Here is a 56,242-nt window from a genome sequence, read left to right on the forward strand (position 1 = left end):
CAGGCTGAGCGTGGAGGGCGGGCTGGAGCGCAGGCGCAGCTGCTCGTCGGTCAGGCCCTCGCACTTCAGGGCGAGGGTCGCCCGGTGGAAGTCGAGGAAGCCGCGCAGCATCTCGCGCTCGCCGCCGGTCAGCGGCGGGGCGGGGCGGTCGTCGGGGGCGTTCACGGTGTCGTTCTCCTCGCGGTGGTCGGAAATCCTCGCGGACTGTAGCGAACCGTCCGGCCCGTCCGAAGCTATTTTTTTCCGCGCCCCGCACCCGGCTGTCACATCCGTGCGCCCTGCGGTGTCCTCATGCCCGACAACACGGCAACACGGCACCACCACAACACGGCGACCCGCCGAACCACCGACCCGGGAGGACACCATGGCACTGCGACTGCCGAAGGCCCAGCTGCCCGCCGAGCTGAGCGAGAACATGATCAAGGGTTTCGGGGCCGCCCTCGAACCCGTCGAGGCGATCTGGCACAACCCCGGCGTCGCCACCGCGAACCTGGACTTCTCCCGCCGGATCGCCGAGTGGGACGCGCTCGACGAGAGCCTCAAGTCCTTCGCCCACATGGCGGTGGCCGCGCAGGTCGGCTGCGGCTGGTGCCTGGACGTCGGCTACTTCCAGGCGCAGAACCGGGGCCTGGACCTCGCCAAGGCGAGCCAGGTGCCGAACTGGCGGGCGGCAGAGGTGTTCACGGCGCTGGAGCGCGAGGTGATGGAGTACGCCGAGGCCATGACCGTGACCCCGCCGGCCGTCACCGACGAACTGTACGACCGCCTGCTGGACCGGCTCGGCGCGGCGGCCATGGTCGAACTCACCGCCTACGTCGCCTTCGTCAACATGGCCACCAGGAACAACACCGCGAACGGCGTCCGCTCCCAGGGCTTCTCCGACGCCTGCGGGATCCCGCTGGCCCGGCGCACCGCCGCCGTCGACGACGCGGCCGGGGCGTCGCCGGCATGACCGAGGACCCCTTCGTCACCCACCGCGGCCTGCTCTTCACCGTCGCCTACGAGCTGCTCGGCTCCGCCGCCGACGCCGAGGACGTGCTGCAGGAGTCCTGGCTGCGGTGGGCCGGGGTCGACCGCGGGCAGGTGCACGACCCGCGGTCGTACCTCATCCGGATCGTCACCCGCCAGGGCCTCAACCGGCTGCGGACGCTGTCCCGCCGACGCGAGCAGTACGTCGGCGAGTGGCTGCCGGAGCCGCTGCTCACCAGCCCCGACGTCGCCGAGGACGTGGAACTCGCGGAGAGCGTCTCGTTCGCGATGCTGACCGTCCTGGAGACCCTCGGGCCGACGGAACGGGCGGTGTTCGTGCTCCGCGAGGTCTTCGAGCTGCCGTACGAGGAGATCGCCGAGGCCCTCGGCAAGACCTCGGCCGCCGTACGGCAGGTCGCCCGGCGGGCCCGCGGGCACGTGGCCGCCCGCCGGCCCCGGGTGCGGGTGAGCCGCGACGAGCAGCAGCGGGTGGTGGAACGGTTCCTGGCGACCCTGCGCACCGGGCGGCTGCAGGACCTGATGGAGGTGCTGGCGCCGGACGTCGTCCTGATCGCCGACGGCGGCGGGATCGCGGCGGCCGTGACGGCCCCGGTGCACGGGGCCGAGGCGGTGGCGGCGCTGCTCGCGCGCATCGGGCGGCTGCCGGTCGCCCTCGAGACCACCACGGTGTGGCTCAACGGCGCGCCGGCCGGGCGGATCGACATCGGCAGCGAGCCCTCGGTGGTGAGCCTCGCGGTGGAGGACGGCCGGATCACCCGGGTCTACATCGTGCGCAACCCGCGGAAATTGACCCGGATCGACGCACCGGCCGACCTCACCCGGTGACCGCCCCCGGTCGCGTGGTGGTGCCCCGAGCCCCTCGGAGCACCACCACGCCCCCACTGTCCCCAGAGCCCTCCCCCATCACGTACCGTGTTCGGACCACCACAGGTTTGGGTACGTACCTCGGCGCGCCCGACGGCCGGGCGCCCACCGAGCAGGAGACCCAGCGGCCCATGGATCACAACCGCATCCCCCCGACCGTGCGCAAGACCTACGGCACCGATGATCTGGCCAAAGTCGCCAGTTTCGCCGGAGGCTTCATCAATTTCGGTTACTGGCAAGGGATCGACCTCGCCGCCCCGACCACCGAGGACCGGGTGCGCAGCCAGGAGCAGCTCTACCGGCGGGCGTTGCGGGAGTTCCCCGAGCCGCGCGAACGGCTGCGGCTGGCGGAGGTGGGCTGCGGGCGCGGGCTGGGCTCGGCGCTGGCACTGCGGGAGTTCCGCTTCGCGGGGGTGACGGGGGTGGACATCCACCCGGACCAGATCGAGCGGGCCCGCGCCGTCAACGCGAGAGCCCTGGCGACGTACCCCGATCGGCTGGCGTACACCCTCGGATCGGCGGACGAACTCCCCTTCTCCGACGGCTATCTGGACGGCGTCTTCTCCGTCGAGGCGGCCCAGCACTTCCGCGAGCTGACCGGCTTCGCCCGTGAGTCGGCCCGCGTGCTGCGCCCAGGCGGCCGGCTCGTCGTGACCACCTTCTTCACCGCCCCGGGCGCCGACATCGCCGAACGCCTCAAGATCCTCCTCGCCAGCTTCGCCGACGGCCTCGACGTCGCCCACCCCCTCGACGACTTCACCGCCGCCCTCACCCGCTCCGGCTTCACCGACATCACCACGGAGTCCATCGGCGCCGAGGTCTGGCCCGGCTTCGACCGCTACCTCGTCGACGTCGTCCCCACCGCCCACTGGTCCCGCAACTTCCTCACCGCCTGGCGCGACGGCCTCGTCGACTACCACGTCGTCACCGCCATCCGCATCTGATCCGCCGCCCGGCGCCGCGACACCCGACCCGACCGGCCCGGGCACCGCCCACCGAACCGGCCCGAGCACCGAACCGGCCCGAGCACCGCCCGGTGCCCACCGGCCGCCGGATCCCGGCCGTGCAGGCCCGGCACAACGGTGGGCGCTGACGGTCAAGCCCACCGGCGCCGTCGGCACTAGCGTTCCCGGGGCAGGGAGCGAGGGGCTCTCCCGGGACCGCCCGACGACGTCGACCGCCCCCGTACCGTCGCGTCGTCGGGCCTCCCGACAGGGTGCGACGAGGCGGACAGGTGGTACGTCGATGACCGGGACCGACGACGGACGGGCCGGCGACGGCGGACAGGTCGGCGACGGCGGAGAGACCGGCGAGGCCGGCGGTTCGGCCTGGTCGCCGCTGCGCCGACGGGTCTTCCGCGACCTCTGGCTGGCCCAGTTCACCTCGAACGTCGGCAGCTGGATGCAGACCGTCGGCGCCCAGTGGCTGCTGGTCGGGCACGGCGCGGCCCAGGTGTCCCTGGTCCAGCTCGCGGCGGGCCTGCCGGTGCTCTTCCTCGCCCTGCCCGCCGGCGTCCTCGCGGACCTCGTGGACCGGCGCCGCCTGCTGCTGGCCATGCAGGCCTCCATGGCGCTGGTGGCCGCCGCGCTGGCCGTGCTGGCGTTCACCGGACGGCTCGGGCCCTGGACGCTGCTGGCGCTCACCTTCCTCCTGGGCTGCGGGAACGCGCTCAACGGCCCGGCCTGGCAGGCGGTGCAGCCCTCGCTCGTCCCCCGGGACGAGTTGCGGCAGGCCGCGGCGCTGGGCGCGGTGAACCTGAACCTGGCGCGCGCCGTCGGCCCGGCCCTGGGCGGGCTCCTCATCGCCGTCCTCGGCGTCGGCTGGACCTTCGCCGTCAACGCCGCGTCCTTCCTCGCGATCCTGGCCGTGCTGGCGACGTGGCGCCCCGGTACCCCGGCGCGGGTGCCGCGGCCGGGCCAGGAGCGCGAGCACCTGATCGCGGCCCTGCGGGCCGGCGGCCGGTACGTCCGCAGCGCACCCCGGATCCGCCGGATCCTGCTGCGCAGCGCCCTGTTCGTCCCCGGCGCCTCCGCCCTGTGGACGCTGCTGCCGGTGTCCGCGCACCAGTCCCTCGGTCTCGGTGCGGCCGGGTACGGCCTCCTCCTGGGGGCCGTCGGGCTGGGGGCGGTCGCGGGCGCGGCGGCGCTGCCCGCGCTCTCGCGACAGGTCGGCGGCAACGGCGCGCTGGCCCTCGCCGGGGCCGTCTTCGCGGGCGCGCTGGTGACCCTGGCCGTCGGCGCGGGCGTGCCGGTCGCCTTCCTCGCCCTGGTCCTGGCGGGAGCGGCGTGGATCACGGCGCTGTCCACCTTGAACGCGGGCCTGCAGGTCGCCCTGCCGGCGTGGGTGCGGGCCCGGGCCTCGGCCTTCTACCTGCTCGTCTTCCAGGGCGGCAGCGCCCTCGGCGCGCTGTGCTGGGGACAGGTGGCCCAACACGCCGGTGTGTCGGCGGCGATGCTCCTGGCGGCCCTGGTTCTGCTCGGCGGGGTGCTCTCGTTGCGACGGCTGCCCCTGCCGGGCGGCCGGACCGACCCGACGCTCTCCGAGGCATGGCCCGAGCCCCGGCTGACCGTCGAGCCGGCGCCGCAGGACGGGCCGGTCCTGGTGACCGTGACCTACCGGGTGCGGGCCGAACGGGCTCCGGCGTTCGTCACGGCGATGCGCAAGGTGGAGTCCTCCCGGCGCCGGACGGGTGCGGTCAGCTGGGGCCTGTACCGGGACGCCGCCCGGCCGGAGCAGTTCGTCGAGACGTTCACCGTGACGTCGTGGTCGGAGCACTGCGCCCAGCACCACGGGCGCTACACCGGCACCGACCGCGCCTTCGAGACCGACGCCCGCGCCCTGCTCACCGGGGAACCGACCGTCACCCACGCCGTGATGGCGCACGACCGCGACGCGTGACGGACCCTCCGTCCCGTTCCCGCGAACAGAGCGCGGGCGCGGGCACGGGCACGACAGCATTCGTACACATCAGGACAAATCCGCTGTCCTCTCTGCTCATAGCCTCGTGGAGCGATCCCGGCCCGCCGCTCCGCGAGCGGCCTCCCCGACGACGCCGAGTACCGAGAGCACGTCCCGAGAGAACGTTTCGAGGGCACGTCCCGAGAACAAGGAGCGACATGATGACGGCAGTGGTGACGGAAGAGAAGCGCGCACACGGTCCGGACCCGACAGCGGCCGGCACCGGAGGCGAGCCGGACCTGCACGCCATGACCCGGATCACCATGCGACCCATCGCCTCGCCGATGCCGCTGGGCTTCTTCACGGTGGCCATCTCCTCCGCCGTGACCAGCAGCCTGCAGCTCGGCCTGATCGACAGCGCCCACCGGCAGGCCGTGGCGCTCACGGTCTTCTCCGCCTTCGTGCTCCAACTGCTGGTCAGCATCCTGGCGTTCGGTGCCCGTGACGTCATCGCGGCGACGCTGATGGCCGGGTTCGCCGGCGCCTGGCTGGCCAACGGCCTGGTCACGTCGACGGATGCCCACGGCGGCGCGCAGGTGCTGGGAGTGATGAACCTGGTGTTCACGGTCTTCGCCGCCCTGATGGCCTCGGTGGCCAGGCCGAAGCGGGTGCTGTGGCTGCTCCTGATGATCGCCGTGCCGCGCTACTTCGTCGCCGGCCTCCACGGCGTCTCGGGCGTGTCCTGGCTGGGCCACGTCGCCGGAGCGCTCGGCATGCTGCTCGCGGCGGTCGCGATGTACGCGGCCTACGCCCTGATGCTGGAGGAGCTCCGGGGCCGGGAGGTCCTGTGGATCGGGCGCAGCGGTCCGGTCCGCGAGGCCATGCACGCGGGTCTGACCGGCCAGCTGCAGCGGCTGGAGCAGCAGGCGGGCGTACGCCGGACCCTGTAGCCGGCCCGCCCCGTCCGACCGCCCGGATCCGACGGCGTGACGCGAATCGGCTGTGCCCCCTCCCGGAGGACCCTCGGGTTCCAGGGAGGGGGCACAGCCGATTCCGTCGTTCGGCCGCCACCCGCGGGGCGGTCGGCGGCACGGAGCGGCGCCGGGCCCGCCGACGGACGGGCCCGGCGGGTCGTCGCCCCCGACCGGTCTTCGCCCCGGACCGGTCGTCACTCCCCGGGCCCGGGGGTGACGACCGTGTGCCCGACGGGACGGCGGATCCGGCTCAGCCGGCCACGGACCGGACGGCCTCGCGGATCACGTCCACGACCCGCTCGGGCCGGGAGAGCATGACCAGGTGCGAGGAGTCGACCTCGACCGCGGTCGCCCCGGCACGCCGGTAGCCGAACCGCTGGACGTCGGGGTTGAGGGTGCGGTCGGCGGATGCGACGATCCCCCAGGACGGCTTGTCCTTCCACGCCGCGGTCGGCGCGGCCTCACCGAACGCCGCCGCGGCGAGCGGACGCTGGGTGACGGCGAGGACCCGGGCGAGGGCGGGGTCGACATCGGCCGCGAAGATCGCCGGAAGGCGGTCGACCTCCACCGACACGTCGGTGCCCTCGCCCTCCCCGCCGTCCAGCGGGAACGGGCTGTACACGAGGGCGGAGGCGAGCTCGGAGTCGGGGAAGCCGCCCTGCAGTTCGCCCAGGCTCTCCCCCTCCTCCAGCGCGTAGCCCGCCAGGTACACCAGGGCCTTCACGTTCTCCTCGGCACCCGCCACGGTGATCACCGCGCCGCCGTAGGAGTGGCCGACCAGCACGACCGGCCCGGGTATCCGCCGGACCACCGACGCGATGTAGGCGGAGTCGCCGGTCAGACTGCGGTTCGGCACGGCGGGCGCCACCACGTCCAGTCCGTCGGCCAGCAGTTCGGGGATGACCCGGGCGAAGCTGGAGGCATCGGCGAAAGCACCGTGCACCAGCACGACGGTGGGCGTGTCGTTGGTCGTCATGGCTGAGTCCTCTTCGGATCGCTGATTTCCTCGGGGCGTCCGCGGGCACGCCGGGAGTCCGGCGGGTTCGCGTGGCAGGCCCGGTCGCGGCAAGGCGCCTGCTCGGGCCGGGGATCGCCCTCGGCGCCGGTTCCCGGCGCTGCCCACCAGGCTAGGAGCGCGTGGCCCCGGGGCCTGTTCCCCCGGCGCACTGGCTGCGGTCGGTCCGCGCACCGTCGGGGGCGGGCCTGCTCAGCCGACCGGCCGGGGGATGTCGGCCGGTCGCGGCGCGCCGCCCGGGTTCACCAGGAGCGGCGGTGCAGCGCCATGTGGACGGTGTCGACGGCCTGGATCAGCGCGGCCCGGGTGGTGCCCGTGGGATGGATCCCGCCGACGAGCAGGAAGCCGTGCATCACACCCTGGTAGCGCGTCGACACCACCGGCACGCCGGCCGCCCGGAGCCTGGCCGCATACGCCTCGCCCTCGTCCCGCAGCACATCGGCCTCCGCCGTGACCACCAGCGCCGGCGGCAACCCCACCAGCTGCTCCAACGACGCCCGCAACGGCGCAGCCGTGGCCCGCGTACGCAGCCGCGGTTCGGGCAGGTAGTCGTCCCAGAACCGGCGCATGTGGTCACGGTGCAGGAAATAACCGCTGGCGAAACGACGGTACGAGCCGGTGTCGAAGTCCGCGTCGGTGACCGGGTACAGCAGCACCTGCTGCGCCAGCCGCACATCGCCGCGCTCACGCGCCAGCAGCGTCAACGCCGCCACCAGATTGGCCCCCGCGGAGTCACCGACGGCGGCTATCCGGCTGCCGACGAGGCCGATCTCGTGGCCGTGCTCCTGGATCCAGCGGGCCACCGCGTGGCACTGCTCGACCGCCACCGGATAGCGCGCCGCGGGCGCCCGGTCATAGTCCACGTACACGACCGCCGCATCGGTACCCAGGGCGAACTCCCGCACCAACCGCGCATAACAGGCGGCATCGCCCAACGACCAGCCGAGACCGGGCACGAACAGCACCACCGGACTCGGCTCGACGGCACCAACCGGCCTGGTCACCTGGACGTGCACCCGCCCGGTCGGCCCGCACGGCAGCACGAACCACTCCGACGTGGTGCCGTACGGATCGTCCTCGTCCTCGTCCGCGCTGATGCTCGGCAGGCTGTCGAGAGCGAGGAAGGAGAGGTCCGGCAGCTCCGTCCGTGCCGCTCCGGCCCGGGTGTCCAGGAACTCCTGGAGTTCCCGGTCGAGCACCGGTCGCCGGGCCGGGGAGGGAGTGGGGTCGGACAACTCTTCGCTCCTGGCGTGATCGGAAGGGCCTGACCGTGCGCGGGGAGCACACCACGGCCGGGCGCGCCCGGCCGGACTTCCTCAACCGGCCCGGTGGCGACCGTCTCGTTGTCCATCCGGTCCGGTCTCCTGAATCGGGAGATTCACAGACCGTACACGACCCGGCCTGGTGGCGTCATGGATGAAGTCCGCGACGGCCGTCGGCCGGGAGAGGGCCACACTGTGGGAGGCGCCGGGCAGTTCGAGGACGGTGGCGCCGGCCCGCCGGGCGGTGAAGCGCTGGATCTCCGGGTGCAGCGCCCGGTCGGCCCCGGTCACCAGGGCCCAGGAGGGCATGGTGCGCCAGGCCGCCGCCGTCGGCGCGTCGCTGAACACCCGCTCGGCGACGGGGCGTTGGAGCGCCCCGAGCACCTGCGCCACCTCCGGGTCGAGGTCGGCGGCCATCAGCGACCGGAAGCACTCCGCCGGCACGGTCAGCTCCGGCTCCCGCCCGGTGCCGCCGGTGGGAAGCTCGGTGCGCCGCAGTCGGGGAATCAGCGGCGCGGGGGTGAAGCGCTCCGCGAGCGCGTCGAAGCTCTCCCCCACGTCGGGCAGGTAGGCGGCCACGTAGACCAGCGCCAGGACGTTCGGGGCGGCGGCCCCGGCCTCCGTGATCACGGCGCCACCGTAGGAGTGGCCGACCAGGACGACCGGGCCGTCGATGTCCGCCACGACGGCGGCCAGGTAGGCGGCGTCGTGGGCGAGTCCCCGCAGCGGGTTGGCGACGGCGAGGACCGCCAGGCGGCGCCACTGGAGCTCGGCGATGACGCCGAACCAGGTACTCGCGTCGGAGCAGCCGTCGTGGACGAGCACGACGGTGGGCCGGGTGGGGGGCATGGCGGCCTTTCGGACGGGCGCCGGACGTCCGGGCGCGAAGGACTGCGGGGACGGGTTCGGAAGGGTCGGCGGTCGTCGAGCGGCAGCCCGCGGTGACGATTCTCCCGGCGTGCCGACCGGCTGACCACCGACCGACGTAGGGATCGCCCGGCCGAACTTCATCGCTCTGTAGCAACGGCCCACCGGCCCTGCCGGCCGACCGGGCCGACCGGGCCGGCGGGCCTCCGGCCGTGGACGGCGCACGCGGCCCGCGATGGGGCCGCCCCGCACGGCGTACCCTCGGGGAGCCGCGAACAGCGGCGGGGCGGGTCGTCCGTCGGCACGGGCCGAGCCCGGCCCCGGCAGGCGAGCACGGAACGGGAAGGCGTCCATGGCAGGGTCAGGCGGTCCGCTGTCCCGTTGCGGCCTGCGCGGCCGGGAGGCCGAGCTCGAACGGCTCCAGGCGCTGATCACCTCGGTGGCCCGCACCGGAAGCGGCGGACTGGCCCTGATCCAGGGGGAACCGGGCATCGGCAAGACCACCCTGCTCGCCGAAGCCGCCGCCAGGGCCCGGGCCGCGGGCTTCTCCGTGGGCGTCGGCAGGGCCGACGAGCTGCACCACGTCGTGCCGCTCTCCTCCCTGGCCACCGCCGTCCGGCACGGCGAGCGTCCGCTGCTGTCCGGCGACGCCTTCGCCGACCTCGCCCGCCATCACGACCAGCGGATCTGGCTGGTGGAGCGTCTGGCCGAGGCCGTCGAGGCCAGGGCGGGCGGCGTGCCGGTGCTGGTCGGCCTGGACGACGTCCAGTGGGCCGACGCGCTGAGCCGGTTCGCCCTGCAGCAGCTCCCGACCCGGCTGCGGAGCTCGCCAGTGCTGTGGGCGCTGACCTCCCGTCCGGAGCCCTCGGGCCCGGCCGAGGAGATCGTGACGGCCGCGGCCGGCGGCCTCCCGACGGTCACCGTGACCCTGGGCCCGCTGTCGGGCGCGGCCATCGGCCAGCTGGCCGGCGACACGCTCGGGGCGGCGGTCGACGGACGGGTGCGGGACCTGTTGGACGGAGCGGGCGGCAACCCGTTCCTGGCGGTCGAGATGCTCGTGGGTCTGCGCGGCGCCGGGTCCTCGCCGGAGGCCGTGCCCCCCGGGCTGGTGGCGGGTGTGCGCGGCAGGCTCAGGTCGCTGCGGCCCGACACCCTGCGCTTCCTCCGGATGGGGGCGGTGCTGGGACGCGGCTTCGGCTTCGAGGACGCCGCCATGCTCTGCGGCCGGTCGGGCGCCGAACTGGTCCCGGCGCTGGAGGAGGCCGTGCGGGCCGGGCTCCTGGACGACGACGGTGACCGGCTGGTGTTCCGGCACGATCTGCTGCGCCAGGCGGTCTACGCCGACATCCCGCCGTCGGCCCGGAAGGCCCTGCACCGCGAGGCCGCCCGCGGCCTGGTCGCCGCGGGCCGGCAGCCGATCGACGCGGTGCCGCACGTCCTCAGGGGTTCGCTGCCCGGGGACGAGGAGGCCGTGGCGTTGCTGCGGCGGGCGGCCGAGGACATCCTGCCGGTCACGCCGGGCCCGGCGGCCGACCTGATGACGCGTGCCCTCGACCTGGTGCCGTCCGCGGGGCCGCTGCGGTTCGCCGTGGGTGAGCAGGCGGTCCTCTGCCTGACCCGGGCCGGCCGGAACCGGGAGGCGCTGTCGACGGGTGACCGGCTGCTGGCCGAGCGACCGCCGCTGGCGACCTTCGGCCGCCTCCAGGCCGCCCTCGGCGGGACGCTGTGGACCATGGACCTCGCCGACGAGCTGCGCCGCCGCACCGAGGCCGCCCTCGCCGTGGGGGGCTCCGCCCCGGAGGTCCGTGCCAGGCTGGCCGCCCAGCGCGCACTGGCCCTGTCCCGGGGCCCCGACCTCGTCGCGGCGCGCGAGGCCGGCGAGGCCGCGCTGGGTGACGCCACCGCGGTCGGTGACCGGGAGGCGCAGGTCCTCGCCCTGTCCGGGCTGGGCGAGATCGCGCTGAACGCCGGTGAGAACGCGGTCGCGCTGGAGCGCTTCGCCGCGCTGAGCGCCGTCGATTCCGCCTTCCTCCCCGAGGAGGTCGTCGCGCACCTGCACATGGACGACTTCGCGTCCGGCGAACGCCTGCTCCTGCGGGCGGCGGACGGGGACGGGGCGACGCGTCAGGCCATGCTGCTGTGGGCGCAGGGCCAGCACGACCTGGGAATCGGCCGGCTCGACGACGCCGATGCCGGCTTCGTGACCATGGAGCGTCTGGAGGACGAGGTGCGGGTGCCCGTCCAGCAGGTGAACGGTCGTGTGATCCGCTCCCGGATCGCCCTGCTGTGCGGCGACCGGGAGGCGGCGCGGGAGCACCTGGTCGCCGCGCGGGAGCGGCTGGCGGTCAAACCGAACCCGGGCAACACGGCCGCGGTGCGGTTCCTGGAGGCGGTCCACGCCGAGGCCGACGGGGACACCGGGCTCGCCGTCGACCGGATCCGCCGGGTCCAGCGGGAGGGTTCCTTCATGCGGTGGCGGCTCCTGCGGGACTGGGTCGATTCCGCGATCCGCATGTCCCTGCGCGGCGGGGAGCGCGAACTCGCCGAGGACCTGGCCACGCAGGCCGAGGCCCACGCCGCACGCAACCCGGCCGTGCCGACCGCCACGGGCATCGCGGCGCAGGCCCGCGGGCTCGTGAACGGTGATCCCGCCCTGCTCGAACACTCCGTGGAGCTGCTCGGGGCGAGCCCCCGCCCGCTGGTCCGGGCCGCCGCGTACGCCGACCTCGGGCAGGCGCTCCTGACGGCGGGACGCGCGGAGCGGGCCGCGGCCGCGCTGGCCCGCGCACGGGAGACGTTCGCCGGGTCGGGCGCCCACGCCGCGGCGGCACGGGTGCCACGGGCTCGGGAGGGTGCGGGCGCCGGCAGTCACGGGGCGGCCGCCGTACGTCGCCCCGTCCAGGGCTGGGGGGCCCTGACGGCCTCGGAGCGGAAGGTCGCGGGCCTCATCGCCCAGGGCCACACCAACCGGTCGGCCGCCGAGGTGCTCGTGGTCTCCCCGCACACCGTCAACACCCATCTGACGTCCGTCTTCCGCAAGCTGTCGATCAGCTCCCGGGTGCAGCTCGCCAACCTGGTCGCGGCCCTGCCCGACGGCTGAGCGGGACGCGCGGCCCGGGCGTCCGGCGCTTCACGGCCCCACGCACGCCGTGGTGCTGTCGCGGCCCGAGGCCGTGGTGGCGATGGTCCGGGAGGCCACCGCGCACACGACGGGTACTCCCGGGGGTGTTTAATATGCGTTCGGACGGAAGGGACCGGTCGGGCCGCTACGAAGCCCCCGGAATCCGCCCCCTCGCACGACCGACCCCGGTCGCCCCGTCGCCCCGTCACCCAGTAACCCGGCAAAAGGCACCAGCATGATCCCACCGGCCAGCTCGTCGGTGCGGCGGATCGCCGCGCTCCTGACCGGGATCCTCGCCCTGGTGTCCGCCGCCGGGTGCGGTGACCCGACCGGTTCCCGGTCCGCCGGGGGTGAGGTGACCTCCATCACCGCACTCGACTACTACACCGACGAACCCGAGCACGCCCAGTGGGGCGGGATGCTCACCGAGTGCGGCAGGGCCGCCGGGGTGGAGGTCCGGCACACCAGCGTTCCGGGGGCGTCCCTCGTCCCCAAGGTCCTGCAGCAGGCGTCCTCGCGCACCCTCCCCGACCTGCTGATGCTCGACAACCCGGACCTGCAGCAGATCGCCCGGACCGGCGCGCTGACCCCGCTGGACGACTACGGCATCGACTCCAGCGGCTTCTCCGAGGGCATCCTGTCGGCGGGCACCTACCAGGGATCCGTGTACGGGCTGGCCCCCGCCGTCAGCACCGTCGCCCTCTTCTACAACGAGGACATGCTCGCCGAGGCCGGCGTCGCCGTCCCGAGGACCTGGGACGAACTGAAGGCGGCGGCGGCCGCGTTGACCCGTCCCGGGCGCTACGGGATGGCGGTCGACGCCAACCCCACCTTCGAGGGCACCTGGCAGTTCCTGCCCTTCCTGTGGTCCAACGGCGGTGACGAACGGCAGTTGGACACCCCGCAGGCCGCGCAGGCGCTCCAGCTCTGGGTCGACCTGGTGAACAGCGGATCCATGTCCAGGTCCGTGCTGAACTGGACGCAGGCCGACGTCCACGACCAGTTCGTCGCCGGGAGGACGGCCATGATGATCAACGGCCCATGGCGGATCCCGGCCCTGAACCAGGAGGGGAACCCGCACTGGGGAGTGGCCCCCGTGCCCGTCCCCCGGCTGGGGCAGACCCCGGTCACCCCGCTCGGCGGTGAGGTGTGGACGGTCCCGAAGGGCGCTTCCAGGGCCCGGCAGGAGAAGGCCGCCCAGGTCCTCGCCTGTCTGAACACCCCCGCCAACATGCTCACCACGGCCGAGCAGCACTTCACCGTGCCCTCGCGCACCGCGGTGGCCGCCCGGTACGCCGAGGAGGTCCCCTCGATGGGTGCGTTCGCCAGGAGCGTGGAGGCGGCACGCTCGCGCACCGGCGAGCTCGGCGCCGCCTGGCCGAAGGCGGCGACGGGGATCTACACCGCGGTCCAGTCCGCGCTGACGGGTGAGCGGACACCGGAGGAGGCCCTCAGGCATGCGCAGCGGATCGCGACCGCCGGCTGACCCCGCCCCGGGGCGCCTGCGGGAGCGAACGGCGCGGTGGCTGTTCATCGCGCCCGCCGCGGCGTACCTGTCGCTCTTCTTCGGCTACCCGCTCGTCAAGAACCTCGTGACGAGCTTCCAGCACTACACGGTCACCACCTTCTACACGGGTGACGCACCGTTCGCGGGGCTGCGGAACTACGCCGGGGTCCTCTCCTCGGACCAGTTCCCCCGCACCCTGCTGACCACGCTGCTGTTCACCGCCGGCTCGGTCCTGGGGCAGTTCGCCGTCGGCCTGGCCCTCGCCCTGTTCTTCCGGCGCGGCTTCCCGCTCGGCGACGTGCTGCGGGCGCTCCTGCTGCTGCCGTGGCTGCTTCCGCTGGTCGTCTCCGCGACCGTCTGGAAGTGGATGCTCGACCCCGACACCGGAGTCGTCAACGCCGCACTGCGCGGCCTCCACCTCTCGTCGTCCGGCGTCCCCTGGCTCACCGGCAGCTCACAGGCGCTGGTATCGGTGGTCCTCGTCAACACCTGGGTCGGCATCCCCTTCAACACCGCGATCCTGTACGGCGGTCTGCGGGACATCCCCACCCACCTGTACGAAGCGGCGGAGCTGGACGGCGCCGGACCGCTCGCGTCGTTCCGCCACATCACCTGGCCACTGCTGCGGCCCGTGGTGAACGTCGTCCTGGTACTGGACGCGGTCTACACGCTCAGGGTGCTGGACATCGTCCTCGTGGTGACGGGCGGCGGGCCGGCCAACGCCACGGAGACCCTCGCCACCCAGTCCTACGAAATGTCCTTCCGGCAGTTCGACTTCGGGCGCGGCGCCGCGATGAGCAACCTGCTCGTCGTCCTGTCGCTCGTGTGCGCCCTCGCCTACCTGCGCGCCGGGCGACGCGCCAGGAACGACCGGGAGGCGGCCCCGTGAGGCGCGCGCCGCGCCGACGCGGCCCGCTGTCCACCGTCGTCGGGATCGTCCTGCTCGCGCTGATGCTGTTCCCCGTCTACTGGATGGTGAACGCCTCCCTCCAGCCGACCGGCAACACCCTGCGAGGAGAGTGGTTCCCGCTCCGTCCGGACCTCGGCGGGTACGCCACCGCGCTGCGCGACCAGGGGCGCAACCTCGTCACCAGCCTCGTCGTGGCCCTCGGCAGCGTGCTGCTCAGCCTCGCGCTCGCCGCCCCGGCGGCCTACGCCCTGGCCCGGTTCCGGCTGCGCGGAACCGACCTCGTGCTGCTCGGCATCCTGATCACCCAGACGGTGCCGGGCATCGTCATGGCCAACGCGCTGTACGGCGCCTACGCCGATCTGGGGCTCCTGAACTCCTGCCTCGGGCTGATCCTCGCCGACTCCACCGCGGGCGTCCCCTTCGCGATCGTCCTCCTGCACGCGTCCATGCGGAGCATCCCCGGGGAGATCGTCGAGGCCGCGCAGCTGGACGGCGCCGGCCGGCTGCGCGTCCTCCGCTCCGTGGTGCTCCCGCTGAGCAGGAACGCGCTGATCACGGCCGCCGTCTTCACCTTCCTGTTCACCTGGGGCGACCTCCTCTTCGCCCTCACGCTCACCACCACGGGAACGGTCCGGCCGGTCACGCTGGGCGTCTACCAGTACATCGGCGCCCACACGAACCAGTGGAACGCCGTCATGGCCACCACGGTCCTGGCCGCCGTTCCGGCCGCCGTCCTCCTCGTCGTCGCCCAGCGCTTCGTCACCACCGCGGCCACCGACGGAGCCCTCAGGTGAGCGGCGGCCGCGGCCGGCCCGGCCCGTCACCGGCCCGCGGACGGCCACCGGTCCGCCGCCCCGGTGCCGATTCCCGGATCTGGTAGGTTCACGCGATGCTCCGCCGCGCCCCCCGCTGGCATGGTGTTCCGGAAGGCACATCTGTCGGGAAGGCGGGGAACCATGGCGCCGGACGTTCGGGAGAGAGGCGCCTCCGGCGACAGTGCCACCGCGACCACGTCGTTCTCCACCGCCCCGCTGTCCGCCGCCGCACGGGCGGAGGCCTGGCACGAAGCGGTGTCCCACACCTTCGTGCCGATGGCGGTGGACCTCCTGGAGAAGGTGCCGTCGCCCGGAACGATCGTCAGCCACCGGCTGGGTCCGATACGGATTTCGAGGATCCAGGCGGGACCCCAGGTGGTGACGCGCGGCAGGCGCATGATCGCCGCGGACGACCCTCCGACCCTGATCCTGAGCCTCCAGGAGCGGGGCACCGCGGTCAAGGAACAGGACGGGCGGGAGACGGTCGTCCGGCCCGGCGAATTCTCCGTCACCGACTCGTCCCGGGTGTTCCGGAAGCGGATCGACGAGGGGTTCGTCCTCACCTCCTTCCACTTTCCCCGGGAGGAGCTGGACGTGCCGGAGCGGGACCTGCGCGGGCTGACCGCGACGGCGTTCAGCGGCACCGGGGGCAGCTCCGCACTGGTGGCGACCTACCTCGCGCAGCTGGCGCGCCAGGCGGCGGGGCTGGACCACGTCGTCGGACGCCGGGCGGCATCCACGGCGCTCGACCTGCTGGCGATGCTCGTCGACGAGCGGGGCGGGCGCACCCGGCCGCAGAATCCGCAGAGCGCGGCCTCCTTGGAACGGGTCAAGGAGCACATCCTGCGGAACCTCCGTGATCCGGACCTGTCGCCGTCCGCCGTCGCCGAGGCGAACTTCATGTCGGTGCGCTTCCTCCACAAGCTGTTCCAGCAGGAGGGCGTCACCCTCGGCACCTGGATCCGGACCCAGCGGCTGGAGCGCTGCAGCCGGGACCTCGTGCGGCCGATGGCCGAGGAGCTCGGGGTGGCGGGGATCGCCCGCCGCTGGGGCTTCGCCAACTCCAGCCACTTCAGCCGCGCCTTCCGCGAGGCCTACGGCGTGTCACCACGGGACTGGCAGGTCGGCGTCAGGCCGACGGAGTGACGCCCCACCGACGTAGAAGTGAGAGACGTCCTTGACCGTCCCGAGGGAAGTCCCGGACAGGACCTGCGTCCGGGAGGAGGTCGAGCCCGGTGGCGGCCGCCGTCATGGCGACGACGGCCGCCCCGAGCTCGGGCGGGAACTGGTCAGCGTCGCAGGGTGGTGACGGTGAGGCCCGGGGCGGAGCGGATCTCGGCCTCGGTGAAGCGCTCGGTCAGCCACTGCTTGCGGGCGTAGGCGCGGGTCTGGTCGGTGAAGCGGGAGGACGTCGGGTCGGCCGACTCGCCGTAGGTGAGCAGCGTCCGGGTGCGCGGGCCCCGGTCGGTCAGCTCGGTCGCCATCACGAAGGTGGCGCCGTGCGGGACGCTGCGGACGTCCGTCGGGTAGGTGCCGCCGCCGGCGCCCGAGTCCGGCCCGGCCGTGACGACGTTGAAGCAGCCCAGCTGGTGGGAGCAGCCGTGCAGCGGGATACCCGCCCAGCGCTGGACGCGGCCGATCGGGGCGTCCACCGGCAGGCCGCGGCCCGCCAGGTCCTTCACCGCGTCGGCCAGCGCGCGCTGGGCGACGGGGTTGGCGGCGTCGATGCCGCGCGGGGTGGTCAGCGGCAGGGCCGGGTCGGCCGGGACCGTCTGCCAGGCGGTCGTGCCGGTCTTCGCCAGCGCGTCCCGGTACGCCTGCCAGAGCACGGTGCCCCGGCTGTCGGCGTCGGCCCTCGTGTCCCAGGCCGCGAGCACGCCGCACGCCGGGCGCACGTCCACCCGGGTGCCGTCGGACGCGGCGATCTCCGGGTGGGCGCGGCACAGGGCCACGGCGTCGTCGCGGTCGAGTTCGGCGCTCTGCACCCGGTTGCCGAACATCGTCGCCTGGAGCGAGCCGAGGGTGAAGCCGGGGGCGCCGAGGCCGTCGGTGCCGGCCCTGCGGTCGGCGATCATCCGCAGGCTGAGCTGGGTGCGCAGCATCCGCTCGGAGGCGCCCCGGTAGACGGTGGGCAGGCCGGTGATCGGCGCGTCCGCGTTGGTCAGGTACGGGCCGTTGTTGGCGTTGGCGACGTAGTCGGTGCGGGTCAGTGCCGGGTGGTTGGCGGGGCCGAAGACGCCGGGCACGAGCGCGTCCGGGTCGCGGCCCGGATCGCAGGCGGTGGTCGAACCGTCCAGCACCGGCCCGATGGCGGTGACCGCGGCCAGGCAGCGGCCGAGCTGCTCGTCGGGGAGGTGCGGGACGGCGGAGGCGTCGGTGAACCAGGTGGTGCCGCTGGAGTCGACGGCCGTCGTGTACACCCAGGGGAGGCCCTGGTAGGTGCGCTGGGCCTGGCGCAGCTGGTCGAGGTTCTGGGCCCGGCCGATCGCCAGCCACTGGTTCAGGGAGCGGAGGTTCTCGGCGTTGGCGTCGCCGAGGGTGTAGGCGTACTCCCCGGTCCAGCCCTCGGAGAGGACGTAGCCGAGGCGGGAGCGGTAGACGGTCCGGTCGACGGTGGAGAGCGTCCCGTCGGCGGCCCGGACGGTGATCCTGACGGCCTCCTGGGCCATCCGTTCGACCTTGCCGTCCACCAGGTACGCGGTCGGGTCGCCGGGCACCAGCGTGAGCCGGTGGAGGGCGTAGTGGTCCGCGTAGCTGGTGGTGTGGCTCCAGGCGAGGCCGCGGGTGTGGCCGATCTGGAGGAACGGGATGCCGTACAGTCCGGCGCCGGCGACGTCCAGGACGCCGGGGATGGTCAGCTGGGCCTGGTAGAAGCGCTGCGAACCGGCCCACTGGAGGTGGGGGTTGGCCAGCAGCAGGCCGGTGCCGTTGCGGCTGGCGTCGCGCCCGATCGCCCAGGCGTTGCTGCCGAGTTCGGGGTTGTCAGCGGAGCGGCCGGGAGCGGCGATCCGGGCCGGGACCGCGTCGGCTCCGGACGCCCCCTCGGTGGTCACCCCCTCGGTGGTCACCCCCTCCGCGGTCGCCCCCGCAGTGCTCGCCCCGGGGGCGAGTCCGGTCCCGGCGCCCGGGACGGCCGTGGCGATCTGCTGCTTGGCGGCGGAGCTGCCCGCTTCGGTGTTGACCTCGTAGAGGATGTTCCACAGGTCGTCCGCGGTGATCGGCCCGACCCAGGCCTTCCCCCGGCAGGACGGGTCGGGGAGGTGGTCGGCTCCGGTGTCGCCCAGGTAGCGGTTGTACCCGGCGACGTAGCCGTCCACCAGCTGCCGCGCCTCGTCGGTCGGGCCGAGCGGGGCGGGGGCGGCCAGCAGCCGCCGCACCGTCCCGGTGCCCAGCACGCCCCGCTGGTAGGTGTCGCTCACCAGGTTGGTCACCAGGTCGACGGACCGGGCGTCCGGGCCGAAGTGGCGCGAGCGCTCGCCGCGCACGGTGACCACCTGGTCGGCGAGCTGGCACAGGTTGTCCTGGGCGAAGGCGTACCCGTAGCCGTAGCCGAGGCCACCGAAGTCGCGGGCGACGACGTGCGGGACGCCGTACTCGGTCCGGCTGATCCTCGCGGTCCAGCCGCCCCGGTCGAGGTCCCGGCCGGCCCCGGGGTCGCCGTCCGCGGCCCGGGCCGCGGTGGGCACCAGGGCCGCCAGCAGCGCGGACGTCAGTCCGACCGCCACGGCCGCCGGGGTGAAACGCCTTCGGATCGCGCTGAACTGACGCTCTCTCATGTCTTCCGTTCCCGTCATGGGCCCCACGCTGACGCCGTGGTGCCCGACCGGTCATCCCCCCTCGGGACGAACCTTCCTCGGCCGCCCGGCTGATCCGTGTACGTCTCGGCTAGGGGACGGTCCTTGCCCGCACCACCTCTACGGTCGGACGATGCGGTCCGTGGATCATCAGGGTCCGGCGCTCCGGCGGAGCCCGGCCGCCCGGCCCGGTCGCTCGCCCGGAGGACGCGGGCGGGCGACCGACCGCGGGCGGCAAGCAGCAGGCGACGGACGGCGGACGGGTCAGGCCGAGGAGTCGGTCAGCCCGGTGGGCACCTGCCACTCCCGGCGCCGGCCCTTGTTGGTCAGCAGCAGCCCCTCCTTGAAGACCAGCAGCCCCAGCCGGCTCGCCAGTTCGGCGAGCGGCGGCAGGGTGTCGCCGGTCTTGCCGTACCCGAAGGAGGGCAGGGCGGCGGCGCTCAGCCCCAGCCGGGCGAGGCTGTCCGCCGGGGGCACCTCGACGACATCGGCGGACCTGTCCCCGATCAGGTGCCGGATCAGCGTGGGGCCCGCCCCCGGCGGGACCGGCAGCACCTCCTTGATGAAGTCCAGCACGCCCTTCGTCAGTACCGTCCCGGCCTCCGAGGGCCGCTGCTGCCGGCGGACGATGGTGTCCTTCAGGGCCTCGCCGTCGCCGAACTTGGCCGGGTTCAGCTGCTCGTGGACGCCCAGGACGTGGCCGACCACCCGCCAGATGTGGAAGTAGGCGTCCCGGTCCTCGGGCGGCAGCTCGACGCCCAGCTCGCCCAGGCCCTGCGGGATCAGTACCGAGAAGCTCAACAGGGTGCCGGCCAGGTCCTCCTGGTTGACCGGCACCCCCAGCGCGGCGGCGTCCCAGTCGCCCAGCTGGGACACGTGGTAGCGCATGGTGGCGTGCAGCAGCCGGACCTTCTGCGCCGAGCGGAGCCCGTGGCCGCTCGGCCCCAGGCCGTCGTCGTCGAGGACGTCGACGACGAACTGCGAGGTCTCCGCCAGCCGCCGGTACACCCCGGAGGTGAGGCGCTGCGAACGGACCAGCACCTCGGCCCCGTTGCCGCAGGTGTAGCAGAGCGGGAGCGAGCCGCAGAGCAGGATCGCGGCGATGAGCGGCTGGTAGCGGCCGAGCAGCCGGTGGCCGCGCTCCATCTGCTCCCGGTCCGCCCAGGAGGGCAGGACCGCGGTCTCCTCGAAGTACCGCTGGAGCCCGGGCGGCAGGCCCGCGGGGACGGCGTCGCTGTTCCGGCCGAAGCCGAGCAGTGTCTGCCGCACCTCCTCCTGCCGGCCCAGCGCGTAGGTCTCGGCGATGGCGGCGTCCCCGAGCGGGTCCCCGGTGCTGCGCATCCGGTCGAGCAGGTCGTCCGTCCGGCCATTGGCGGCCATGTGGTCCTCCGTCGAGCCGACAAGCGATCCGTATACGCATCAGCGCGCTCCGGGCCGACCCGGCAACCTCACCCGAACGAGGGCGCGCCGACCGCGCCCGGGCCGCCCGCTCCACGGGCCGGCGCGGGCCTCGGATCGGCGCGGGCCTCGGATCGGCTCAGCCCACCGTGGCCGACGCCGGGGCGGGCCGCGCCGGCTCGACCACGGTGCCGTCGGCCGCCCCGCCCAGCGTCGCCAGCCGCCGCAGGCCGGCCCGGCGCTGGAGCGCGCCGAGACCGACGGTGGCCGCGCCGAGACCGAGCCAGCCGAGCGGCCCGGCCGCCATCACCACTCCGGTCAGCAGCAGCGGCCCCACCGACTTCTGCACCGACTGGGACATCCCGGCGACCCCCAGGTACGAGGCCCGGGCGCCCGGCGGGGCCAGCACCACCGCCAGCTCCCAGGAGCTCACCGAGCGCAGCAGCTCCGCCAGGGTGATCAGGACCGCCGCGCCCAGCAGCGCGACCGAGGCCACGACCGGCCCGGCGCCGGTGGCGAGCACGATCAGCAGGCAGCCGCCCAGCACCGTCACCCCGTACCGGCGCAGCGCGGCGGCCGCCCCGAGCGCGCCCTCCGCCCAGGCCGAGACCCGCAGTTGCAGCAGCACCACGAGCACCGTGTTGAGCACCAGGAAGACCGGGACGACGGCGTGCGGCGCGCCGGTGCGGTGGACCAGCCAGAGCGGCAGCCCGACGTTGAGGATCGAGTCGTCCAGGTTCAGCGGCATGTCCAGCAGGACGAAGCGCAGGTAGCCGCGGTCGCGCCAGGGGCTCGGCGCGGCGGACGGCGTCCCGGCGGGCTCGCCGCCGGGCCGGTCGCCGGCCTTCGCCGCGACCAGGCCGCGCCCGGACGGCTCCCGGGTACGCCGGACCAGTACGGCGGCCAGCAGGTAGGACAGCCCGTTGGCCGCGATCAGCACCCGGTAGGCGTCCGCGGTCCCCACCGCCAGTCCGATCGCGGCGACGCCCGCGCCGAGCGCGTACCCGGCGTTGGCCACACTGCGGAACAGCGCCTGGTAGGTGGCCCGCCGCTCGCCCGCCACCCGGGTCGCGAACAGCATCTCCAGCGTCTTGGCGGCCCGCTCGGCCAGGCAGATCAGGGCCACCACGGGCAGCAGCGCGCCGAAGTCGTCGACCACCAGGAGCAGTCCCATCGCCCCCAGCCGCAGCAGGTGGCAGCCGATCAGCAGCCACCGCACCGAGAACCGTTCGGCCGCCCGCCCGGCCAGCGGGGACCCGGCGATCCCCGCCACCGCCCCCACCCCGAGCAGCAGCCCCAGCTGCCGCGCGTCCATCCCGCACGCATAGGTGAAGTACAGCACCGAGGCCGCCGCCCACACCCCCGTGCCGGTCCGGTCGACGCACTGCGCCAGCAGCATGATCCGCGCGTCCCGCCCGCCCGGCGGCCGCCGCAGCTGCGCCATCAGTCCGTTTCCCCGCATGGAGGTCCCCCGTCGCGTGATCGACATCAATCTCGACATCAAGATACTTCACATCAAGAGACCTTTGAACCCCTGGGCCGCCGGTGGCGACGGGCGGGCAGGCGCCACCCGACCCGCCCCGACGGACCCGCGCACTCGACCGGCACCACCGGCGCAGCCCTCGACGCGCGGCGGGCGGTGCGCCACACTCTCCCCAGCAGCACCCGCGCTCCCAACGCACCGGCACGACTCAACGACCACCGCACCACGGAGAGCCGATCGGTGACCACTCGTCAACTGCTGGAGATCCCCTTCTCGTCCGGCCGGACCGGATCCGGCCCGGCCACCTGGGGCCAACGGGCCATCTGGGACGCCGTACGACAGCTGCCGCCGGCCGATGCGCCGCGCTACAACATCGCCACCGCGGCGCCGCTGGACCCGGGGCTGCCGCTGCCGGTCCTGCTGACCGCGCTGGAACAGCTGCTGCACCTGCACGACTCGCTGCACACCCGCCTGCTCCCGGACGAGACCGGCGACCTCCGCCAGACCGTGGACGGCGAAGGCACCCTGACCGTCCACCTGCTGACCGCCGGGGAAGGCCAGGATCCGGCCGGGCCGGGCGCCCGACTACACGAGGAACTGGCGGCCCAGGCCTTCGACACCGCCGTCCAGTGGCCGCTGCGGATCGGCGCGGTGACGGCGGCCGGGCTGGTCCGGCACGTCAGCCTGGTGCTCTCGCACACCGCGGTGGACGGCTCCGGAATGAGCCGGCTGGTCGCCGACCTGGCCGCGCTCTGCCTCGGCGGCTCGCCCGAGGAGCTGGCCGAGCTGCGCCGATCCACCCGACAGCCGCTGGAGGAGGCCGAGTTCCAGACCTCCGACCGGGGCCTGCGGCGCGACGCGGCGGCCCGCAAGCAGTTCGTGCGCAAGCTCCGACTGGGCCCGGCCCGGCTCTTCCCGCCGGCCGCCGAGCAGCCCGCCCGGTTCCCGAACGCGGTGCTCCGCTCCCCCGCCCTGCCCCGGGCCGTCGAGCGGGTGGCGGCCGGGCACCGGGTCAGCACGGGCTCGGTGCTGCTCGCCGCGACGGCGGCGATGACCGCCCGGCTCGCCGGCTCGACCGAGGCCGTGCTGAACGTCGTGGTCAACAACCGCTTCCTGCCCGAACTGGCCGACGCGGTGAGCGTGGTCGCGGGCGACGGCCTGTTCCATCTTCCGGACGCCACGGCCGAGTTCGGCGAGGTGGTGCGCCGGACGCACGCCGCGGCGATCGGCACCTACCGGCACGCGTACTACGACAGGTCGGCCCTGGACGCCGAGGTCGCGCGACTGACCGCCGAGGGCGTCCGACTCGCGGACCGCTCCTGCGTGTTCAACGACACCCGGGAGCTCCTCCCGGTGGCGGCCGACCCCGGCGAGGACCGGACCACGCTCACCTGGCCGGTGGAGTTCGAACCGCGCCCCGGCCTGACCTACGCCCTGGACGCCCTGCGGTCCGCCGAGGCACTGAGCCTGGCCATGACGGCGGACCCGTCCCTGCTCCCGCGCGCCGCGATGGAGCGGTTCCTCTACGGCATCGAGGAGTTGATCCTCACCGAGGCCGCCGAGCGCGCTTGAACCTGACACTGATGTCAGGTTCTACCGTACCGGCATGACCACCACCGCCACCGCCACCCTGCTCACCCCGTACCGCCTCGGCCGGCTCGACCTGCCGAACCGCGTCGTCATGGCCCCGATGACGCGGTACCGGGCCGCCGAGGACGGTACGCCCCTGCCCGTCGTCGCCGAGCACTACGCCCAGCGCGCGAGCGCCGGCCTGATCGTCACCGAGGGCATCTGGCCCAGCCGGCAGGGCCAGTCCGGCTGGCGCCTGCCCGGCCTGGAGACGCCCGCGCACGTGGCCGGCTGGCGCGCGGTGACCGGGGCCGTGCACGCCGCCGGCGGCCGGATCGTCGCCCAGCTGATGCACGGCGGACGCCAGGGCCACCCGCTCAACCGGCTGCTCGGCGACGTCCCGGCCGGCCCCTCCGCCGTCCCCGCCCCGGGCCCGGTGCACGTCAAGGACGGCGACAAGGCCGAGGCCGTCACCCCGCGTGCCATGACCCACGAGGAGATCCACCGCACCGTCGCCGACCACGTCGGCTCCGCCCGCCTGGCCCTCGACGCCGGCTTCGACGCCGTCGAACTCCACGGCGCCAACTCCTACCTGATCCACCAGTTCCTGGCCGACAACACCAACCTGCGCACCGACGAGTACGGCCCGCGCACCCTCGCCGACCGGCTGCGCTTCCCGATCGAGCTGGTCACCGCCGTCGCCGAGGCCGTCGGCCCCGACCGCCTCGGCCTGCGACTGTCCCCCGGCAACCCGCAGTTCGGCATGCACGAGGCCGACCCCGCGCCGGTCTACCGCGCGCTGCTCGGCGAACTCGACGCCCTCGGCCTGGCCTACCTCCACCTCACCGACAACGACGACTACCCGGCCCTGGCCGACCTGCGACCGCGCTGGTCCGGCCCGCTGATCGGCAACGTCGGCGAGAACCGCGCCGCCACCGACCGCGAGCGCGGCGAGGCGGTGCTCGCCGCCGGCCTGGCCGACCTGGTCTCCTACGGCCGCGCCTTCATCGCCAACCCCGATCTGCCGGAACGGTTCGCCGCGAACGCCCCGCTCGCCCCCGTCGACCCCACCCACCTCTACGGCCAGGAGGCCACCGGCTACACCGACTACCCGCGCCTGCGACCGGCCGCCCGGCCGTGAGCCGGATCGCGCACCGACCCGCGATCCGGACCGGGCTCCGACCCGGGCTCCGGCCCGCGGACCGACCGACGGCACCCCCGTCCTGACCGACTGTCAGTGCCACCCGCTATGGTCGGCCCCGAACGATCCCAGCACGAACAGCACCGCAGGGGGCACCATGACCACACCGGGCACCGGCCCGCTCACCACCGCCGACCTCGTGGAGGGCTGGCACCGGGCGGGCGTCCGCGAGGGCATGGCGCTGATCGTGCACTCCTCGCTCTCCAGCCTCGGCCGGGTCGAGGGCGGCGCGGCGGCCGTGGTGGCCAGCCTGCGCGAGGCGGTCGGGCCCGGCGGCACCGTCGCCGCGCCCACCTTCACCTCCGACACCGTCCGTGACCCGGCCCCCGGGCACAGCGGCGCCCCCGACCCCGAGGTGGCCGAACTCCGTTCCGCCATACCGCTGTTCCACTCCGGGCTGCCCTCCGCCACGGGCGCGGTGGCGGAGGCACTGCGCACCCTGCCGGAGAGCCTGCGCAGCACCCACCCGCAGGTCTCGGTCGCCGCCGTGGGCGCACACGCCCGGGAGGTCACCGCCCGGCGCTCGCTCGGCTTCGCCGTCGGCCGGGAGTCGCCCTTCGGCGCACTGCACGACCTCGGCGGGTACGTGCTGCTGGTCGGCGTCGGCCACAACCGCAACACCTTCCTGCACTACGCGGAGACCTTCGCGCCCAACCGCCGGCTCAAGCTCCGCCGCTTCCCGATGGCGATCCAGGGCGAGCGGGTCTGGATCGAGGCACCGGACGTGGCGGACGACAACGACACCCACTTCCCGGTCGTGGGGCGGGAGTTCGAGGAGCGGGCGGGCATCCGCGAGGTGCTGGTCGGCGAGGCGGCCTGCCGCCTGGTCCCGGTCCGCGAGCTCATACCCTTCGCCGTCCGCCGCCTCACCGAACTGCTGGCGGCCGACGGCCCCCGAGCGGCATAGGCCGGGCCGACGGTCCCCGCCGTGCGCGCGGAACCGCCGACCCGATCCTCCTGTGCCGCCCTGCCGTCAGTGGCGTCCCTCGTGCACCGAGCTGGTCTCCTGGATCTTCTTCCAGGACTTCGGCTCGGCCGGCGGCTGCCCCGCGTCCCGGCCGGCGTCCGCGCCCGGCGCCAGGGAGGCCGAGGCCGCGGCAGCGGCGCCCGGCGGCACCGGGCCGACGGCGGGCTTGCCCGGGGTGAACAGCCAGGTGTTCAGCAGGTCCCCGAGCTTCTTCCCGGAGACCTTCTCGGCGTAGGCCTGGAACTCCGGGATGGTGGCGTTGCCGTAGCGGCGCTCGGTGGGCCAGCCCTTCAGGATCTGGAAGAACTTCTCGTCCCCGACGGCGTTGCGCAGCGCCTGGATGGCCAGCGCGCCGCGGTAGTACACCGCGAGGGAGAACTGGTTCTCCTCACCCGGGTCGCCCGGCTTGACGGTCCAGAACGGGTCGTCGGCCGGGCGTGAGGCGTAGATGTAGTCGGCCAGTTCCTGCGCGGTGCCCTCGTTCTCGTGCTCCGACCAGAGGAACTGCGAATACTCGGCGAAGCCCTCGTTCAGCCAGATGTCGGACCAGCGGGAGAGCGAGACGCTGTCGCCGTACCACTGGTGGGCCAGCTCGTGCACGACCACCGACGTATTGGTGCCCCTGGCGAACAGCCCGGGGCCGTAGGAGACCCGGGTCTGGGTCTCCAGGGCGCCGCTGGACGGGGTGTTGGCGACGTAGCCGCCGACGGAGCTGAACGGGTACTCGCCGAAGTAGCCGCTCAGCCAGTCCACCAGCTCGCCGGTGCGCTCGATACTCGCCCGCGCCGCGGCGGCGTTGTCACCCAGATCCTTGCTGTACGCGTTGTAGACCGGCAGGCCGCTCGCCGTGGTGTCCCGGGTGACGTCGAACTTGCCGATCGCCAGCGTGGCCAGATAGGTCGCCTGCGGCTTGTTCTCCCGCCAGCTGTACCGGGTCCAGCCCGCCTGCGAGCTGGTGCCGGTCAGCACGCCGTTGCTGATCACCTGGTTGCCGTCCGGCACCAGCACCGAGACGTCGAAGGTCGCCTTGTCGCTCGGGTGGTCATTGCTCGGGAACCACCAGCCGGCCGACACGGGCTCGCCGGCCACCACCGCACCGTCCGGGGTACGGCGCCAGGCGGTGTAGCCGCCGTACTTCTCCACGGTGGACGGCACATCCTTGTAGCGCACCACCACGGTGGCCTGGGCACCCTTGGCCAGCGGCCGGGCGGGGGTGATCTCCAGCTCCTGATCGCCACTGGTGGCGAAGGTCGCGGGCCGCCCGTTGACCCGGACCTCGGAGACGTTCAGCGCGAAGTCGAGGTTGAACCGGGAGAGGTCCTGGGTCGCCGTGGCCAGGATCGTGGTGGTGCCCTCCAGCTCGTCGGTGGCGGGCTGGTACTTCAGCCGGATGTCGTAGTGCGACACGCTGTACCCGCCGTTGCCGAGGGTCGGGTAGTACGGGTCCCCGAGCCCGTCCGCGCCGGGTTGGAAGTCGGCGGCGGAAGCGGGAACGGCCAGGAACAGGCTCAGGGCACTGGCGGCGGAGACGATCAGCCTCTTGCGCACATGGTCCTCCAGGGATCACCGGAACGACAGGGTCGAATCGATCCTTCTCCCGTCAACCCCTCGCCCACTCCCCGATCGTGAGATCTTCATGAAAAGAAACGCGCCGATGTGACGGCTCCGCAGCGGTGCCGCGGAGCCGTCACATCGGCCGGTCCGACATGTCGTCAGTTATGGGCTTCGTGCACCGAGTTGGTCTCCTTGATCTTCTTCCAGGACTTCGGCTCGGCCGGGGACTGTCCCGCGCCCGAAGCTGCGTCCGCGCCCGGCACCAGGGAGGCCGAGGCAGCGGCAGCGGTGCCCGGCGGCACCGGTCCGACGGCGGGCTTGCTCGGGGTGAACAGCCAGGTGTTCAGCACGTCGCCGAGCTTCTTCCCGGAGACCTTCTCGGCGTAGGCCTGGAACTCCGGAATGGTGGCGTTGCCGTAGCGGCGCTCGGTGGGCCAGCCCTTGAGGATGCGGAAGAACTTCTCGTCCCCGACGGCGTTGCGCAGCGCCTGGACGGCCACCGCACCTCGCTCGTAGACCGCACCGGAGAACTGGTCGTCCGGGCCCGGGTCGCCCGGCTTGATCTTCCAGAACGGGTCGTCGGCCGGGTGCGAGGCGTAGACGTAGTCGGCCAGTTCCTGCGCGGTGCCCTCGTTCTCGTGCTCCGACCAGAGGAACTGCGCGTACCGGGCGAAGCCCTCGTTCAGCCAGATGTCGCTCCAGCGGGAGAGCGAGACGCTGTCGCCGTACCACTGGTGGGCCAGCTCGTGCACGACCACGGAGGTGTTGGAGCCCTTGGCGAACTGCCGGGGGCTGTAGAAGATCCGGGTCTGGGTCTCCAGGGCGTAGCCGGTCGGCACATTGGGGACGTAGCCGCCGACGGAGCTGAACGGGTACTCGCCGAAGTAGCCGCTCAGCCAGTCCACCAGTTCGCCGGTGCGCTCGACGCTCGCCCGGGCCGCGTCGGCGTTCTCCCCGAGGTCCTTGCTGTACGCGTTGTAGACCGGCAGCCCGCTCGCCGTGGTGTCCCGGGTGACGTCGAACTTGCCGATCGCCAGCGTGGCCAGGTACGTCGCCTGCGGCTTGTTCTCGCGCCAGCTGTACCGGGTCCAGCCCGCCTGGGAGCTGGTGCCGGTCAGCACGCCGTTGCTGATCGCCTGGGTGCCGTCCGGCACGAGGACCGAGACGTCGTAGGTGGCCTTGTCGCTCGGGTGGTCGTTGCTCGGGAACCACCACCAGGCCGCCTCGGGCTCGTTCGCCGCGATCCCGCCGTCCGGCGTGCGGTGCCAGCTGGTGAAGCCGTACCGCTTCACGCTGGAGGGCACGCCCTTGTAGCGCACCACCACGGTGGCCTGGGCACCCTTGGCCAGCGGCCGGGCGGGGGTGATCTCCAGCTCCTGCTCACCACTGGTGGCGAAGGCCGCGGGCCTTCCGTTGACCCGGACCTCGGAGACGTTCAGCGCGAAGTCGAGGTTGAACCGGGAGAGGTCCTGGGTCGCCGTGGCGAGGATGGTCGTGGTGCCCTCCAGTTCGTCGGTGGCGGGCTGGTACTTCAGCCGGATGTCGTAGTGGGAGACGCGGTAGCCGCCGTTGCCGTAGGTCGGGTAGTACGGGTCGCCGACCCCGGCCGCGCCGGGTTGGAAGTCGGAAGCCGAGGCGGGAACGGCCAGGAACAGGCTCAGGGCACTGGCAGCAGAGACGATCAGCCTCTTGCGCACGTGGTCCTCCAGGGATCACCGGAACGATGGGGTTGGATCGATCCTTGTCCCGGGTGCGCCCCGTCCACTCCCAAATTGTGAGATGTTCATGAAAAGAAACCCGCCGACATGACGGCTTCGCAGCGCTGCCGCGAAGCCGTCACACCGTCCCGCGGGCCCCACCCATCGCCCCCGCCCCACCCGCCACTCACGATCCGAGCGTCACCGGCGCCCGCACCAGCGAGCCGTACTCCGTCCACGAGCCGTCGTAGTTCTTCACGTGCGGGTACCCGAGCAGCTCGGTGAGCGCGAACCAGGTGTGCGCGGAGCGCTCGCCGATCCGGCAGTACGCAATCACCTCGCGCTCCGCTTCCACGCCCTTCCCCGCGTACAGCTCCCGCAGCTCCTCCGCCGAGCGGAACGACCCGTCGTCGTTGGCCGCCTGCGACCAGGGGACGTTGACCGCGCCCGGGATGTGCCCGGGCACCTGCGCCTGCTCCTGCGGAAGGTGCGGGGGTGCGATCAGCTCGCCCCGGAACTCGGCCGGCGAGCGGACGTCCACCAGCACCGCGTCCGCCCCGGGCTTGGCGAACACCTCCGCCTTGGCCAGGACCTCGTCCCGCAGCGCCCGCAGCTCCGGCCGTTCGGGCCCGCCGATCCGGTAGCCGGTGTGCTGGTAGTCCATCACCTCGGGGGTGAGCTCCCGCCCCTCCAGCTCCCACTTCTTGCGCCCGCCGTCCAGCAGCCGCACCGGCCCGTAGCCGCGCAGCCGCAGCAGCCAGTAGGCGTAGGCGGCGAACCAGTTGTTGTTGCCGCCGTAGAGCACCACGGTGGTGTCGTCCTCGACCCCGGCCGCCCGCAGCAGGTGCTGGACGCCGTCGCGGTCGACGTAGTCCCGGCCGACCTGGCTGTGCAGGTCGGTGGTCCAGTTCCAGCCGACCGCGCCGGGGATGTGGTCCCGGTCGTAGGCCTCGGTGTCCTCGTCCACCTCGACGACCCGGATCGTCCCGTCGTCCAGGTGGTGGGCCAGCCATTCGGTGCGGACCAACGCCTCGGGGTGCGCGTAGCCGTTGCCGGTCATCCCAGGCCTCCTTCGCTCTGCCCAGGTCGCTGCGCCCGACGGGGCACGGTGGGCCGCACGAGGACGGCAGGGCGTACGGGCACGGCGAGGCGCCGGCGACCGGGCCGGACAGTTCGAACCTACGCCGCCCGGCCGGCCCCGGCCACCCCGGCCGGGAGATCTTCCCGGGCACCCCCGCCCGGGAGGCCCGCCCGTGCGCCGTCAGCCCTGCGCCGCGCCGCCGAGCCGCGCCACGTAGTACAGGTTCAGCACGTCCCCCTCGACCCGCTTCGCCTCGACCGAGCGGAACCCGGCCACCGCCAGCATCCGCCGGGCCGTCTGCTCGCCCCAGACCGTCCCGAGGCCCTCCCCGCCCTCACCGAGCGAGACCGTCATGCAGTAGAAGGTCGAGAAGGTGTAGAGCGCGGGCGCCAGCGGGTGGTCGATGTTCTCCGCCAGCTCGCTGCTGGCGGCGATGTCGCCCATCAGGAAGACGCCGTCGGGCCGCAGCGCGCCCGCGACGGCGGCCAGCGTGCGGGTCGGGCGGGCCAGGTCGTGGATCACGTCGAAGGCGGTGACCAGGTCGTACTCCCCGGTCAGCCCGGCCGAGTCGGCGACCTCGAACCGGGCGTTGCGCAGGCCCAGTTCGGCCGCCGCCGCGCGGGCGGCGGCGATCCCCTCGGCGGAGATGTCGATGCCGGTGAACCGGCTCTCCGGGAAGGCCCGGGCGAGCACCGTGACGGCGTGCCCCTGCCCGGTGCCGACGTCCACCACGTCGATCCCGGCGCGCAGCCGCTCGGTCAGCCCGTCCGCCAGCGGCACGATCGCGTCCACCAGCGCCAGGTCGTACACCCGGGCGCTCTCCTCGGCCTGGAGCCGCTGGAAGCGCGGGTACGCCGAGTACGGCATGCCGCCGCCGGTGCGGAAGTGCCCGAGCAGCTCCTGTTCGACCTCGCCCATCATCGCGAGGAAGGGCATCATCCCGGCCAGGTTGTCCGGCCCGGCCGCCCTGGTCAGTGACGCCGCGTGCTCGGGCGGCAGCACGTAGGCGCGCTCCTGCGGGTCGTACTCCACGAAGCCGGCGACGACCATGCAGCCGAGCCACTCGCGCACGTAGCGCTCGTTCAGTCCGGCGGCCCGGGCGATCTCCTCGCCGGTCGAGGGGGCGAGTCCGGCCATCAGGTCGAACAGCCCGGTCTGGTGGCCGATGCTGACCATCAGGCCCAGGCAGGCGTCGTTGAGGACCTGCAGCACGCGCCCGCCGAAGGCCTCCTGTCTCACCGCGTCCGGTTCCCGTACGGACATGACTTGCTCCTCCGCGGCCGGGCCGGCACCCCCCTCGTCAGTCACGCTACGCCGCTCACCCGAACGGCCCCACAGCACGGGCCGTGGGGCCGTTCGGCGGATGGTCCGGCGGCTCCCGACGCGGCGCCGGACCGTTCGGATCGGCGGTGACGGTCCGCTCAGGAGAAGACGACGGAGCGCAGCTTCAGCCGGTCGCCGAGCTTCTTGCCGGGGTTCATGACGTAGAACACGTCACCCTCGCAGCCGAAGTCCAGGTAGACCGTGGCCGTGGAGCGGGTGAGGTTCTCCGGCGCGAAGCCCGGAGCGTCCTCGGTCGTCCACGGCAGGTCGATGCACTCGCCGCTCCGCGGGTCGGCGAGGCCGGTGATGACCCCGGGGCCGACCTTGTAGAGGAAATCGCCCTCCGCGGCGTTGGCGGAGAAGGGAACGGCGAGGACGAGGGCGACGGCGCTGGCGGCGGCGAGCACGGCGTTGCGGAGACGCATGGGTGAGGGCCTTTCAGGTGGTACCCGGCGGTACCCGGATTCATCGGTGCGAGATCACCCTAGAGGCCCAAAATCCGCAAAAACGGTTCTTCTAATCCACCTATTCGAGTGGTTTAAGGGTTAAAACCGCTACCCGTCACCCTGTGGAGGGTCACCGGAAACCCCGTCAGTTCGGCGGAGCGGTGAAGTAGTACCCCGAGTCGACGAGCACCGGCAGGTACGCCTTCAGCGCCGCCACCGTCTGCGAGCGGTCCCCGCCGCCGTCGTGGTTGAGCACGATCGACCCGGGCCGGACGTTCTTGAGGATCCGGTCGATGATCGCCGAGGTGCCGGGCCGGGCCCAGTCCCTCGGGTCCACCGACCAGGCCATGTTCCGCATCCCGAGGTCGGCGGCCACCTTGAGCGAAGCCGCGGACCAGTCCCCGCCCGGCGCGCGGAACCAGGTGGGCTGCCGGCCGGTGGTGCGGTGCAGCAGGTCGGAGGTGCGCTCCAGCTCGTCCCGCACCTTGGCCTCGGACAGGTGCCGCAGGTCCGGGTGGGTCCAGGTGTGGTTGGCGATGTGGTGGCCGCGGTCCGCGATCTCCCGGACCAGGGCGGGGTGCTCGACCACGTTCTCGCCGATCAGGAAGAACGTCGCCCTGATCCCGTACTGCTCCAACAGCGTCAGCACGGTCGGCGTGTGGCGGGGGTCCGGGCCGTCGTCGATGGTGAGCGCCACCACCCGCCGCTCCGGGTCCAGTTCGTACACCGGCTTGGCCTCCGCCTCGGTGAGCACGCGGCTCACGGGCACCGCACTCGGCGCGGCGGACGGCGGCGCCGACGAGGACGCCGCGGACGGCGTGCCCCCCGGGACCACCGACGGCGCGGCTGCCGTGGCCGGCACGGCACCCGGCCCTCCCGGCGCCCACTCGGGCCCCGCCGGGGCGGACCGGGCGGCGGCGCCGCCCGCCCCGTCCGCGGCTCCGCCCTCCCCGCCGCCCACGTAGCTCCGACATCCGGCAGCCGTGCCCAGGAGGGACATTCCCGCCGCAACCAGTAGCAATCTGCGCGAAGTAATCTGACGATCTGACAGCATTGTGGATGCATGCCCCGGCCGTCACCGCCCCTCCCGGGGGCAACTCCGACGGCCCCGATCACCACTCCGACGGCCCAGGGCCACCGGCCGTCCACCCCGCTTCCGAAGATCTTCCACGGATCTTCCCCGACCGGACGCTCCACCTCCTGTCCGGACCGCTACGCTGTGCCTTCCCCAGTGTGATGATCTGCCATCAGAGGACGTGGCCATGACGACAAGTCAGGACTCCCCCCGCCCGGGCCCGCAGGACGACGACTCCCCCGAGCTCAGCCAGTGGGAACGTTTCGGCGTCGACACCACCGCCCCGCACTCTGCGCGCGTGTACGACTACTGGCTGGGCGGGAAGACCAACTTCCCGCCGGACCGCGCCATGGGGCAGGCCATCGAGCAGGCCGTTCCCAGCGTCAAGGCGATGGCCAAGGCCAACCGGGCGTTCCAGGGCCGGGCCGTGCGCTACCTGGCCCGGGAGCACGGCATCCGCCAGTTCCTCGACCTCGGCACCGGCATCCCGACCTCGCCGAACACCCACGAGATCGCCGAGGCGGTCAGCCCCGGGACCCGGGTGGTCTACGTCGACAACGACCCGATCGTGCTCGCCCACGCCCGCGCGCTGATGGTCTCCAGCCCGGCCAGCCGCACCACCTACATCCACGCCGACCTGCGCAAGCCCGAGGAGCTGTTCGCCGACCCGGCGCTGACCGCCACCCTCGACCTCACCCAGCCGGTCGGCCTGCTGATGATCGCCGTCCTGATGCTGATCGCCGACGAGGACGACCCGTGGGGCCGGGTCGCCGCGCTGCGCGACGCCCTTCCGGCCGGCAGCTGCATCGCCCTGACCACCCCGACCCCGGACTTCGACCCGGAGGCCGTCGGCAAGGTCGCCGAAGCCGCCCGGGCCGGCGGGATGACCCTGGTGCCGCGCGGCTACGACGACGTGGTCCGCTTCTTCGACGGCTGGGACCTGGTCGAGCCGGGCGTCGCCCCGGTGCTGGCCTGGCGCCCGGACGGCGAGCCCCCGGCCGACCCGAAGGCCGCGTACTACTGGGGCGGCGTCGCCATCAAGCGCTGACCGACGAACGCCGGGTGGGACGGCCGCGAGCCGTCCCACCCACCGCGGCCGTCACTTCAGCAGCCGCGACAGCCGCCGGTCCGCCAGCGGCCTGCCCCCGGTCTGGCAGGTCGGGCAGTACTGGAACGAGGAGTCCGCGAAGGACACCTCACGAATCGTGTCCCCGCAGACCGGGCAGGGCTGACCGGTCCGGCCGTGCACCCGCAGCCCGAGCTTCTTCTCCGCCTTCAGCTCCCCCGCCGCCAGCCCGCGCGAACGCTCCACCGCCTCGCGCAGCGTGCCGCCCAGCGCCTCGTACAGCCGGGCCACCTCGTCCTCCGTCAGGCTCCCGGCGAGCTTGTACGGCGACATCCGGGCCGCGTGCAGCACCTCGTCCGAGTAGGCGTTGCCCACCCCCGCCAGCACACCCTGGTCCCGCAGCACGCCCTTGAGCCGCCGCCGCTCGCCGTGCAGCAGCGCCGCGAACTCCGCCAGGGTGAACGCCGGATCCAGCGGGTCCGGCCCGAGCCGGGCCACCCCCGGCACCTCGGCCGGATCCCGCACCACGTACACCGCCAGCCCCTTCTTCGACCCCGCCTCGGTGAGGTCGAACCCGTCCCCGGCCTCACCCGCCAGCCGCACCCGCAACGCCAACGGATTGCGCGGCCCCGGCCGCGGCGGCTCGACGGGCAGGCCCTCCTTCCACCGCAGCCAACCGGCCCGGGCCAGGTGAACCACCAGGTGCAGCCCCTCGGCCTCGACATCCAGGAACTTCCCGCGCCTGCCCACCGCCCCGACCGTCCGCCCCTCCAACGCCGCCACCGGCGGTTCGTACGTCTTCAACGCACTGATCGCCACCGGCTGCACCCGAGCGATCACCCGCCCGATCAACCGCTCGGACAGGAACACACTCAACGCCTCGACCTCGGGCAGCTCCGGCATGCGCCCAGTCTCCCCCACCCCACCGAGAGCAGCACCCCCACTCGCCCCCCGAGAGGAGCGCCCCCACCCCCACCCCCCGTTGCCCACCCCCACCCCGAGGCGCACGCTGGACCCAGGGAGGTGCCGCGCACCATGAGCACCCTTGAGGAACAGATCGACATCGCCGCCCCCGTCCTCGCCGCCTGGGAGCAACTGCACCGGGTGCACGAGTACCCCCGGTTCGTCGACGGCGTCAGCAGCGCCCAGCCGCACGGCCGGAACCTCGCGCACCTCGGGGTGGAGGTCGACGGCGAGCGGCACTCGGTCGATGCCGAGATCACCGACCGCGGCCGGGGCCGGGTGATGGCCTGGCGGACCCTGGATCCGCTCCCGCTGCGCGGCGCCTTCGCGCTGCTGCCGCTCGATGCCCGGCACACCCGCTTGCAGATCCGGGTGGAGTACGACCCGGAGGCGGTGCGGCGCGAGTTCGGCGGGCCGCGCGGTTTCGCCCAGGCCGGGGCGATCGAGCGGGCGGTGCGCGAGGATCTGGACCATTTCCGGGAGCTGGTCGAGGCGCGGGTGAACGCCGCCGGGGCCGACCCGTAAGCATCGGATAAGCCCAGCTCAGCGCGGGCGGTGAGGCTCTTCACAGCGCACCGCCCGGCAGACCGTTTCGGTTTCAACCTGTGGCAGACTCGGGTGCCATGGACATCGGGCCGGTCACCAGGACGCTCCGCGCGGCGGTCTTCGCCGCGCTGGTCGTGCTGCTCGCCGGGCTCGGCCAGGTGCTGGTCACCGGCCGCACGCTGCCGGTCGGCCCGATGCTGCTGGCCTCGGCCGCCGTCTTCGCGGTGGCCTTCTCGCTGGCCGGCCGCGAGCGCGGCTTCCCGGCGATCGCGGCGGTGTTCCTGCCCCTGGAGCTGGGCGCCGGCGCGCTGTTCGACCTCGCGCAGAGCACGTGTCCCTCGCTGCCGCCCGGCGCCGGGCACGGCCTCCGGCCGCTGCTGTGCGGTGGCGGTTCGCTCGGCGGTTTCCTGCTCGGTCACGGCGTCTCCGCGCAGGCCGGTGTGCTGCTGCTCCTGCTGCTGCACACGGTGATCGCGCTGGCCGGCGCCTACTGGCTGCGCCGTGCGGACGCCGCGCTGTGCTGCCTGGCCGGCGCCGTCCGGATGGTGGGCGAGTTCCTGCACCGCCATCTGCCGGCCGCCGCCCGCTGGCTGCGGCTGCTGGCCGCCCCGCTGCCGGCCCGTCCGCCGGCGCGGGTGCCGTTCCCCCGGGCCAGCCGCGCGCTGGTCCCCGCCGAGGACGTCGTCGTCCGTCCGGCCGTCCGGCGCGGTCCGCCGGTGTTCGCCCTGGCCGTCTGAGCCGCGGGTCTCCCCGCCCGCTCGGTCGGCTGTTCTCTCCCCCGCGCAGGCCCCGACGGGCCGCGCCGCCCCGTACGCCCGAGAGCACAGGACGACACCCCATGAGCAACACCCGCAAGACCGCCAAGAAGGCCTCCGCCACCGACCGCATGCGCGTCGCCCGCGCCCAGGCCGAGCGCTCCGACCGCATGCGCCGCCGGGTGGTGGTCGGCGGCGCCTCGGTCGCCGTCCTCGCCCTCGCGGCGGGCGTGGCCTTCGCCGTCGGCGGCTCCTCCGGCTCCGGTTCGAGCGCCGCGAGCGGCCCGCTGGTCGTGCCGGCCAACGCGAGCGGCACCGACGGCACCGTGATCACCTACGGCAAGGCCGACGCCCCGCACACCCTGGACGTCTACGAGGACTTCCGCTGCCCGTTCTGCGAGCAGCTGGAGACCACCACCGGCACGGCGATCCAGCAGCTCGCGGACGACGGCACGTACAAGGTCCAGTACCACCTGGCGACGTTCCTGGACAACAACCTCGGCGGCAAGGGCTCGCGCACCGCGCTGGCCGCGGCCGGCGCCGCGCTGAACGAGGGCGTGGACAAGTTCAAGGCCTTCCACGACGTGCTGTACGCCAACCAGCCGGACGAGCGCAGCGATGCCTTCGGCGACGTCAACCACATCCTGGACCTGGCCGGCCAGGTGCCCGGCCTGAAGACCGACGGTTTCGTGAAGGCCGTCCAGGACGGCACCTACGCGCCGTGGGCGGCCAAGGTCAACGAGGAGTTCAACAAGAGCGACGTCACCGGCACGCCGACCGTCAAGCTGGACGGCAGGAAGCTGGACGTCCTCTCCAACGGCAAGGCCGTCTCCCCCGAGCAGTTCACCGCGATGGTCAAGCAGGTGACCGGATGACGGCCGGCGCGCCCGCCGTGCGGCCCACGTACGGCGCGAGCCGCCCGTTCGCCTGGCTGCTGCTGATCGGCGGCGCCGTCGGCCTGTTCGCCTCGGCGGTCCTCACCCTGGACAAGATCCGGCTGCTGGAGGACCCGTCCTACGTCCCGAACTGCAACATCAACCCGATCATCAGCTGCGGTTCGATCATGCGCAGCGCGCAGGCGGAGGCCTTCGGCTTCCCCAACTCGCTGATCGGGCTGGTCGCGTTCGGGGTGGTCGTCGCGGTCGGTGCCGGGCTGCTCGCGGGGGCGGCGTTCCGGCGCTGGTTCTGGCTCGGCCTGCAGGCCGGGACGGTGTTCGGGGTCGGCTTCGTGACCTGGCTGATGTACCAGGCGCTGTACCGGATCGGCGCGCTCTGCCCGTACTGCATGGTGGTGTGGGCCGCGGTGATCCCGCTGTTCTGGTACACCACGCTGCACAACCTGCGCTCGGGCGTGATCCCGGTGGGCCCGCGGCTGCGGACGGCCGTCCGGGAGGCGGCCCGCTACCACTGGGTCGTCCCGGCCCTCTGGTACGCGGTGATCGCGCTGCTGATCCTCAACCGGTTCTGGTACTACTGGAGCACCCTGATCTGATCCCGTCCGCCGCCCCTTCCCCCGCGGCAGGGGCGGCGGACCGTCTCCCGGTGAGGCCGCCGATGCGCCGCAGGATCGTCCTCTTCGTCTCCCTGTCCGTGGACGGCTACTTCGAGGGCCCGGACCACGACCTCGGCTGGAATCTCGTCGACGACGAGGTGCACACCCACTTCAATCGCGAGCTCGCCCGAATGGGTGGTTTCGTCTCCGGCCGGGTGACGCACGAGCTGATGGCCTCCGTCTGGCCCACCGCCGACCAGGACCCGGCCGCCGACGGTCCGACGGCCGAGTTCGCGGGCATCTGGCGCGCCATGCCGAAGACCGTCTTCTCCCGCACCCTCGACCGCGCCGACTGGAACACCACCGTCGTCCACGAGGTCACCCCGGAGTCGGTCGCCGCCCTCACCGCCGGCCCCGGCGGCGACCTCTGCCTCAGCGGCGCGAACCTGGCCGAGTCCTTCCTCGCCCTCGACCTGATCGACGAGTTCCGGCTCTACGTCCACCCCGTCGTGCTCGGCCGCGGCACTCTCTTCTTCCGCCCGACCGACCACCCCACCCCGCTCGCCCTGGCCGAGACCCACCGCTTCACCAACGGCGTGACGCTGCTGCGCTACGAGCGCGTCGGCCCGTCGCCCCTGGACGGGTGACGGGCCGGCGCGACGGACGGGCGGGTCAGAAGACGTACGCCTCGACCTCGGCGAGCAGCTCGGCCCGGCGACGCTCGCTGATGAAGGAGGCGCGGAAGGAGTTGGCCGCCAGCCGGCGCAGGGCCTCCTGGTCGAGGGCGAGGGCCTCGCGCACGGCGCGGAAGTTGTCCTCCACGTAGCCGCCGAAGTACGCCGGGTCGTCGGAGTTGACGGTGACCAGCAGCCCGGCCTCCAGCATCTCGTCCAGCGGGTGGTCGGCGAGGGTATCGATGCAGCGCAGCCGGACGTTGGAGAGCGGGCAGAGGGTCAGCGGGATCTGCTCGCGCACCAGGCGGGCGACCAGCTCGCCGTCCTCCAGGCAGCGCAGCCCGTGGTCGATCCGCTCGACGCCGAGGACGTCCAGCGCCTCGGTGATGTACGCGGCGGGGCCCTCCTCGCCCGCGTGGGCGACCCTTCGCAGCCCGGCCTCGGCGGCCCGGCGGTACACCTCGCGGAACTTCACCGGCGGGTGGCCGACCTCGGCGGAGTCCAGGCCGATGCCGGTGATCCGGTCGAAGTACGGGCGGGCGGCCTCGAAGGTCTCCAGCGCGGACTCGGCCGACTCGTCCCGCAGGAAGCACATGATCAGCTGGGCGCTGATGCCGTACCGCTCCTCGCCGCGCTCCAGCGCCCGGGTCAGTCCGTCCACCACCGCGCCCAGCGGGACCCCGCGCGCGGTGTGCGCCTGCGGGTCGAAGAAGATCTCCGCGTGGCGGACGCCCTGCTCGGCGGCCCGGGCCAGGTAGGCGTCGGCCAGGTCGGTGAAGTCGTCCTCGGTGCGCAGCACGGCCATCAGCGCGTAGTAGAGGTCCAGGAAGGACTGGAGGTCGCTGAAGGAGTACGCCTCGCGCAGCGCCTCGGTGTCGGCGTACGGCAGCTCTACGCCGTTGCGGGCGGCGAGTTCGAAGGCGAGTTCGGGCTCCAGGGTGCCTTCGATGTGCAGGTGGAGTTCGGCCTTGGGAAGCGGCATGTGCGATCTGTCCGAGCGTCGGCGGGATGGTTTCTGAGGAACGCGGAAGGATTCATCCTACGAGCCGCGCCCACCGGCCGGGTGCAGCCGCGACGGTCCCCGGGCACCCTGGAGGAGGGGACTTCCGCCGAGGAGGCACCGAGATGCGGCACGCCGACGACCCGCACATCCGGCCCGCGGGCATCTCCCCGCACGCCCTGGGCAACGACACGCTCCTGCACGAGCTGGAACAGCTCCACCGCACGCGCCACGAGACCTTCCTGTACGGCTCGGAGGAGGCGCTGAAGCGGCACACGCTGCGCACCGGGGAGCTGGAGGCCGAGTTCCTGCACCGCTTCCCCGGCCGGCAGGTCACCGCGGCCCGGACCAGGGCCGGGGCCAGGGCCCGGGAGGCGGCCGCCCGGGTGGAGTCGCTGCCGGAGTGAGCGGAGCGGAGCGCCCGCCCGCCGGGACACGCCGGGCGCGCCGAGGCGTGCCCGGAGCCGGACGGTCAGGGAGGGTGTGAGGGCAGACGCACCGGACCCCGACCCACCTGGGAGCCCCGCATGCCCATCGCCAGCGTCAACCCCGCGACCGGCGAGACCCTCCAGACCTTCGAACCGCTCGACGCGGCCGGCATCGAGCGGCGGCTGGCCCGCGCCGAGGCCGCCTTCCACGGCTACCGCGGCACCACCTTCGCCGCCCGCGCCGAACTGATGCACCGCGCCGCCGACCTGCTGGACCGGGAGCAGGAGGCGGTCGCCCGCACCATGACCGAGGAGATGGGCAAGCCGCTCGCCGCCTCCCGCGCCGAGGCCGCCAAGTGCGCCAAGGCGATGCGCTGGTACGCGGACAACGCCGAGGCGCTGCTCGCCGACGAGCACCCGGCCCCGGCCGACGTCGCCGACTCCGGGGCCACCCGCGCCTACGTCCGCTACCGCCCTCTCGGCCCGGTGCTGGCCGTGATGCCGTGGAACTTTCCGCTCTGGCAGGTCGTCCGGTTCGCCGCGCCGGCCCTGATGGCGGGCAACGTCGGCCTGCTCAAGCACGCGTCCAACGTGCCGCGCACCGCGCTGGCGATCGAGGAGCTGTTCCGGCGGGCCGGCTTCCCGGAGGGCTGCTTCCAGACGCTGCTGATCGGCTCGGGCGCGGTCGAGGGCGTGATCCGGGACCGCAGGGTCACCGCCGTCACCCTCACCGGCAGCGAGCCGGCCGGGCGGGCGGTCGCGGCCACCGCGGCGGACGAGGTCAAGAAGGCCGTCCTGGAGCTGGGCGGCAGCGACCCGTTCGTCGTGCTGCCGAGCGCCGACCTGGACGCCGCGGTGCGCACCGCCGTCCGGGCCCGGGTGCAGAACAACGGCCAGTCCTGCATCGCCGCCAAGCGCTTCATCGTGCACACCGACGTGTACGAGCGCTTCACCGCCGCCTTCACCGAGGCGATGCGGGCGCTGAAGGTCGGCGACCCGATGGACGAGGACACCGACGTCGGCCCGCTGGCCAGCCGCCAGGGCCGGGACGACCTGGAGGAGCTGGTCGAGGACGCCCGCACCCGCGGCGCCCGGGTGGAGTGCGGCGGCGGACGCCCGGAGGGCTGGGACACCGGCTGGTTCTTCGAGCCCACCGTGCTGACCGGCATCACCCCGGCGATGCGGATCCACCAGGAGGAGACCTTCGGCCCGGTCGCCACCGTCCACCGGGTGGCCGACCTGGACGAGGCGGTGGCGGCCGCCAACGACTCGCCGTTCGGGCTCAGCTCCAACGTCTGGACCACCGACGAGGCCGAGCGGGAGCGCTTCGTCCGGGACATCCAGGCCGGCGGGGTGTTCTTCAACGGCATGACGGCCTCCCACCCGGCGCTGCCGTTCGGCGGCGTCAAGCGCTCCGGGTTCGGGCGGGAGCTGTCCGGGCACGGGATCCGGGAGTTCTGCAACGTCACCACGGTGTGGATCGGCTGAGCCGGACCTCCCGGCCCCGTGCCCGTCCCGGCCGGGTCAGGACGCCATGCGGTGCCGGCCCGGCCCGGGGGTCATCCAGCGGGCGATCACGCCGCCCATCGCGATGAGCGTCAGGCCCCGGAAGACCGCCATCGGCACCAGCACCTGCAGCAGGCTCACGCCCGGATCCGCCCGGATCGGAGACTTCGCGCAGCGCTCAGCCCCTGGGGCGCGGACGTCCGGCGACCGACCAGCCGTGCAGGTGGCGCAGGTAGTCGTGGGCGTCCGGCAGGGTGTCCACCAGGTTCCGCTGCTGACGCTCGATCCGGTCGAACAGCGGCTCGGCACCGCGCACCGACTCCGGCCGGTGGGCCAGCGCGGGCAGCGGGGCGTCCGGCTCCACGCCGAGCCCGGCCAGCACGGCGCAGTAGCCGGCGTTGGACCAGAGCCGACCCGGTTCGGGGGCGCCGCCGCCGCGGTACGGCCGCTCTTCGGCCGGCGGGGCGCCCAGCGGCAGCCCGGCCCGGTAGGCGACGGTCTTGGCGCGCAGGCTCGCCGGGACGTCGATCTCCCGGTGGGCGCGCCAGAACGGGGTGTCGGTGCGCGGCGCGCAGGCGTAATGCGCCTGGACGAAGTCCCGGGCCTCGTCGAACTCGGTGGCCACCGCGCGGTTGAAACCGTCCAGCAGGGCCGGGGTGAAGGCACCCGCCGGGAAGTGGCGCACCAACTGCTGGAGCGCGCTGACGACGAAGTGCAGCGCGGTCGGCTCCAGCGGGTCCAGCAGGCCCGCGCTCGCACCGATGCCGACGCAGTTGCGCACCCAGGCGCGGCGGGTGCGCCCGGCCCGGAAGACCGTCTCGGCGACCTCGGCGCGGTCCGGGTCCAGGCCCCAGAGGCGGCACAGCTGCTCGGTGGCGGTGCCGGCGTCGGCGAAGGCGCCGGCGTAGACGTAGCTGGACTCGAACCGGCCGAGCAGCGGGACCTTCCCGGCCCAGCCGGACGGCATCGCGATCACCGTGCGGTACGGTTCGATGCCGAGCGCGTAGTCGTCGTGCGGCAGCCGAACGGTCACCGCGCGGTCGCACGGCTGGTCGCCGAGGTCGAGGTAGGGCTCGGCCATCGCCTGGCGCAGCAACCGGGCGCGCGGACCGGAGCAGTCGACGAAGAGGTCGCCGCTCAGCGCCTCGCCGGCGGTGGTGTGCAGCGTCTCCAGGTAGCCGTTGGCGTCCAGGTCGACCCGGGCCAGGGTGCCCGGCACCCTGAGCACTCCCAGCTCGGTGGTGGCGTGGCGGCGCAGGAAGTCGGTCAGCCGGGCCCGGTCGAGGTGCCAGCCGTAATGGGTGGCCCGGCTGCCGTCCATCCAGCGCGGGGAGCGCCGGGCGTCCAGCAGCGGGGGCTCCCGGAAACAGGCGTGGTCGAAGGGCACGGCGGTGACGCCGTGCTGGTGACGGTTGAACCAGTAGTGCGAGAGCGGGAGCCGGTCGTGCTCGGGCAGCGGCCCGTACGGGAGGTAGAAGGCGTCGGGGCCGCCCTGCGGCAACTGCCGGGCGTCCGGGCGGCCGGCGCCGGGAGTTCGCCAGTTGACGAACCGCACGGCCGTCCCGAAGGAGGCGTCGCACGCGCGCATCCAGTCGTCCTCGGCGATGCCGAGCGGGTCGAAGAAGGAGTCCTGCAGGGCCGGCAGAGCCGCCTCGATCCCGGCGTCGCCGGCCGTCTCGGGCTCCTCCAGGACGGTCACCGACACGGTGCCCTGCAGCGCCGCTCTGAGATGGGCCGCCGTCATCCAGCCGGCCGGGCCTCCGCCCAGCACCACCACGCTCGCGATCCGGGCCTCCATCGCCGTTCCCCTCCGCTCCTCGACCGTCGGCCCAGCGTGCGGGGGCGGGCTATGGCGCAGCCATATCGCGGGCCGCCCGCCGGAATATACGGAATTCATAGCTCGGGGACCGAAGCTCGGAGCGGCGGACCGAAAGCACCGCCACAACCGGCCCCGGGAGGACGCCATGGAACAGAACACCGCCCCGACCGAGCTCCGCGTGGCGGAGCAGAACGGCGCGGGAATCCCCGACGGCCCGGACCGGGAGTTCCGGGAACAGCCGGAGCGGTACGAGCCGGCCGCCGGGCGCGGCCTGGACTTCGGGCACGCCGGCGGCTGCGGCTGACCGGAAGACCACGGCACCGGACCGTGGCGCGGCCGGGGATCAGCCGGCCAGCGCCCTGATCCGTTCCGGGACCGCCCCGACGATGTCGCCGATTGGCAGTTCGGCAGCGAACAGCCGGACCAGCGACGTCAGTTGGAACACCGGGCGGGGCTCCGCCGAGACGGCCAGCAGCCGGGCCTCGGCCAGGGCGTCGAGCAGGTCCGCGGCCGTCGGTTCGCCGATCCCGAGCAGGGCCGCCGCCCCGCGCGCCGTGAAGGTGCTCGCGCTGGCCCGGGCCAGCAGGTGCAGCACGATCCGGGCGGCCGGGGGAAGGGCGCGGTGGCCGGGGCGCAGGCTCTCCCGGACGTCCAGGTCGCCGAGCCGCAGTTCGTTCAGCCGCCGGTCGGGCGGTTCGAGCCGGTCGGCGAGGGCGGCGGTCGACCAATGCGGGTGGGTGGCCAGCCGGGCCGCGCTGATCCGCAGCGCGAGCGGCAGCCGGTCGCACAGTTCGACGATCCGGGCAGCCGAGGCCGGGTCGGCGGCCACCCGCTCTCGACCGGCGACGGTGGCGAGCAACTGGTAGGCGTCCGGGAACTCCAGCGGGCCGAGCTGAAGCGCACGGCTGCCCTCGACCGCGGCCAGCGGACTGCGGCTGGTGACCAGGGTGCGGCAGGGCCCGTCGCCGGGCAGCAGCGGGCGGACCTGCCGTTCGTCGGCCGCGTCGTCCAGCACCAGAAGCAGCCGCCGGCCGGCCAGCCGGCTGCGGAACAGCTGGACGCGCTCGTCCAGGCCGTCCGGGATCTCCCGGGGGTGGGCGCCGAGCGCGCGCAGGAACGAGCCCAGCACCCCTGTCGGATCGCGGGGGCGGGCCTGCCGGGCGCGCAGGTCCGCGTACAGCTGGCCGTCCGGGAAGTCGCAGCGGGCCAACCGGGCGGCGCGGACGGCGAGCGCGGACTTGCCCACCCCGGGCGGGCCGGTGACCACGGTGACCGGGCCGGGTGCCGGGTCGGGCCGCAACCGGGCGCGCAGCAGGGCGAGTTCGTCCGCACGCCCGGTGAAGTCCGGGTCGGCTGCGGGCAGCGTCGCGGGGGGCAGGCCGGTCCAGAGGGTGACCGGCGCGGACTCGACGGCGGCGGGCGCGGCGGCCGGGGCGGACAGTTCGCCGTGCAGAACGGCCCGGTGCAGGGCCCGCAGGCCGGGGCCCGGGTCGACGCCCAGTTCCTCGACGAGCAGCCGACGGCCGTGCTGATAGACGCCGAGCGCGTCCGCCTGCCGGCCGCAGCGGTGCAGGGCGGTCATCAGCTGGCCGCGCAGCTTCTCACGGACCGGATGCTCGGCGACCAGGCTGGTCAGTTCGGCCACCAGGGCGTCGTGCCGGCCGAGTTCGAGCTCGGCGTCGATCCGGTGCTCCAGGGCGGTCAGCCGCAGCTCCTCCAGCCGGGGCAGTTCACGGCCGGTCAGGTGCTCGGTGGTGCCGGCCAGCGGGGTGCCGCGCCAGTGCGCGAGGGCGGCGCACAGCAGTTCGGCCGCGCGGCGGGGCCGGCCGGCGGCGAGTTCGGCGCGGCCCTGCTCGGCGGCGCGCTCGAAGGCGTGCAGGTCGAAGGTGGCCGTGCCGAGGTCCAGCCGGTAGCCGGGGGGGCGGCGGAGCAGAGCGACCTCCGGGCCGAGCCGACCGCGGAGCCGGGAGACGTAGGTGTACAGCTGGGCGTTGCGGGTGGCCGGCGGGTCGCAGCCCCAGAGCAGCGTGCTGAGCCGTTCGTCCGGCAGCAGCCGGCCCTCGGCGAGCAGCAGGGCGGCCAGCACGGTGCGCTGCTTCGCGCCGTCCAGCGGCACCTCCCGGCCGCCGTCCAGCACGTCCACCGGGCCGAGAATCCGTAACTCCATGCCGTCCCCCCTCCCCGGGCGCCGCCGAGCGCCGAGCGGGCCGCGCGGCAACCACCGGTTGACTCCCTCCGGCCGCGGCCGCGGCGCGTTCGAGCGGCGTTCATCGCCGACGTGTTCGTTGGTAACAGAATCGCATCGGACACGACAAGAAATGCTTCAGGAAGCTGCCACCGGAATCAGGCCCGGGTGCCGGCCCGAAACCCCCGGGGACAGCTAGGGGACAGCATCGTGCCGCACGGCCGCCGCCCCCGCTCGGACCTGCCGCGAAGTGCGATGCTGAATGGCCCGGGCGGCAGTTCGCCCTCCGGCTTTCGCCCCCCGCACGGGTGTTCGCCCGGCCGCCACCTGACTGCGCGAAAGGAGGCACGGCCCGACCCCCCGGCACACGGGCGGGCCCCCGCCGCTCATGCAACTGGCCCTGTTCCTGGTCCTGTCCTTCGTCGTCCTGCTGCTCACCATCGCCGTTCTCTCGGCCGGGGCCCGTCGCCTGCTCGGGCTGCGGATCGGCCGCACCCGGGCGCTGCTGACCAGCCTGGTCGGCCTCGGCGCGGCCGCCGTGATCGGCGCGGCCATGGGGGACTCCCGGCGCGGTGCCCTGATCACCGTGCAGCTCAGCTGCGCGGTACTGGTCTCGACGGCCTTCCTCGCGCTGTCCGAGGTCGTGCTGCCCAGCGGCTCGATATCCGGCGTGGTGCGCTGGCCGCAGGCCGTCCGCCGCCGGCTTGCCCGGGGCCGCCGCTACACCGAGCTGAGCCGGATCGCGGTGCGGCACGGGCTCGGGCGCTGGCTGCGCGGGCGCGGCCGCAGCGCCGGCCCGAGCGCCGCCTCCGAGCGGGCCGCGCTGGCGGTGTCGCTGCGGCTGGCGCTGGAGGAGGCCGGGGCCACCTTCGTGAAGATGGGCCAGCTGCTCTCCACCCGCTACGACCTGCTGCCGCCCGAGTTCGTCGAGGAGCTGACCCGGCTGCAGCACCAGGTCGCCCCCGAGCCCTGGGACGAGATCCAGCAGGTGCTGGCCGAGGAGCTGGGCCGGCCGGTCTCCGAGGTGTTCGCCTCCTTCGACCGGGAGCCGCTGGCGGCCGGGTCGATCGCCCAGGTGCACCGGGCCGCCCTGCACTCCGGCGAGCGGGTGGTGGTGAAGGTGCAGCGCCCGGGCACGCGGGCCACCGTGCAGCAGGACCTCGACATCCTGTTCCGGATCAGCCGCAAGCTGGAGGAGCACACCGAGTGGGGCCGCAGCGTCGGCGCGCTGGAGCTGGCGGACGGCTTCGCCCGCTCGCTCCACGAAGAGCTGGACTTCCGCGTCGAGGCCCGCAACACGGCCGCCGTCCGGGCCGGGGCCGAGCGCTCCGACGCCCCCACCGGGGTGCTGCTGCCCGAGGTGCACGAGGAGCACTCCAGCCGACGGGTGCTGGTGCTGGCCTGGATGGACGGGGTGACCCTCGGCAGCGCCGGGGCCGCGCTGCCCGGCGACGAGGCGGACCGCGCCGCGCTGGCCCGGCAGCTGGTGGAGTGCGTGCTCCAACAGATCATGCTCGGCGGGGTGTTCCACGCCGACCCGCACCCCGGCAACATCATGCTGCTCCCGGACGGCCGGCTCGGGCTGCTCGACTTCGGCTCGGTCGGCCGGGTGGACCGGATGCTGCGCGCCTCGCTGCGCAACCTGCTGCTGGCCATCCACCGCAGCGACCCGGTGGCCCTGTGCGACGCGCTGCTCGAACTCGTCGACCGGGACGAGGAGATCGACGAGGCCCGGCTGGAGCGCGCTCTCGGCCGGTTCATGGCCCGGCACCTGACGCCGGGCGTGCGCCCCGACCGCGAGATGTTCGCCGACCTGTTCCTGCTGGTCGCCCGGCACGGCCTCACCTGCCCACCGGACATCGCCGCCGCGTTCCGCGCGCTGGCCACCCTGGAGGGCTCGACGGAACTGCTCGTCCCCGGCTTCGACATCGTCACCCAGGCGAAGGGCTTCGCCCGTGACCAGCTGCGGCGCAGGCTCACCCCGAAGGCGCTCGGCGAGGTCCTCGTCGAGGAGGCGCTGTCGCTCGCACCGATGCTGCGCCGGATGCCGCGCCGGCTGGAGCGGATCACCAACGCGCTGGAGCACGGGCGGCTCGGCGTGCAGGTGCGCCTGCTCGCCGACGAACGGGACCGCCGCTTCGTCCGCACCCTGGTGCACGAGGTGCTGCTCACCTTCCTCGGCGGCACCCTCGGCCTGATCGGGGTGCTGCTGGTCGGCACCTCCGGCGGTCCCGTCCTCGGGCACTCGCTCCAGCTCTTCCAGGTGCTCGGCTACAACCTCCTGGTGATCAGCAGCGTGCTGGTGCTCCGGGTGGTGTTCTCGATCTTCCGCGCCCAGCGCTGACCCTCTCCCACCGTCCCCGACCAACTCCTGGAGTACCGATGACCGCAGTCGACCGAACCGTGCCGGCCACCGCCCGGCCGGCCACCTGGGCGGCACATGCCACCGCCCTGTGGTCCTTCGTGTTCGCCCTCTTCCACCTCTACTGGGCGCTCGGCGGCACCTTCGGCCTGGGCGACGGCGAGAACATCGACATGTCCAGCAGCCCCGGCTTCCTCGCCTACGACCTGGTGGTCACCGGGATGTGCCTCTGGGGCACGGTCGTCCCGCCGGCCCTGCTCCTCCCGGTGTGGCGGGAGCGCACGCTCGGTGCGGTCGGCAGGGTCGCGGCCGCGACCCGGGTGCGGACGGCCTGGCGGACGGGGGCGCCGCTGTGGACCGTGACGGCGAGCGCGTGGATCGCCGCCGTGCTGCTGGTAGTGCGCTGGGGACTCGGGATGCTGCCGCAGAGCATGACCGGGCAGACCAACGAGAAGGTGTTCGGGGTGGCGCAGCCGTCGGCCTACACGATCTGGTCGATGCGGGTGGTCGAGGGCTACTTCCTGCTCGGCGGGCTGCTGTTCGCGCTCGTCCTGGTCCAGCACTACCGGAAGTCGCGCGAGCGAGTGTGACACAGCGAGCGGCCGGTACCCCCCGACAGGGTACCGGCCGCTCGGCGCGTACGGGCTCAGCGCTCCGGGTGGAGGGTCACCGGCAGGGTGCTGTACCCGAACAGGAAGTTGGAGTAGACCCGGGCGGCCGGCCCGGCCTGCTCGATGCCGGCCACCTGCTCGCGCAGCGCTTCCAGCAGGGCCTTCAGCTCCTCGCGGCCGAGGAAGGCGCCCAGGCAGAAGTGCGGGCCGTAGCCGAAGGTCACGTGCTTGTTGGGGGTGCGGGCGAGGTCGAAGGTCCGCGGGTCGGCGAAGACCTCGTCGTCGAAGTTGGCGGAGGTGTTCCAGAGCGTCACGATGTCGCCCGCGGCGATCTGCCGGCCGCCGATCTCCAGGTCGACCAGGGCGCGCCGGCCGAAGTGCATGGCGGGCGTCGTCCAGCGCAGGATCTCCTCCGCCGCGCTCGCCACGCTCACCTGCCCGGCCTTGAACGCCCGCCACTGCTCGGGGTGCTGGGCGAAGGCGAGCACCGCACCGATGGAGGCCATCCGGCTGGACTCGTCGCCGCCGATGATCAGGCTGTAACAGTTGAAGATGATCTCGTCCTCGGACAGCGGCACCCCGTCCACCTCGCCGGTGGCGAGCGCGCTGATCACGTCGTCGCCGGGGTTGCGGCGGCGGGCCCGTGCGAGGTCGGAGAAGTAGAGCAGGATCTCGTTGCGGGCGAGCCACGCCTCCTCGGCGCTGCCGTCCGCGCTGTCGGCGCTGAGCACCTGCTTGTTCCAGTCCAGCAGCCGCTGGCGGTCCTGCGGGGGCACGGCCATCAGGTCGCAGATGGTGCCCATCGGGATGTGCTCGGCGACCTCGGCGGCGTAGTCGAAGGTGCCCTGGCCGAGCGCCCGGCCCAGCAGCTCGGTGGTGCGCAGCCGGACCTGGGCCACCACGTGGTCGAGGGCGCGCGGCGAGAAGGAGCGGAGCATCAGGTTGCGGATCGCCCGGTGCCGGGCGCCGTCGGTGACGGCGAGCATCTTGCCCCCGGCCGAGTCGCCGCCCTGGAGCAGGGTGGTGAGCACGTTGCCGCGCTCGGAGGTGAAGCGCTGGTTGTCCTTGTAGACGGCCAGCACGTCGTCGTACCTGGTCAGCGCCCAGAAGCTGGGCAACTGCGCGGTGGCGCGGTGCTGGTGGACGGGGCGCTCGGTGCGGAAGCGCCGCCAGAGGGCGTACAGGTCGGTGCCGACGAAGGTCCGCGGGTCGGTGAGGTCGACCGCGTCCAGGTCGAGGGCGTCGACGGCTTCGGCGGCGCTGAGGGCGTCCACGGCGCCGAGGGCGTCGAGGTCGACGGCCGACGGGGTGGCCACGGGTTCGGTGCTCGGTACGGTCATCACAGGTCTTTCCGAAGAGAAGGGCTTTCCGGTGGCTGCGAGCCAGTCAGCGCGGCCGGTTCCAGCCCGCGGCGGGCGGCTCGCAACCACTCCTGGCGGATCAGGCCGCTGGGCAGCCGGATCATCAACCAGTACCGCCTGAAGCGCCGGCGGGTGGCCGGGTCGGTGCTCAGCACCCGGGTCTCGGTGGACAGTTCGCCACCCGCGCAGTGGAAGTTGAAGGCCACCTTGTAGTGGCCGTCCTGGTCGAAGTCCCGGAAGGCGGCCCCGGGTCCGTCGCCGAGGTCGGCGGGCCCGCTGCCGCCGGTGGTGCGAACGGCGGCGCCGATGACCAGTTCGTCCGCCGAGCGGTGCAGCACGGCGAAGCCCCCGGAGAGCATGGACGCCAGGAACGGGCGCCCCGACTGGCCGCGCTTGGTGCCGAGGGTGCCGACGGTGGTGATCGCGTGGAACACCGGGACGTCCCGGAAGCGGACGGCCTCGACGGCGGCGATCGCCACCGCCGGGTCGGTCGTCGCCGGCACCGCGATCCGGTGCCGCTCGGTGTGGTCCCATTGCGGCAGCAGACGGTCCAACTCCACGATCCCACTCCTGTCCTGGTGGTGTTGTGCGGTGGTGCTCAGGCGGTGGCGGTGCCGTGGCCGAGCGGGCAGCCGGGGCCGGCCGACTCGGCGGCGGTGTCCTTGCGGACGTCGGACACTCCGGTGCGGGCCTCGTGCAGCTCGGGGAAGAACCACTGGTCCAGCGTCCGGCGCAGGAACTCCGCGCCCGCGCTGCCGCCGGTGCCCGGCCGCGAGCTGAGCGCGCGGACCACCAACAGCCAGTGCCGGTAGCGCCACTGGTGGAAGGCCGCGTCGAACTCCAGCAGGTCCTCGGCCAGCTCGCGCAGCTCGTCCGGGGCCAGGCCGGGGACGAACAGCGCCTCGGCGTCGAGCCCGTTGCGCTCCAGCAGCGCGGTGAAGGCGTCGCGCAGCGAGGGCTCCTCGAAGCGCCGGTTCAGTCTCTCGCACTCGGCGGTGGTGGAGCCCGGCAGCGTCAGGTAGCGGCGCTCGCGCAGGCCGCAGATCATCTCCAGCTCGCGGAACTGCACCGACTGGAAGCCGCTGGACTCGCCCAGCACGCCACGGAACTCGTTGAAACCCTCGGGGGTCATGGTGCCCAGCACGTCCATCTGGACGACCCAGAGCCGGACCATCTCGCGCATCCGGCGCAGGCACCATCGGGCCGGGCCGGTGCGGCCCTGCTGGATCAGATCCCGCGCCCGCTCCAACTCGCGCAGCGCGCAGGCGAACCAGAGCTCGAAGGTCTGGTGGGTGACAATGAAGAGCAGTTCGTCGTGGGCCTCGGTGCGCGGGCGCTGCAGCTCCAGCAGGCCCGGCACCTCCAGATAGCCGCCGTAGCTGATCGGGGCCTCGGGCCCATCCGCCGGGCCCCGCTCCAGGCCGGCCGTCGGTTCGGTCATCATCTCGGTCATCGGACGTTCCTAGGTCTCACTCGGGTCTCAGGAGTCGTTCAACGGGCTGCGGCAGTGCGGTACTTGCGCACTGCCAGCGGTGCCACCAGGGCGAACAGCACGGCCATCCACAGCAGGCTCAGCAGCACCGGGTGCTGCACCGGGAAGGAGCCGGAAGCGGTGGCCTGCGGGTTGCCCCACAGGTCGCGGCAGCCGCCGACCACCGCGCTCAGCGGGTTCCACTCGGCCGCCACGGCCAGCCAGTGCGGCAGTCCGGTGAGCGGGATGAAGGCACTGGACAGGAACATCACCGGCATCAGCAGCACCGAGGGCACCCCCGAAGCGGTCTCGGCGTTGCCGGTCGACAGGCCGATCAGCGCGCCGACCCAGGCCATCACGAAACCGAACAGCAGCAGCAGGCCGAAGCCGGCCAGCACCGACAGGACGCCGGTGTGGGTGCGCCAGCCGATCAGCAGTCCGACCACCGCCATCGCCAGGCAGCTCAGAGCACGCAGCGCGGTGTCCCCGACCGTGCGGCCGATCAGCACCGCCGCGCCGGACATCGGCAGCGAGCGGAACCGGTCGGTCAGGCCGTTGCGCAGGTCCTCGACGGTGCCGACCGCCGTGTTGGGCACCGCCGACATCACGCCCTGGGTGAAGATCCCGGCCATGATGAACTCATGGTAGCCGCCGCCCGGGACGTCGATCACGCTGCCGAACAGCACGCCGAACAGCAGCGCGAAGACCATCGGCAGCAGGATCGCGCTGACCAGCTTGCCGGGCATCCGGATCAGGTGCCGCAGGTGCCGCTCGACGCAGACCGTGCCCTCGACGAGTACGCCTGTCATGCCAGGCTCCGTTCCTTGAGTTCCTTGAGTTCCGTGAGTTCCGTGGGCTCGTTCGGCTCAGCGGCGGGCCGGCCGCCCTGGCCGGTGAGGGTGAGGAACACCTCGTCCAGCGATGGCCGGCGCAGCGCGAAGTCCACCACCTCGATCCCGCGCCGCTCCAACTCGGCGGCGGCGGTTGCCAGACCGGAGTTCGCGGCGGTGAGCCGGACGGACACGAAGCGCCCGTCCTCGGAGAGCGCCGGGACGGAGCCCGGCAGCGCGGCAAGCACCTCGGTGACAGCCGGCAGCTGCGCCGGGTCCACCGGGCGCACCTCCAGCCGCTCGCCGCCGACCCGGCGCTTCAGCTCGTCCGAGGTGCCCTCGGCGATGACCTGCCCGGAGTCCACCACCACGATCCGGTCGGCCAGTTGGTCGGCCTCCTCCAGGTACTGGGTGGTGAGCAGGATGGTGACGCCGGCCGCCACCTGCTCGCGGATCATCGCCCACAGGGCGAGCCGGCTGGCCGGGTCCAGGCCGGTGGTGGGCTCGTCCAGGAAGAGCACCGCCGGGTCGGCCACCAGGCTGGCGGCCAGGTCGAGCCGGCGGCGCATGCCGCCGGAGTAGGTGCCGGCCCGCCGGTCGGCGGCCTCGCCCAGGTCGAAGCGCTCCAGCAGTTCGGCGGCCCGCCGGCCCGCCGCGCGCCGGTCCAGTCGCTGCAGCATGCCGACCATCCGCAGGTTCTCCCGGCCGGTCAACTGCTCGTCCACGGCGGCGTACTGGCCGGTCAGGCCGATGCTGCGCTGGACGTCCCGGCGCTGGGTGCGGACGTCGTAGCCGGCCACCTCGGCGGTGCCCTCGTCCGCGTCCAGCAAGGTGGCCAGGATCCGTACGGTGGTGGTCTTGCCCGCACCGTTCGGGCCGAGCACGCCGAGCACGGTGCCGGCCGGGACACACAGGTCCACCCCGTTCAGCGCCTGGTGGTCACCGTACCGCTTGCGCAGGCCGGCCGCCCTGATCGCTGTCTCCATGCCTCAACTCCTGTTGTTCGTCGGAAGGTTCAGTGGCTACTGCGGTGAAGCCGCGCGGCGAGCGTGCGGCCGATCGCGGCGAGCGGGCCGGGCGCGGTCATCGCGTCGTGCGGGCAGGCGACCTCGACCAGTTCGAACTCCCCCGTCAGGTAAGGCTGCCAGGACTCGACGGCGGGCGCGTCCGCGTCCCGGCCCTCAGTGGCGAAGAAGTACAGGACGTCCCCCCGGAAGACGGCGGGGCGCACCGCGTCGGCCAGTCGGCCGTTGTTCGCCGCGACCCGCTCGATCGCCGCGACGTGCCGGGCCTCGATGCCGGGCAGTGCACTCGCGCCCAGCAGTTCGGCGGCCTGCGCGTGACTCAGCTCGCCCTCCGGCGCCGGGGATCCGGTCAGGCCTACCAGTTCGCGGCGGAACGCGGCGCCGTCGTGCTCGACGTGTTCCCTGCCGTGCGGATAGGCGTCCAGCAGGGTGAGCAGAGCGACCCGCTCTCCGGCTGCTTCCAGCCTGGCGGCGATCGCCTGGGCCACCACGCCGCCGAAGGACCAGCCGAGCAGGTGGTACGGCCCCTCGGGCTGGACGGCCCGGATCCGCGCCAGGTACTCCTCGGCCATCTCCTCGACGCTCGCCGGGAGCCGGTCGTCGTCGCCGCGCAGGCCGCGGGCCTGCAGGGCGTACAGCGGGCGGTCGTCCAGGCTGCGGGCGAGGCCCGAGTAGACCCAGCCGATGCCGAGGCCGGGGTGGACACAGAACAGCGGAGGCCGGCTGCCGCCGGCGCGCAGCGGCAGCAGCACGTCGAGCGTGTCGTCGAAGCGGTCCCCGGTGGCACGGTCGGCCAGCCGTTCGGCGAGCCGGGCGACGGTGGGCGCCTCGAACAGGCTGCGGATGGTCAGTTCGGCGCCCAGGGTCTCGCGGATCCGCCCGGCCAGGCGGGTGATCAGCAGGGAGTGCCCGCCGAGGTCGAAGAAGTTGTCGTCGATGCCGAGCCCGGTGACGCCGAGCACTTCGGCGAACAGGGCGAGCAGCTGCCGCTCGCGCTCGTCGCGCGGGGCGCGGCCGGCGGCGGCGGCGGCGGGGCCGAACTCCGGTGCGGGCAGGGCGGATCGGTCGATCTTGCCGTGGCTGCTGAGCGGCAGCCGGTCGAGCACGACCACGGCGACCGGGACCATGTAGTCCGGCAGCAGGGCGGCCAGGTGGGCGCGCAGCTGGGCGGGTTCGACCTCGGCGCCCTCGGCGGGCACCGCGTAGGCGACCAACCGCTGGTCGCCGGTCGGGGCGTCCTCGGCGGAGCGGGACGTTTCCTCGCGCAGCACGGCGGCCGCCCGGACCACGTCCGGGTGGCCGGCCAGCACGGCCTCGATCTCGCCGAGTTCGATCCGGTGGCCGCGCAGCTTGACCTGGTCGTCGGCCCGGCCGAGGTGAACCAGCCGGCCGTCCGCCGTCCAGCGGGCGAGGTCGCCGGTGCGGTACATCCGGGCGCCGGCCGGGCCGTACGGGTCGGCGGTGAAGCGCTCGGTGGTCAGGGCGGGGCGGCCCAGGTAGCCGCGGGCCAGGCTCGCCCCGGCAATGTACAGCTCGCCGGGCACGCCGGGCGGCACCGGGCGCAGCGTGGCGTCCAGCACGTAGGCGCGGGTGTTGGGGAAGGGGCGGCCGATCGGGACGGGGCCGGCCGGCAGCGGCTGCCCGGGCTCGATCCGGTGCTCGGTGCAGTTGACGGTGGCCTCGGTCGGTCCGTAGACGTTGACCACGGTGGCCTGCGGGTGGCGCTCGCGCCAGGCTCGGACGGCCTCGCCGTACAGGGCCTCGCCGCCGAGCAGCAGTTCGCCGGTGGGCGAGAACGCGTCGGGCAGTTCGGCGAGCAGCGGCAGGTGGCTGGGGGTCGCCTTGAGGAAGGTGACCGGCTGGTCGGCCAGGGCCGCCTCGGTGGCGGCGTCCTCGGTGAGCGGGGCCAGGTGGACGGTGCCGCCGGTGACCAACGGGGTGTAGAGCGCGGTGACTGTCAGGTCGAAGGTGACCGGCGAGTGCAGCAGGGCGGCGCCGGCGGCGGCCGGGTAGGCGGTGGCGGCCCAGCCGAGGTAGTCGGCGACCGAGCGGTGCTCGACCACGACGCCCTTGGGCCGGCCGGTGGATCCGGAGGTGAAGATGACGTAGGCCGGGTGGCCGGGGTCGAGCGGCGCGCTGCGGTCCGCGTCGGTGAGGTCGACGGCCGACTGGGCAGCCGCCGGCCCGCGGAGCTCGTCAAGCAGCAACACCTCGATGCCGTCCGGCAGTTCGAAGCCCTCGCGGTCGGTCAGGAGCAGCTTGGGCATGGCGTCGGCGAGCACCTGGCGGGTGCGCTCGGCCGGGTGGTTCGGGTCGAGCGGCAGGTAGCCGGCGCCGCTCTTGAGCACCCCGAGCAGGGCGACGACCAGGTCGGCGCTGCGCGGCAGGGCGAGCGCGACCAGGGTGCCGGGGGCGGCGCCGCGCGCGACGAGCACCCGGGCGAGCCGGTTGGCGCGGGCGTTCAGCTCGACGTAGTCGAGCACGTCGGCGCCGGCCACCAGGGCGGTGGCCCCGGGAGTGCGGGCGACCTGGGCCTGGAACAGTTCCGGGACGGGCACCACCGGAACGGGCCGTTCGGCGCCGCTCCACTCGGTGAGCAGCTGCCGGCGCTCGTCCGGGCCGAGCAGGTCGATCCCGCCGATCGGCTGGTCCGGGGCCTCGGCGGCGGCAGTGAGCAGCCGAGCCAGCCGCTCGGTGAGCCGCTCGGCGGTGGCACGGTCGAACAGCTCGGTGTCGTACTGCAGGACGCCGTCGATGCCGGTCGGGGCCCCGGTCGCGGCGTCGAAGCGCTCGCCGAGGTGGGCGGCGAGGTCGAACTTGGCGCCCTGCTCGGCGGGCGTGTACGGCTCGGCGCGCAGCCCGGCCAGGTCAAGCGTGGCCTCGGTGTTGTTGTGGACGGTCAGCATCACCTGGAACAGCGGGTGCCGAGCGAGCGAACGGCGCGGGTTGAGCACCTCGACCAGCCGCTCGAACGGCAGGTCCTGGTGGGCGTAGGCGGCGAGGTCGGTGTCCCGGACCCGGTCGATCAGCTGGCGGAAGGTCGGGTCGCCCGAGGTGTCGGTGCGCAGCACCAGGGTGTTGACGAAGAAGCCGACCAGGTCGTCCAGGGCGTCGTCGGTGCGCCCGGCGATCGGGGTGCCGATCGGCAGGTCGTCTCCGGCGCCGTGGGCGCTGAGCAGGGCGGCGAGGCCGGCCTGCAGGACCATGAACATGCTGGCCCGGCCGTCCCGGGCGAGCCCGGCGAGGCGGGCGTGCAGCCTGGCGTCGAGCCGGAAGGCCACGCCGTCGCCGCGGTGGGCGGCGACCGCCGGGCGGGGCCGGTCGGTGGGCAACCGCA

General features: G+C 73.7%; 48 protein-coding genes (2 of these 48 running past the window's edge). 24 read left to right on the forward strand and 24 right to left on the reverse strand.

The features are described 5' to 3' along the window. Positions 1-111, reverse strand: partial view of a DinB family protein gene (locus ACFVUY_RS09745; protein WP_387686873.1) — the beginning only. 348 nt of this gene lie to the left of the window's left edge; only the first 111 of its 459 coding nucleotides appear in the window; it begins with the start codon at positions 109-111; its stop codon lies off the left edge, out of view. Positions 112-364: 253 nt separating this feature from the next. Here ACFVUY_RS09745 and ACFVUY_RS09750 point away from each other — a divergent pair, with 253 nt between their 5' ends. The 5 genes from ACFVUY_RS09750 (at position 365) to ACFVUY_RS09770 (ending at position 5,702) form a co-directional block, all read left to right on the forward strand. Then, positions 365-952, forward strand: a complete 588-nt coding sequence (locus ACFVUY_RS09750) for a carboxymuconolactone decarboxylase family protein (RefSeq protein WP_387686752.1) — start codon at positions 365-367, stop codon at positions 950-952. After that, positions 949-1,815: an RNA polymerase sigma-70 factor gene (locus tag ACFVUY_RS09755; RefSeq protein ID WP_387728672.1), complete on the forward strand. Its 867-nt coding sequence runs from the start codon at positions 949-951 to the stop codon at positions 1,813-1,815. Before ACFVUY_RS09750 ends, ACFVUY_RS09755 begins: the two co-directional genes overlap by 4 nt. 170 nt (positions 1,816-1,985) lie before the next feature. Next, a complete protein-coding gene (locus ACFVUY_RS09760) occupies positions 1,986-2,798 on the forward strand; it encodes a methyltransferase domain-containing protein (RefSeq protein WP_359904843.1) in 813 nt (270 codons plus the stop codon). Between the two features lie 301 nt (positions 2,799-3,099). Continuing rightward, positions 3,100-4,752, forward strand: a complete 1,653-nt coding sequence (locus ACFVUY_RS09765; RefSeq protein ID WP_387728674.1) for an MFS transporter — start codon at positions 3,100-3,102, stop codon at positions 4,750-4,752. Positions 4,753-4,970: 218 nt separating this feature from the next. Beyond that, entirely contained in the window at positions 4,971-5,702 is a 732-nt protein-coding gene (locus tag ACFVUY_RS09770) for a GPR1/FUN34/YaaH family transporter (protein WP_387686760.1), read from the forward strand. Positions 5,703-5,976: 274 nt separating this feature from the next. Here ACFVUY_RS09770 and ACFVUY_RS09775 read toward each other — a convergent pair whose 3' ends face one another. The 3 genes from ACFVUY_RS09775 to ACFVUY_RS09785 form a co-directional block, all read right to left on the reverse strand. Beyond that, on the reverse strand, positions 5,977-6,702 hold the full coding sequence (locus tag ACFVUY_RS09775; RefSeq protein ID WP_387728676.1) for an alpha/beta fold hydrolase: 726 nt from the start codon (positions 6,700-6,702) through the stop codon (positions 5,977-5,979). A gap of 281 nt (positions 6,703-6,983) precedes the next feature. Then, positions 6,984-7,976: an alpha/beta hydrolase gene (locus ACFVUY_RS09780; RefSeq protein WP_387728678.1), complete on the reverse strand. Its 993-nt coding sequence runs from the start codon at positions 7,974-7,976 to the stop codon at positions 6,984-6,986. 81 nt (positions 7,977-8,057) lie between these two features. After that, positions 8,058-8,852, reverse strand: a complete 795-nt coding sequence (locus ACFVUY_RS09785; protein WP_387728680.1) for an alpha/beta fold hydrolase — start codon at positions 8,850-8,852, stop codon at positions 8,058-8,060. Between the two features lie 370 nt (positions 8,853-9,222). On the opposite strand from ACFVUY_RS09785, the gene ACFVUY_RS09790 reads away from it, so the two are divergent. From ACFVUY_RS09790 to ACFVUY_RS09810, 5 genes are all read left to right on the forward strand, one after another. Further along, positions 9,223-11,970: an AAA family ATPase gene (locus ACFVUY_RS09790; RefSeq protein WP_387728683.1), complete on the forward strand. Its 2,748-nt coding sequence runs from the start codon at positions 9,223-9,225 to the stop codon at positions 11,968-11,970. A gap of 256 nt (positions 11,971-12,226) precedes the next feature. Further along, positions 12,227-13,477 carry an ABC transporter substrate-binding protein gene (locus tag ACFVUY_RS09795; protein ID WP_387728685.1) on the forward strand — a complete coding sequence of 417 codons (1,251 nt, stop codon included), beginning with the start codon at positions 12,227-12,229 and terminating at the stop codon, positions 13,475-13,477. Further along, positions 13,449-14,387, forward strand: a complete 939-nt coding sequence (locus ACFVUY_RS09800; RefSeq protein WP_387686777.1) for a carbohydrate ABC transporter permease — start codon at positions 13,449-13,451, stop codon at positions 14,385-14,387. Before ACFVUY_RS09795 ends, ACFVUY_RS09800 begins: the two co-directional genes overlap by 29 nt. Further along, positions 14,384-15,202: a carbohydrate ABC transporter permease gene (locus tag ACFVUY_RS09805; protein WP_387728687.1), complete on the forward strand. Its 819-nt coding sequence runs from the start codon at positions 14,384-14,386 to the stop codon at positions 15,200-15,202. The genes ACFVUY_RS09800 and ACFVUY_RS09805 overlap by 4 nt, the downstream gene beginning before the upstream one ends. A 162-nt stretch (positions 15,203-15,364) precedes the next feature. After that, positions 15,365-16,369: a helix-turn-helix domain-containing protein gene (locus ACFVUY_RS09810; RefSeq protein ID WP_387686782.1), complete on the forward strand. Its 1,005-nt coding sequence runs from the start codon at positions 15,365-15,367 to the stop codon at positions 16,367-16,369. 143 nt (positions 16,370-16,512) lie between these two features. On the opposite strand, the gene ACFVUY_RS09815 is transcribed toward ACFVUY_RS09810, so the two are convergent. The 3 genes from ACFVUY_RS09815 to ACFVUY_RS09825 form a co-directional block, all read right to left on the reverse strand. Then, positions 16,513-18,999 carry a penicillin acylase family protein gene (locus tag ACFVUY_RS09815; RefSeq protein WP_387728689.1) on the reverse strand — a complete coding sequence of 829 codons (2,487 nt, stop codon included), beginning with the start codon at positions 18,997-18,999 and terminating at the stop codon, positions 16,513-16,515. A gap of 282 nt (positions 19,000-19,281) precedes the next feature. Beyond that, positions 19,282-20,397, reverse strand: a complete 1,116-nt coding sequence (locus ACFVUY_RS09820) for an oxygenase MpaB family protein (RefSeq protein ID WP_387728691.1) — start codon at positions 20,395-20,397, stop codon at positions 19,282-19,284. 157 nt (positions 20,398-20,554) lie between these two features. Then, on the reverse strand, positions 20,555-21,859 hold the full coding sequence (locus ACFVUY_RS09825) for an MFS transporter (protein WP_387728693.1): 1,305 nt from the start codon (positions 21,857-21,859) through the stop codon (positions 20,555-20,557). Between the two features lie 279 nt (positions 21,860-22,138). Here ACFVUY_RS09825 and ACFVUY_RS09830 point away from each other — a divergent pair, with 279 nt between their 5' ends. From ACFVUY_RS09830 to ACFVUY_RS09840, 3 genes are all read left to right on the forward strand, one after another. Then, positions 22,139-23,470, forward strand: a complete 1,332-nt coding sequence (locus ACFVUY_RS09830; RefSeq protein ID WP_387728695.1) for a condensation domain-containing protein — start codon at positions 22,139-22,141, stop codon at positions 23,468-23,470. A 34-nt stretch (positions 23,471-23,504) separates the two neighbouring features. Then, positions 23,505-24,608, forward strand: a complete 1,104-nt coding sequence (locus ACFVUY_RS09835; protein ID WP_387728698.1) for an alkene reductase — start codon at positions 23,505-23,507, stop codon at positions 24,606-24,608. A gap of 157 nt (positions 24,609-24,765) precedes the next feature. Further along, positions 24,766-25,575 (forward strand): aminoglycoside N(3)-acetyltransferase, encoded by an 810-nt coding sequence (locus ACFVUY_RS09840; RefSeq protein ID WP_387728700.1) that lies wholly within the window; start codon positions 24,766-24,768, stop codon positions 25,573-25,575. A 66-nt stretch (positions 25,576-25,641) separates the two neighbouring features. On the opposite strand, the gene ACFVUY_RS09845 is transcribed toward ACFVUY_RS09840, so the two are convergent. The 6 genes from ACFVUY_RS09845 to ACFVUY_RS09870 form a co-directional block, all read right to left on the reverse strand. After that, positions 25,642-27,183: a M1 family metallopeptidase gene (locus ACFVUY_RS09845; protein ID WP_387728703.1), complete on the reverse strand. Its 1,542-nt coding sequence runs from the start codon at positions 27,181-27,183 to the stop codon at positions 25,642-25,644. A gap of 164 nt (positions 27,184-27,347) precedes the next feature. Continuing rightward, positions 27,348-28,886 carry a M1 family metallopeptidase gene (locus ACFVUY_RS09850; RefSeq protein WP_387728705.1) on the reverse strand — a complete coding sequence of 513 codons (1,539 nt, stop codon included), beginning with the start codon at positions 28,884-28,886 and terminating at the stop codon, positions 27,348-27,350. A gap of 187 nt (positions 28,887-29,073) precedes the next feature. Further along, the gene (locus ACFVUY_RS09855) at positions 29,074-29,946 is read right to left on the reverse strand and encodes a sulfurtransferase (protein WP_380544564.1); all 873 of its coding nucleotides are present in this window, start codon (positions 29,944-29,946) and stop codon (positions 29,074-29,076) included. Between the two features lie 201 nt (positions 29,947-30,147). Then, complete coding sequence (locus ACFVUY_RS09860) at positions 30,148-31,230, reverse strand: class I SAM-dependent methyltransferase (RefSeq protein WP_387728707.1); 1,083 nt, start codon at positions 31,228-31,230, stop codon at positions 30,148-30,150. 158 nt (positions 31,231-31,388) lie between these two features. Next, positions 31,389-31,715, reverse strand: coding sequence for a hypothetical protein (locus tag ACFVUY_RS09865; protein ID WP_387686803.1), 327 nt, complete (start codon positions 31,713-31,715; stop codon positions 31,389-31,391). Between the two features lie 166 nt (positions 31,716-31,881). After that, positions 31,882-32,499: a polysaccharide deacetylase family protein gene (locus ACFVUY_RS09870; RefSeq protein WP_387728710.1), complete on the reverse strand. Its 618-nt coding sequence runs from the start codon at positions 32,497-32,499 to the stop codon at positions 31,882-31,884. 499 nt (positions 32,500-32,998) lie between these two features. Here ACFVUY_RS09870 and ACFVUY_RS09875 point away from each other — a divergent pair, with 499 nt between their 5' ends. Further along, positions 32,999-33,859: an SAM-dependent methyltransferase gene (locus ACFVUY_RS09875; RefSeq protein ID WP_387686810.1), complete on the forward strand. Its 861-nt coding sequence runs from the start codon at positions 32,999-33,001 to the stop codon at positions 33,857-33,859. Positions 33,860-33,910: 51 nt separating this feature from the next. Here ACFVUY_RS09875 and ACFVUY_RS09880 read toward each other — a convergent pair whose 3' ends face one another. Beyond that, complete coding sequence (locus ACFVUY_RS09880; protein WP_387686812.1) at positions 33,911-34,780, reverse strand: Fpg/Nei family DNA glycosylase; 870 nt, start codon at positions 34,778-34,780, stop codon at positions 33,911-33,913. A gap of 132 nt (positions 34,781-34,912) precedes the next feature. Between ACFVUY_RS09880 and ACFVUY_RS09885 the strand changes: the two genes are divergently transcribed. From ACFVUY_RS09885 to ACFVUY_RS09905, 5 genes are all read left to right on the forward strand, one after another. Further along, complete coding sequence (locus ACFVUY_RS09885) at positions 34,913-35,365, forward strand: SRPBCC family protein (protein WP_387686814.1); 453 nt, start codon at positions 34,913-34,915, stop codon at positions 35,363-35,365. A gap of 98 nt (positions 35,366-35,463) precedes the next feature. After that, positions 35,464-36,123 (forward strand): hypothetical protein, encoded by a 660-nt coding sequence (locus ACFVUY_RS09890; protein ID WP_387686816.1) that lies wholly within the window; start codon positions 35,464-35,466, stop codon positions 36,121-36,123. Between the two features lie 101 nt (positions 36,124-36,224). Next, positions 36,225-37,016: a DsbA family protein gene (locus ACFVUY_RS09895; RefSeq protein WP_387728712.1), complete on the forward strand. Its 792-nt coding sequence runs from the start codon at positions 36,225-36,227 to the stop codon at positions 37,014-37,016. After that, the gene (locus ACFVUY_RS09900; RefSeq protein WP_359909128.1) at positions 37,013-37,633 is read left to right on the forward strand and encodes a vitamin K epoxide reductase family protein; all 621 of its coding nucleotides are present in this window, start codon (positions 37,013-37,015) and stop codon (positions 37,631-37,633) included. Before ACFVUY_RS09895 ends, ACFVUY_RS09900 begins: the two co-directional genes overlap by 4 nt. Positions 37,634-37,695: 62 nt before the next feature. Next, positions 37,696-38,280 (forward strand): dihydrofolate reductase family protein, encoded by a 585-nt coding sequence (locus ACFVUY_RS09905; protein ID WP_387728714.1) that lies wholly within the window; start codon positions 37,696-37,698, stop codon positions 38,278-38,280. Between the two features lie 25 nt (positions 38,281-38,305). Here the strand turns inward: ACFVUY_RS09905 and ACFVUY_RS09910 are convergent, their stop codons facing one another. Continuing rightward, positions 38,306-39,289 carry an adenosine deaminase gene (locus ACFVUY_RS09910; RefSeq protein ID WP_387686822.1) on the reverse strand — a complete coding sequence of 328 codons (984 nt, stop codon included), beginning with the start codon at positions 39,287-39,289 and terminating at the stop codon, positions 38,306-38,308. Positions 39,290-39,432: 143 nt separating this feature from the next. Here ACFVUY_RS09910 and ACFVUY_RS09915 point away from each other — a divergent pair, with 143 nt between their 5' ends. Both ACFVUY_RS09915 and ACFVUY_RS09920 read left to right on the forward strand, forming a co-directional pair. Next, on the forward strand, positions 39,433-39,714 hold the full coding sequence (locus tag ACFVUY_RS09915; protein WP_359909119.1) for a DUF6158 family protein: 282 nt from the start codon (positions 39,433-39,435) through the stop codon (positions 39,712-39,714). Between the two features lie 120 nt (positions 39,715-39,834). Continuing rightward, entirely contained in the window at positions 39,835-41,223 is a 1,389-nt protein-coding gene (locus ACFVUY_RS09920) for an NADP-dependent succinic semialdehyde dehydrogenase (protein ID WP_380553738.1), read from the forward strand. 36 nt (positions 41,224-41,259) lie between these two features. Here ACFVUY_RS09920 and ACFVUY_RS09925 read toward each other — a convergent pair whose 3' ends face one another. Then, entirely contained in the window at positions 41,260-41,382 is a 123-nt protein-coding gene (locus ACFVUY_RS09925; RefSeq protein ID WP_387728719.1) for a hypothetical protein, read from the reverse strand. A gap of 37 nt (positions 41,383-41,419) precedes the next feature. Then, the gene (locus ACFVUY_RS09930; protein WP_387728721.1) at positions 41,420-43,039 is read right to left on the reverse strand and encodes a tryptophan halogenase family protein; all 1,620 of its coding nucleotides are present in this window, start codon (positions 43,037-43,039) and stop codon (positions 41,420-41,422) included. A gap of 166 nt (positions 43,040-43,205) precedes the next feature. Here ACFVUY_RS09930 and ACFVUY_RS09935 point away from each other — a divergent pair, with 166 nt between their 5' ends. Beyond that, entirely contained in the window at positions 43,206-43,364 is a 159-nt protein-coding gene (locus tag ACFVUY_RS09935) for a hypothetical protein (protein WP_363383304.1), read from the forward strand. A gap of 39 nt (positions 43,365-43,403) precedes the next feature. On the opposite strand, the gene ACFVUY_RS09940 is transcribed toward ACFVUY_RS09935, so the two are convergent. Next, positions 43,404-45,227 carry a BTAD domain-containing putative transcriptional regulator gene (locus ACFVUY_RS09940; RefSeq protein WP_387728723.1) on the reverse strand — a complete coding sequence of 608 codons (1,824 nt, stop codon included), beginning with the start codon at positions 45,225-45,227 and terminating at the stop codon, positions 43,404-43,406. Positions 45,228-45,633: 406 nt separating this feature from the next. Here ACFVUY_RS09940 and ACFVUY_RS09945 point away from each other — a divergent pair, with 406 nt between their 5' ends. Both ACFVUY_RS09945 and ACFVUY_RS09950 read left to right on the forward strand, forming a co-directional pair. Continuing rightward, positions 45,634-47,589, forward strand: a complete 1,956-nt coding sequence (locus ACFVUY_RS09945; protein ID WP_387728725.1) for an ABC1 kinase family protein — start codon at positions 45,634-45,636, stop codon at positions 47,587-47,589. Positions 47,590-47,627: 38 nt separating this feature from the next. Then, entirely contained in the window at positions 47,628-48,197 is a 570-nt protein-coding gene (locus ACFVUY_RS09950; protein WP_387728727.1) for a hypothetical protein, read from the forward strand. 56 nt (positions 48,198-48,253) lie between these two features. Here the strand turns inward: ACFVUY_RS09950 and ACFVUY_RS09955 are convergent, their stop codons facing one another. The 6 genes in view from ACFVUY_RS09955 to ACFVUY_RS09980 are tightly spaced (at most 38 nt apart) and all read right to left on the reverse strand, a layout consistent with a single transcriptional unit that may run on beyond the window. Next, entirely contained in the window at positions 48,254-49,558 is a 1,305-nt protein-coding gene (locus ACFVUY_RS09955) for a cytochrome P450 (RefSeq protein WP_387686836.1), read from the reverse strand. Continuing rightward, the gene (locus ACFVUY_RS09960) at positions 49,558-50,139 is read right to left on the reverse strand and encodes a hypothetical protein (RefSeq protein WP_387686839.1); all 582 of its coding nucleotides are present in this window, start codon (positions 50,137-50,139) and stop codon (positions 49,558-49,560) included. The genes ACFVUY_RS09955 and ACFVUY_RS09960 overlap by 1 nt, the downstream gene beginning before the upstream one ends. 38 nt (positions 50,140-50,177) lie before the next feature. After that, positions 50,178-51,032, reverse strand: coding sequence for a tryptophan 2,3-dioxygenase (locus ACFVUY_RS09965; RefSeq protein WP_387686841.1), 855 nt, complete (start codon positions 51,030-51,032; stop codon positions 50,178-50,180). Between the two features lie 38 nt (positions 51,033-51,070). Next, complete coding sequence (locus ACFVUY_RS09970; protein WP_363383315.1) at positions 51,071-51,859, reverse strand: ABC transporter permease; 789 nt, start codon at positions 51,857-51,859, stop codon at positions 51,071-51,073. Beyond that, entirely contained in the window at positions 51,856-52,866 is a 1,011-nt protein-coding gene (locus ACFVUY_RS09975; RefSeq protein WP_387728730.1) for an ATP-binding cassette domain-containing protein, read from the reverse strand. The genes ACFVUY_RS09970 and ACFVUY_RS09975 overlap by 4 nt, the downstream gene beginning before the upstream one ends. Positions 52,867-52,895: 29 nt before the next feature. Next, positions 52,896-56,242: the 3' portion of an amino acid adenylation domain-containing protein gene (locus ACFVUY_RS09980; RefSeq protein ID WP_387728732.1), read on the reverse strand. The gene runs 3,835 nt beyond the window's last position; the window shows 3,347 of its 7,182 coding nt (coding positions 3,836-7,182); its start codon lies beyond the right edge, outside the window; it ends in the stop codon at positions 52,896-52,898.

Origin of the sequence: Kitasatospora sp. NPDC058063 (assembly GCF_042885395.1) — a bacterium.
In the GTDB taxonomy this organism is placed as follows: domain Bacteria; phylum Actinomycetota; class Actinomycetes; order Streptomycetales; family Streptomycetaceae; genus Kitasatospora; species Kitasatospora lactacystinica.

What these genes read in the sequence shown, in the direction of transcription:
- ACFVUY_RS09920 (WP_380553738.1), top strand. Translation starts at nt 39,835, where the DNA reads ATGCCCATCGCCAGCGTCAACCCCGCGACCGGCGAGACCCTCCAGACC.
- ACFVUY_RS09965 (WP_387686841.1), bottom strand. Translation starts at nt 51,032, where the DNA reads ATGACCGAGATGATGACCGAACCGACGGCCGGCCTGGAGCGGGGCCCG.
- ACFVUY_RS09940 (WP_387728723.1), bottom strand. Translation starts at nt 45,227, where the DNA reads ATGGAGTTACGGATTCTCGGCCCGGTGGACGTGCTGGACGGCGGCCGG.
- ACFVUY_RS09945 (WP_387728725.1), top strand. Translation starts at nt 45,634, where the DNA reads ATGCAACTGGCCCTGTTCCTGGTCCTGTCCTTCGTCGTCCTGCTGCTC.
- ACFVUY_RS09970 (WP_363383315.1), bottom strand. Translation starts at nt 51,859, where the DNA reads ATGACAGGCGTACTCGTCGAGGGCACGGTCTGCGTCGAGCGGCACCTG.
- ACFVUY_RS09765 (WP_387728674.1), top strand. Translation starts at nt 3,100, where the DNA reads ATGACCGGGACCGACGACGGACGGGCCGGCGACGGCGGACAGGTCGGC.
- ACFVUY_RS09820 (WP_387728691.1), bottom strand. Translation starts at nt 20,397, where the DNA reads ATGGCCGCCAATGGCCGGACGGACGACCTGCTCGACCGGATGCGCAGC.
- ACFVUY_RS09775 (WP_387728676.1), bottom strand. Translation starts at nt 6,702, where the DNA reads ATGACGACCAACGACACGCCCACCGTCGTGCTGGTGCACGGTGCTTTC.
- ACFVUY_RS09795 (WP_387728685.1), top strand. Translation starts at nt 12,227, where the DNA reads ATGATCCCACCGGCCAGCTCGTCGGTGCGGCGGATCGCCGCGCTCCTG.
- ACFVUY_RS09935 (WP_363383304.1), top strand. Translation starts at nt 43,206, where the DNA reads ATGGAACAGAACACCGCCCCGACCGAGCTCCGCGTGGCGGAGCAGAAC.
- ACFVUY_RS09975 (WP_387728730.1), bottom strand. Translation starts at nt 52,866, where the DNA reads ATGGAGACAGCGATCAGGGCGGCCGGCCTGCGCAAGCGGTACGGTGAC.
- ACFVUY_RS09955 (WP_387686836.1), bottom strand. Translation starts at nt 49,558, where the DNA reads ATGACCGTACCGAGCACCGAACCCGTGGCCACCCCGTCGGCCGTCGAC.
- ACFVUY_RS09855 (WP_380544564.1), bottom strand. Translation starts at nt 29,946, where the DNA reads ATGACCGGCAACGGCTACGCGCACCCCGAGGCGTTGGTCCGCACCGAA.
- ACFVUY_RS09785 (WP_387728680.1), bottom strand. Translation starts at nt 8,852, where the DNA reads ATGCCCCCCACCCGGCCCACCGTCGTGCTCGTCCACGACGGCTGCTCC.
- ACFVUY_RS09875 (WP_387686810.1), top strand. Translation starts at nt 32,999, where the DNA reads ATGACGACAAGTCAGGACTCCCCCCGCCCGGGCCCGCAGGACGACGAC.
- ACFVUY_RS09915 (WP_359909119.1), top strand. Translation starts at nt 39,433, where the DNA reads ATGCGGCACGCCGACGACCCGCACATCCGGCCCGCGGGCATCTCCCCG.
- ACFVUY_RS09905 (WP_387728714.1), top strand. Translation starts at nt 37,696, where the DNA reads ATGCGCCGCAGGATCGTCCTCTTCGTCTCCCTGTCCGTGGACGGCTAC.
- ACFVUY_RS09815 (WP_387728689.1), bottom strand. Translation starts at nt 18,999, where the DNA reads ATGAGAGAGCGTCAGTTCAGCGCGATCCGAAGGCGTTTCACCCCGGCG.
- ACFVUY_RS09885 (WP_387686814.1), top strand. Translation starts at nt 34,913, where the DNA reads ATGAGCACCCTTGAGGAACAGATCGACATCGCCGCCCCCGTCCTCGCC.
- ACFVUY_RS09800 (WP_387686777.1), top strand. Translation starts at nt 13,449, where the DNA reads ATGCGCAGCGGATCGCGACCGCCGGCTGACCCCGCCCCGGGGCGCCTG.
- ACFVUY_RS09810 (WP_387686782.1), top strand. Translation starts at nt 15,365, where the DNA reads ATGGCGCCGGACGTTCGGGAGAGAGGCGCCTCCGGCGACAGTGCCACC.
- ACFVUY_RS09950 (WP_387728727.1), top strand. Translation starts at nt 47,628, where the DNA reads ATGACCGCAGTCGACCGAACCGTGCCGGCCACCGCCCGGCCGGCCACC.
- ACFVUY_RS09770 (WP_387686760.1), top strand. Translation starts at nt 4,971, where the DNA reads ATGATGACGGCAGTGGTGACGGAAGAGAAGCGCGCACACGGTCCGGAC.
- ACFVUY_RS09910 (WP_387686822.1), bottom strand. Translation starts at nt 39,289, where the DNA reads ATGCCGCTTCCCAAGGCCGAACTCCACCTGCACATCGAAGGCACCCTG.
- ACFVUY_RS09755 (WP_387728672.1), top strand. Translation starts at nt 949, where the DNA reads ATGACCGAGGACCCCTTCGTCACCCACCGCGGCCTGCTCTTCACCGTC.
- ACFVUY_RS09760 (WP_359904843.1), top strand. Translation starts at nt 1,986, where the DNA reads ATGGATCACAACCGCATCCCCCCGACCGTGCGCAAGACCTACGGCACC.
- ACFVUY_RS09840 (WP_387728700.1), top strand. Translation starts at nt 24,766, where the DNA reads ATGACCACACCGGGCACCGGCCCGCTCACCACCGCCGACCTCGTGGAG.
- ACFVUY_RS09750 (WP_387686752.1), top strand. Translation starts at nt 365, where the DNA reads ATGGCACTGCGACTGCCGAAGGCCCAGCTGCCCGCCGAGCTGAGCGAG.
- ACFVUY_RS09860 (WP_387728707.1), bottom strand. Translation starts at nt 31,230, where the DNA reads ATGTCCGTACGGGAACCGGACGCGGTGAGACAGGAGGCCTTCGGCGGG.
- ACFVUY_RS09790 (WP_387728683.1), top strand. Translation starts at nt 9,223, where the DNA reads ATGGCAGGGTCAGGCGGTCCGCTGTCCCGTTGCGGCCTGCGCGGCCGG.
- ACFVUY_RS09865 (WP_387686803.1), bottom strand. Translation starts at nt 31,715, where the DNA reads ATGCGTCTCCGCAACGCCGTGCTCGCCGCCGCCAGCGCCGTCGCCCTC.
- ACFVUY_RS09825 (WP_387728693.1), bottom strand. Translation starts at nt 21,859, where the DNA reads ATGGCGCAGCTGCGGCGGCCGCCGGGCGGGCGGGACGCGCGGATCATG.
- ACFVUY_RS09890 (WP_387686816.1), top strand. Translation starts at nt 35,464, where the DNA reads ATGGACATCGGGCCGGTCACCAGGACGCTCCGCGCGGCGGTCTTCGCC.
- ACFVUY_RS09880 (WP_387686812.1), bottom strand. Translation starts at nt 34,780, where the DNA reads ATGCCGGAGCTGCCCGAGGTCGAGGCGTTGAGTGTGTTCCTGTCCGAG.
- ACFVUY_RS09930 (WP_387728721.1), bottom strand. Translation starts at nt 43,039, where the DNA reads ATGGAGGCCCGGATCGCGAGCGTGGTGGTGCTGGGCGGAGGCCCGGCC.
- ACFVUY_RS09900 (WP_359909128.1), top strand. Translation starts at nt 37,013, where the DNA reads ATGACGGCCGGCGCGCCCGCCGTGCGGCCCACGTACGGCGCGAGCCGC.
- ACFVUY_RS09835 (WP_387728698.1), top strand. Translation starts at nt 23,505, where the DNA reads ATGACCACCACCGCCACCGCCACCCTGCTCACCCCGTACCGCCTCGGC.
- ACFVUY_RS09895 (WP_387728712.1), top strand. Translation starts at nt 36,225, where the DNA reads ATGAGCAACACCCGCAAGACCGCCAAGAAGGCCTCCGCCACCGACCGC.